Annotated in this window: 50 protein-coding genes (2 of these 50 cut by a window edge); 37 read left to right on the forward strand and 13 right to left on the reverse strand. The window is 41.1% G+C overall.

Annotation, left to right across the window (positions count from 1 at the left end; genetic code table 11):
- A protein-coding gene (thrB, locus tag C9J45_RS10600; protein WP_107246732.1) for a homoserine kinase crosses the window boundary here: on the forward strand, nucleotides 1-332 show its end. Its footprint begins 625 nt before the window's first position; only the last 332 of its 957 coding nucleotides appear in the window; its start codon lies beyond the left edge, outside the window; its stop codon occupies nucleotides 330-332.
- A 2-nt stretch (nucleotides 333-334) separates the two neighbouring features.
- Nucleotides 335-1,621 carry a threonine synthase gene (thrC, locus tag C9J45_RS10605; protein ID WP_107207243.1) on the forward strand — a complete coding sequence of 429 codons (1,287 nt, stop codon included), beginning with the start codon at nucleotides 335-337 and terminating at the stop codon, nucleotides 1,619-1,621.
- 138 nt (nucleotides 1,622-1,759) lie between these two features.
- On the opposite strand, the gene grcA is transcribed toward thrC, so the two are convergent.
- Nucleotides 1,760-2,137: an autonomous glycyl radical cofactor GrcA gene (gene grcA, locus C9J45_RS10610; RefSeq protein ID WP_107207244.1), complete on the reverse strand. Its 378-nt coding sequence runs from the start codon at nucleotides 2,135-2,137 to the stop codon at nucleotides 1,760-1,762.
- Nucleotides 2,138-2,453: 316 nt separating this feature from the next.
- Here grcA and nfo point away from each other — a divergent pair, with 316 nt between their 5' ends.
- Both nfo and ung read left to right on the forward strand, forming a co-directional pair.
- On the forward strand, nucleotides 2,454-3,308 hold the full coding sequence (nfo, locus tag C9J45_RS10615; RefSeq protein ID WP_199187070.1) for a deoxyribonuclease IV: 855 nt from the start codon (nucleotides 2,454-2,456) through the stop codon (nucleotides 3,306-3,308).
- 92 nt (nucleotides 3,309-3,400) lie between these two features.
- Nucleotides 3,401-4,063, forward strand: coding sequence for a uracil-DNA glycosylase (ung, locus tag C9J45_RS10620; protein ID WP_107207245.1), 663 nt, complete (start codon nucleotides 3,401-3,403; stop codon nucleotides 4,061-4,063).
- A 71-nt stretch (nucleotides 4,064-4,134) separates the two neighbouring features.
- Here the strand turns inward: ung and C9J45_RS10625 are convergent, their stop codons facing one another.
- Nucleotides 4,135-4,317, reverse strand: coding sequence for a DUF3545 family protein (locus tag C9J45_RS10625; protein WP_005369686.1), 183 nt, complete (start codon nucleotides 4,315-4,317; stop codon nucleotides 4,135-4,137).
- Nucleotides 4,318-4,761: 444 nt separating this feature from the next.
- On the opposite strand from C9J45_RS10625, the gene C9J45_RS10630 reads away from it, so the two are divergent.
- Nucleotides 4,762-6,189, forward strand: a complete 1,428-nt coding sequence (locus C9J45_RS10630; protein WP_107207246.1) for a sodium:alanine symporter family protein — start codon at nucleotides 4,762-4,764, stop codon at nucleotides 6,187-6,189.
- A 103-nt stretch (nucleotides 6,190-6,292) separates the two neighbouring features.
- Entirely contained in the window at nucleotides 6,293-7,066 is a 774-nt protein-coding gene (gene yaaA / locus C9J45_RS10635) for a peroxide stress protein YaaA (protein WP_107260528.1), read from the forward strand.
- Nucleotides 7,067-7,147: 81 nt separating this feature from the next.
- Here the strand turns inward: yaaA and srmB are convergent, their stop codons facing one another.
- Together srmB and C9J45_RS10645 are read right to left on the reverse strand one after the other, a co-directional pair.
- A complete protein-coding gene (srmB, locus tag C9J45_RS10640) occupies nucleotides 7,148-8,398 on the reverse strand; it encodes an ATP-dependent RNA helicase SrmB (protein ID WP_107207248.1) in 1,251 nt (416 codons plus the stop codon).
- Between the two features lie 193 nt (nucleotides 8,399-8,591).
- On the reverse strand, nucleotides 8,592-9,314 hold the full coding sequence (locus tag C9J45_RS10645) for a tRNA1(Val) (adenine(37)-N6)-methyltransferase (RefSeq protein ID WP_107207249.1): 723 nt from the start codon (nucleotides 9,312-9,314) through the stop codon (nucleotides 8,592-8,594).
- A 411-nt stretch (nucleotides 9,315-9,725) separates the two neighbouring features.
- On the opposite strand from C9J45_RS10645, the gene brnQ reads away from it, so the two are divergent.
- On the forward strand, nucleotides 9,726-11,039 hold the full coding sequence (gene brnQ / locus C9J45_RS10650; RefSeq protein ID WP_107292509.1) for a branched-chain amino acid transport system II carrier protein: 1,314 nt from the start codon (nucleotides 9,726-9,728) through the stop codon (nucleotides 11,037-11,039).
- A 74-nt stretch (nucleotides 11,040-11,113) separates the two neighbouring features.
- Here brnQ and fldB read toward each other — a convergent pair whose 3' ends face one another.
- A complete protein-coding gene (gene fldB, locus C9J45_RS10655; protein WP_107207251.1) occupies nucleotides 11,114-11,635 on the reverse strand; it encodes a flavodoxin FldB in 522 nt (173 codons plus the stop codon).
- A gap of 214 nt (nucleotides 11,636-11,849) precedes the next feature.
- On the opposite strand from fldB, the gene xerD reads away from it, so the two are divergent.
- From xerD to C9J45_RS10690, 7 genes are all read left to right on the forward strand, one after another.
- Nucleotides 11,850-12,746, forward strand: a complete 897-nt coding sequence (gene xerD / locus C9J45_RS10660; protein WP_107207252.1) for a site-specific tyrosine recombinase XerD — start codon at nucleotides 11,850-11,852, stop codon at nucleotides 12,744-12,746.
- A gap of 160 nt (nucleotides 12,747-12,906) precedes the next feature.
- A complete protein-coding gene (dsbC, locus tag C9J45_RS10665) occupies nucleotides 12,907-13,635 on the forward strand; it encodes a bifunctional protein-disulfide isomerase/oxidoreductase DsbC (RefSeq protein WP_107207253.1) in 729 nt (242 codons plus the stop codon).
- A 114-nt stretch (nucleotides 13,636-13,749) separates the two neighbouring features.
- Complete coding sequence (gene recJ, locus C9J45_RS10670; protein ID WP_107246729.1) at nucleotides 13,750-15,474, forward strand: single-stranded-DNA-specific exonuclease RecJ; 1,725 nt, start codon at nucleotides 13,750-13,752, stop codon at nucleotides 15,472-15,474.
- 179 nt (nucleotides 15,475-15,653) lie between these two features.
- Nucleotides 15,654-16,752 (forward strand): peptide chain release factor 2 gene (prfB, locus tag C9J45_RS10675; RefSeq protein WP_105059510.1). Its coding sequence is split into 2 segments (ribosomal slippage): nucleotides 15,654-15,728 and nucleotides 15,730-16,752, totalling 1,098 coding nucleotides; the frame shifts between segments, so codons are not numbered across the junction.
- Between the two features lie 32 nt (nucleotides 16,753-16,784).
- Nucleotides 16,785-18,290 (forward strand): lysine--tRNA ligase, encoded by a 1,506-nt coding sequence (gene lysS, locus C9J45_RS10680; protein ID WP_005369658.1) that lies wholly within the window; start codon nucleotides 16,785-16,787, stop codon nucleotides 18,288-18,290.
- Between the two features lie 338 nt (nucleotides 18,291-18,628).
- Nucleotides 18,629-19,948, forward strand: coding sequence for a sigma-54 dependent transcriptional regulator (locus tag C9J45_RS10685; protein WP_107207255.1), 1,320 nt, complete (start codon nucleotides 18,629-18,631; stop codon nucleotides 19,946-19,948).
- A 338-nt stretch (nucleotides 19,949-20,286) separates the two neighbouring features.
- A complete protein-coding gene (locus C9J45_RS10690) occupies nucleotides 20,287-20,529 on the forward strand; it encodes a hypothetical protein (RefSeq protein ID WP_107207256.1) in 243 nt (80 codons plus the stop codon).
- A 58-nt stretch (nucleotides 20,530-20,587) separates the two neighbouring features.
- Here C9J45_RS10690 and C9J45_RS10695 read toward each other — a convergent pair whose 3' ends face one another.
- Complete coding sequence (locus C9J45_RS10695; RefSeq protein ID WP_107207257.1) at nucleotides 20,588-21,622, reverse strand: NADP(H)-dependent aldo-keto reductase; 1,035 nt, start codon at nucleotides 21,620-21,622, stop codon at nucleotides 20,588-20,590.
- A 164-nt stretch (nucleotides 21,623-21,786) separates the two neighbouring features.
- Between C9J45_RS10695 and C9J45_RS10700 the strand changes: the two genes are divergently transcribed.
- On the forward strand, nucleotides 21,787-22,089 hold the full coding sequence (locus tag C9J45_RS10700) for a DUF6482 family protein (protein WP_107207258.1): 303 nt from the start codon (nucleotides 21,787-21,789) through the stop codon (nucleotides 22,087-22,089).
- A gap of 26 nt (nucleotides 22,090-22,115) precedes the next feature.
- On the opposite strand, the gene mutH is transcribed toward C9J45_RS10700, so the two are convergent.
- Complete coding sequence (mutH, locus tag C9J45_RS10705; protein WP_107207259.1) at nucleotides 22,116-22,796, reverse strand: DNA mismatch repair endonuclease MutH; 681 nt, start codon at nucleotides 22,794-22,796, stop codon at nucleotides 22,116-22,118.
- Between the two features lie 622 nt (nucleotides 22,797-23,418).
- On the opposite strand from mutH, the gene rppH reads away from it, so the two are divergent.
- From rppH to C9J45_RS10725, 4 genes are all read left to right on the forward strand, one after another.
- Nucleotides 23,419-23,937: an RNA pyrophosphohydrolase gene (gene rppH, locus C9J45_RS10710; protein WP_005369648.1), complete on the forward strand. Its 519-nt coding sequence runs from the start codon at nucleotides 23,419-23,421 to the stop codon at nucleotides 23,935-23,937.
- A gap of 59 nt (nucleotides 23,938-23,996) precedes the next feature.
- A complete protein-coding gene (gene ptsP, locus C9J45_RS10715; RefSeq protein ID WP_107292510.1) occupies nucleotides 23,997-26,243 on the forward strand; it encodes a phosphoenolpyruvate--protein phosphotransferase in 2,247 nt (748 codons plus the stop codon).
- Between the two features lie 27 nt (nucleotides 26,244-26,270).
- Nucleotides 26,271-27,074, forward strand: coding sequence for a sulfite exporter TauE/SafE family protein (locus C9J45_RS10720; RefSeq protein WP_107292511.1), 804 nt, complete (start codon nucleotides 26,271-26,273; stop codon nucleotides 27,072-27,074).
- Between the two features lie 89 nt (nucleotides 27,075-27,163).
- A complete protein-coding gene (locus C9J45_RS10725) occupies nucleotides 27,164-28,015 on the forward strand; it encodes a thymidylate synthase (protein WP_107292512.1) in 852 nt (283 codons plus the stop codon).
- 99 nt (nucleotides 28,016-28,114) lie between these two features.
- On the opposite strand, the gene C9J45_RS10730 is transcribed toward C9J45_RS10725, so the two are convergent.
- A complete protein-coding gene (locus C9J45_RS10730; RefSeq protein WP_107207263.1) occupies nucleotides 28,115-29,257 on the reverse strand; it encodes a Na/Pi symporter in 1,143 nt (380 codons plus the stop codon).
- Between the two features lie 520 nt (nucleotides 29,258-29,777).
- On the opposite strand from C9J45_RS10730, the gene nhaA reads away from it, so the two are divergent.
- The 3 genes from nhaA (at nucleotide 29,778) to nhaR (ending at nucleotide 32,197) form a co-directional block, all read left to right on the forward strand.
- Nucleotides 29,778-30,947, forward strand: coding sequence for a Na+/H+ antiporter NhaA (gene nhaA / locus C9J45_RS10735; RefSeq protein WP_107207264.1), 1,170 nt, complete (start codon nucleotides 29,778-29,780; stop codon nucleotides 30,945-30,947).
- 1 nt (nucleotide 30,948) lies between these two features.
- On the forward strand, nucleotides 30,949-31,203 hold the full coding sequence (locus C9J45_RS10740) for a hypothetical protein (RefSeq protein WP_107207265.1): 255 nt from the start codon (nucleotides 30,949-30,951) through the stop codon (nucleotides 31,201-31,203).
- 106 nt (nucleotides 31,204-31,309) lie between these two features.
- On the forward strand, nucleotides 31,310-32,197 hold the full coding sequence (nhaR, locus tag C9J45_RS10745; RefSeq protein ID WP_107207266.1) for a transcriptional activator NhaR: 888 nt from the start codon (nucleotides 31,310-31,312) through the stop codon (nucleotides 32,195-32,197).
- Between the two features lie 74 nt (nucleotides 32,198-32,271).
- Here the strand turns inward: nhaR and C9J45_RS10750 are convergent, their stop codons facing one another.
- Both C9J45_RS10750 and rpsT read right to left on the reverse strand, forming a co-directional pair.
- Nucleotides 32,272-32,898, reverse strand: coding sequence for a DUF502 domain-containing protein (locus tag C9J45_RS10750; RefSeq protein WP_107207267.1), 627 nt, complete (start codon nucleotides 32,896-32,898; stop codon nucleotides 32,272-32,274).
- Nucleotides 32,899-33,038: 140 nt separating this feature from the next.
- Nucleotides 33,039-33,299: a 30S ribosomal protein S20 gene (rpsT, locus tag C9J45_RS10755; protein ID WP_087845855.1), complete on the reverse strand. Its 261-nt coding sequence runs from the start codon at nucleotides 33,297-33,299 to the stop codon at nucleotides 33,039-33,041.
- A gap of 208 nt (nucleotides 33,300-33,507) precedes the next feature.
- On the opposite strand from rpsT, the gene murJ reads away from it, so the two are divergent.
- From murJ to C9J45_RS10805, 10 genes are all read left to right on the forward strand, one after another.
- Nucleotides 33,508-35,067 (forward strand): murein biosynthesis integral membrane protein MurJ, encoded by a 1,560-nt coding sequence (gene murJ / locus C9J45_RS10760; protein ID WP_107207268.1) that lies wholly within the window; start codon nucleotides 33,508-33,510, stop codon nucleotides 35,065-35,067.
- Nucleotides 35,068-35,222: 155 nt separating this feature from the next.
- The gene (ribF, locus tag C9J45_RS10765; protein WP_105059524.1) at nucleotides 35,223-36,185 is read left to right on the forward strand and encodes a bifunctional riboflavin kinase/FAD synthetase; all 963 of its coding nucleotides are present in this window, start codon (nucleotides 35,223-35,225) and stop codon (nucleotides 36,183-36,185) included.
- A gap of 5 nt (nucleotides 36,186-36,190) precedes the next feature.
- Nucleotides 36,191-39,031, forward strand: coding sequence for an isoleucine--tRNA ligase (gene ileS / locus C9J45_RS10770; RefSeq protein ID WP_107292513.1), 2,841 nt, complete (start codon nucleotides 36,191-36,193; stop codon nucleotides 39,029-39,031).
- Nucleotides 39,031-39,552: a signal peptidase II gene (lspA, locus tag C9J45_RS10775; protein ID WP_107292514.1), complete on the forward strand. Its 522-nt coding sequence runs from the start codon at nucleotides 39,031-39,033 to the stop codon at nucleotides 39,550-39,552. Before ileS ends, lspA begins: the two co-directional genes overlap by 1 nt.
- 243 nt (nucleotides 39,553-39,795) lie before the next feature.
- Nucleotides 39,796-40,230, forward strand: a complete 435-nt coding sequence (gene fkpB, locus C9J45_RS10780) for an FKBP-type peptidyl-prolyl cis-trans isomerase (protein WP_045083744.1) — start codon at nucleotides 39,796-39,798, stop codon at nucleotides 40,228-40,230.
- Nucleotides 40,231-40,242: 12 nt separating this feature from the next.
- Nucleotides 40,243-41,190, forward strand: coding sequence for a 4-hydroxy-3-methylbut-2-enyl diphosphate reductase (gene ispH / locus C9J45_RS10785; RefSeq protein ID WP_107290871.1), 948 nt, complete (start codon nucleotides 40,243-40,245; stop codon nucleotides 41,188-41,190).
- 113 nt (nucleotides 41,191-41,303) lie between these two features.
- Nucleotides 41,304-42,113 carry a 4-hydroxy-tetrahydrodipicolinate reductase gene (gene dapB / locus C9J45_RS10790; protein WP_107207272.1) on the forward strand — a complete coding sequence of 270 codons (810 nt, stop codon included), beginning with the start codon at nucleotides 41,304-41,306 and terminating at the stop codon, nucleotides 42,111-42,113.
- A gap of 533 nt (nucleotides 42,114-42,646) precedes the next feature.
- Nucleotides 42,647-43,786 carry a glutamine-hydrolyzing carbamoyl-phosphate synthase small subunit gene (gene carA, locus C9J45_RS10795; RefSeq protein ID WP_006646195.1) on the forward strand — a complete coding sequence of 380 codons (1,140 nt, stop codon included), beginning with the start codon at nucleotides 42,647-42,649 and terminating at the stop codon, nucleotides 43,784-43,786.
- A gap of 17 nt (nucleotides 43,787-43,803) precedes the next feature.
- Nucleotides 43,804-47,022: a carbamoyl-phosphate synthase large subunit gene (carB, locus tag C9J45_RS10800; protein WP_107207273.1), complete on the forward strand. Its 3,219-nt coding sequence runs from the start codon at nucleotides 43,804-43,806 to the stop codon at nucleotides 47,020-47,022.
- 490 nt (nucleotides 47,023-47,512) lie between these two features.
- Nucleotides 47,513-48,361 (forward strand): magnesium transporter, encoded by an 849-nt coding sequence (locus tag C9J45_RS10805; protein WP_107292515.1) that lies wholly within the window; start codon nucleotides 47,513-47,515, stop codon nucleotides 48,359-48,361.
- 90 nt (nucleotides 48,362-48,451) lie between these two features.
- Here the strand turns inward: C9J45_RS10805 and dacB are convergent, their stop codons facing one another.
- Nucleotides 48,452-49,855, reverse strand: coding sequence for a serine-type D-Ala-D-Ala carboxypeptidase (gene dacB, locus C9J45_RS10810; protein WP_107292516.1), 1,404 nt, complete (start codon nucleotides 49,853-49,855; stop codon nucleotides 48,452-48,454).
- A gap of 160 nt (nucleotides 49,856-50,015) precedes the next feature.
- Nucleotides 50,016-51,071: a porin gene (locus C9J45_RS10815; protein ID WP_107207276.1), complete on the reverse strand. Its 1,056-nt coding sequence runs from the start codon at nucleotides 51,069-51,071 to the stop codon at nucleotides 50,016-50,018.
- A gap of 574 nt (nucleotides 51,072-51,645) precedes the next feature.
- Here C9J45_RS10815 and greA point away from each other — a divergent pair.
- Nucleotides 51,646-52,119, forward strand: a complete 474-nt coding sequence (gene greA / locus C9J45_RS10820) for a transcription elongation factor GreA (RefSeq protein WP_107207277.1) — start codon at nucleotides 51,646-51,648, stop codon at nucleotides 52,117-52,119.
- 123 nt (nucleotides 52,120-52,242) lie between these two features.
- On the opposite strand, the gene yhbY is transcribed toward greA, so the two are convergent.
- Nucleotides 52,243-52,539: a ribosome assembly RNA-binding protein YhbY gene (gene yhbY / locus C9J45_RS10825; protein ID WP_045128373.1), complete on the reverse strand. Its 297-nt coding sequence runs from the start codon at nucleotides 52,537-52,539 to the stop codon at nucleotides 52,243-52,245.
- A gap of 212 nt (nucleotides 52,540-52,751) precedes the next feature.
- Here yhbY and rlmE point away from each other — a divergent pair, with 212 nt between their 5' ends.
- The 4 genes from rlmE to glmM form a co-directional block, all read left to right on the forward strand.
- Entirely contained in the window at nucleotides 52,752-53,381 is a 630-nt protein-coding gene (gene rlmE, locus C9J45_RS10830) for a 23S rRNA (uridine(2552)-2'-O)-methyltransferase RlmE (RefSeq protein WP_005369560.1), read from the forward strand.
- Nucleotides 53,382-53,430: 49 nt separating this feature from the next.
- Complete coding sequence (gene ftsH, locus C9J45_RS10835; protein WP_107207278.1) at nucleotides 53,431-55,386, forward strand: ATP-dependent zinc metalloprotease FtsH; 1,956 nt, start codon at nucleotides 53,431-53,433, stop codon at nucleotides 55,384-55,386.
- A 67-nt stretch (nucleotides 55,387-55,453) separates the two neighbouring features.
- Nucleotides 55,454-56,287 (forward strand): dihydropteroate synthase, encoded by an 834-nt coding sequence (folP, locus tag C9J45_RS10840; RefSeq protein ID WP_107207279.1) that lies wholly within the window; start codon nucleotides 55,454-55,456, stop codon nucleotides 56,285-56,287.
- Between the two features lie 66 nt (nucleotides 56,288-56,353).
- Nucleotides 56,354-57,671, forward strand: partial view of a phosphoglucosamine mutase gene (gene glmM, locus C9J45_RS10845; RefSeq protein WP_107207280.1) — the 5' portion only. It continues 20 nt past the right edge of the window; only the first 1,318 of its 1,338 coding nucleotides appear in the window; the start codon lies at nucleotides 56,354-56,356; its stop codon lies off the right edge, out of view.

The raw sequence follows: 57,671 nt of genomic DNA on the forward strand, positions 1-57,671 counted from the left end.
ATGGTCGTCATTTAGGTGGTTTTATTCATGCCTGTCACTCAAACCAACCGCTGTTAGCTGCGAAGATGATCAAAGATGTCGTGGCTGAACCTTACCGTGAAAAGCTGTTACCTGGCTTTGCGCAAGCACGTCAGCATGCGTTAGATGCAGGGGCGATTGCGAGTGGTATTTCAGGCTCTGGACCAACCATGTTTAGTGTTTGCACCGATTTAGAGGTCGCTAAACGACTTGCACGTTGGCTCGAAGAACATTATGTTCAAAATGATGAAGGATTTGTTCATGTTTGTCGATTAGACAGCTTGGGCGCAAAAGTAACAGGAAGTGAGCTATAACAATGAAATTGTATAATCTAAAAGAACATCAAGAGCAGGTTTCATTTGGTCAGGCTGTACGTCAAGGATTAGGACGTAACCAAGGTCTATTCTTTCCATCAGAACTCCCTCAATTTAGCGATATTGATGCATTGCTAGAGATGGATTTTGTCACACGTAGTAGCAAGATCCTTTCCGCGTTTATCGGTGATGAGCTAAGTGAAGAAACTGTTAGCCAAATGGTTGATAGTGCATTTCAGTTCCCAGCACCTATCAATAAAGTAAAAGACGGCGTGTATGCGCTAGAGTTGTTCCATGGCCCAACATTAGCATTCAAAGATTTTGGTGGTCGTTTTATGGCGCAATCACTAGCAGCAGTAACGGCTGATAGTGAAAGTGATATCACGATTTTAACCGCGACATCAGGCGATACAGGTGCCGCTGTTGCGCATGCTTTTTATGGCATGGATAACATCAAGGTTGTGATTTTGTACCCGAAGGGCAAGATTAGCCCATTACAAGAAAAGATGTTCTGTACTTTAGGTAAGAACATTACAACAGTTGCGGTAAATGGCACATTTGATGATTGCCAAGCATTAGTGAAACAAGCATTTGATGACGCTGAGTTGCGCAAAGAAGTGGGTTTAAACTCTGCTAATTCCATCAATATTAGCCGATTAATGGCGCAGATCTGTTACTACTTTGAAGCTGTTGCTCAACTGCCTAAAGCGGAACGTGAGCAATTAGTTATTTCAGTACCAAGTGGTAATTTTGGTAATTTAACGGCAGGCTTATTAGCTAAATCGTTAGGTTTACCTGTTAAACGCTTTATTGCGGCAACGAATGAAAATGACACTGTTCCACGTTATTTACAAACGGGTGAGTGGTCTCCAAAAGTCACTGTTCCAACTATTTCAAATGCGATGGATGTTAGCCAACCGAATAACTGGCCACGTATTGAAGAGCTTTGTCAGCTAAAAGGTTGGGGGTTAAATGAATTAGGTTATGGTGCTGTTACGGATGAGCAAACAGCTGAAACCTTAAAGCAAATGAATGAAGAAGGCTATTTATGTGAGCCTCATGGCGCGATTGCTTATCGTATTCTTAACGAGCAATTAAATGATGGCGAAACAGGTTTGTTCCTTTGTACTGCGCATCCAGCGAAATTTAAAGAAGTGGTGGATGAGATCTTAGATAAAGATATTCCATTACCTGCACCTTTAGCGAAGCATAATGCGATGGAATTATTATCTTTAGAACGTGATAATGATTTTGAAGCCGTGAAGGCGGTATTACGTTCAGTACAGTAATAACGAATAGTATTTAGCGCTAAAAAGGAGCCGAGGCTCCTTTTTTTATTACTCTGTTATTACAGATAATAAAAAACGGCACATTGATCGTGCCGTTTTTTTATTGTTACGTACTTAATAAGGCAAGCTAGCAGGAAATTATAGGCTGCTAGTGAAAGTACGTGCGATAACGTCTTGTTGCTGTTCACGAGTTAGTGAGTTGAAACGTACAGCGTAACCAGAAACACGGATTGTTAGCTGTGGGTATTTTTCTGGGTGCTTAGCAGCATCTTCTAATGTTTCACGCTTAAGAACGTTTACGTTTAGGTGCTGACCGCCTTCGATTTTTGCTGGTGCTTCGATAGCTAGCTCACGGTATTCGATGTCACCTAGATCTGATTGAGCAATAACTTGGTCAGCTTCAAAACCAGATAGTGCACATACACAACGAGCTTCGTTTGTTTCGCTGTCTAGGATCCAAATAGTGTTTAGTAGATCGTCGTTTGCAGCTTTAGTAATTTGAATACCAGTAATCATAACTTATCTCCGAGAAAGTGGTGTTAATTTAATCTTTTTGCTGAGTCTTTAATGCTATAACTCAGCACGGCTACTTGTGTATTGATCTAGATCAAATTACAACAAAAAACCTTAAATAAAGTAGGGCTGTTTTATTGAGCTAAGTCAATCTAACGCCATTTTAAGGGTTAATCAACAACAAATTTTAAGCGATAAAAAATAGTTTAGTTTAATAATGTTGTATTTTTACAACATTATTGAAGTGTAATTGTGATTATAATGTTTGTTAAATGTTTCTCTTTGGCTTGAAATGCCAAATAATATGAATAAGGTGAAAATTGTTATGAAACTGATTGGTGCTCATGTTTCTGCTGCTGGTGGTGTATTTAATGCGCCAGTAAATGCTGACAAAATTGGTGCGAATGCTTTTGCCCTGTTTACTAAAAACCAGCGTCAGTGGGTGGCTAAGCCGTTAGAGGCCGATGTGATAGCGGCATTTAAAGCGCGTTGTTCTCAATTAGAATTTAATGCCAATGCTATTTTGCCACATGACTCTTATTTGATTAATTTAGGTGCACCAGAGGCTGAAAAGTTGGAAAAATCGCGTGCTGCTTTTATTGATGAAATGTCGCGTTGTAAACAGCTTGGATTGCACCTTTTGAACTTCCATCCGGGGAGTCATTTAAAAAAAATTTCTGAAAAAGAGTGTTTAAAATTGATTGCTGAGTCCATAAATCTTGCGCATAAAGAAGTCAGTGATGTGGTTGCAGTGATCGAAAATACCGCGGGACAAGGTTCAAATTTAGGTTGGCGGTTTGAACATTTGGCAGAAATTATTGATCAAGTTGAAGATAAAACGCGGGTAGGTGTCTGTATTGATACCTGTCATACCTTTGCGGCGGGATATGATTTACGCACTGAAACTGCAACTGATCGAACTTTTGCTGAATTTGATGACGTTGTTGGAATGCAATATCTCCGAGGGATGCACTTAAATGATTCCAAAGGTGATTTAGGGAGTCATTTAGATCGCCACCATAGTCTAGGTGAAGGAGCGATCGGTTGGGATTGTTTTCGTTATATCATGCAAGATGATCGTTTTAATCATATGCCTCTTATTTTAGAAACGATTAATCCTGATATTTGGCATCAAGAGATTGCGACATTGCGAGATTTTGCCGCTCAAAAATAAGTGGCTATAAATGAAGGCGTCGATTATTTATCTCGCTTGTGATCTGATTTTGATATTCTTACTGAGTAAATTCTATTTATGAGGAAGTATTTATGACCGCTAGCTGGTCTACATTTATCGAGCAACAACGAGCACAAGCGTATTTTTCTGGGATTGAACAGGCGGTTGACGCTGCTCGTGCATCAGGAAAAGTGGTATTTCCTCCTCAACAAGATATCTTTAATGCATTCACTTCTACGCCATTAGAGAACACCAAGGTCGTGATTTTAGGACAAGATCCTTACCATGGGCCAAAGCAAGCTCATGGATTAAGTTTCTCTGTACTTCCAGGAGTTAAAACGCCACCGTCATTGGCGAATATGTATAAAGAATTAGCCACTGACATTGAAGGCTTTGTAGTACCTGAACATGGTTATTTACAGCCGTGGGCAGAGCAAGGTGTTTTATTACTTAATACCGTCCTAACAGTAGAGCAAGGGAGCGCGCATTCTCACGCTAAGATTGGTTGGGAAACATTTACCGATCGTGCGATTGAGTACATTAATGATAATACAGAGGGAGTGATCTTTTTACTGTGGGGCGCCCATGCTCAGAAAAAAGGTAAAAAGATAGATACCGAGCGTCATCATGTTTTACATTCAGCGCATCCTTCACCGTTATCTGCATACCGGGGGTTCTTTGGTTGTCAGCATTTTTCTAAAACCAATCAGTTACTCGCTGAAATGGGGAAATCAGTGATTAATTGGCAGCTATAAGTGAATTTATTTCTAAAAACAAAACGCCAGCAAAATGCTGGCGTTTTGTTTTTTTAGTCTGGAACTGTCTGTTAAAAGTCGAATTCATCGGCATTGTAACTACCGCACATATCCATATCTTGAAGTTCACGACGAAGTCGTTGACGATCTTTTAAGGCTTCGATTTCACGCCATTTACGTTTTTCAGGTTTTGCTCGAGAGCGACGAGAGACGGTTTCTGTGGTGAACATATCATCAAATGCAAAGCTATCCATAAAGCACCTCTTCCTATGATCTAGCTAAATATAAGCTACAAGGTCATTAATTATCACACTATGGGGTAGAGTAAAATTGAACTGTTTCTCATTTGTTGCTTAAAGATGAAATTTTTATGTGCTAAAAGTCAAATATATCCTTTTTATGACCGAAAATGTAAGAAAACAACTCGCGATTAGGCTTTATTTATGTTTGGATTTAGTGGGAAGTTTTTAGATATTTACTTAAAAAATATACCCTTAGTGTATTTCATGTGATAATGAATGAAATTTTTTTGATATATCCCCTCATAATTGACTTACAAAAATAAGAGAGGGAATATCCATGTGTAATCACTCTGTTTGGTTACTAAATTGTAATGATTTAGTTTGCGCTGCTTGGGTGGATACCACATCCATTGCCATTATTTATTCGATACGTACGGTGTTGTAGAAGGAACCCACTTGTCTAGCCAAATTACCTTTTTAAATGACTTACTCTGGGGCTCGGTATTAATTTATTTACTGATAGGAGTCGGTATTTACTTTACCTACCGTTTGAGCTTTATCCAGTTCCGTCATTTTGGACATATGTTTAAGGTGATGAAAAACAGTCGCAAATCAGACAGTGCCGGAATTTCTTCCTTCCAAGCATTATGTACGAGCTTAGCGGCTAGAGTCGGCACAGGTAATATGGCGGGAGTCGCCGTGGCCTTAACTTTGGGTGGCCCCGGCGCGATTTTTTGGATGTGGCTGATTGCTATGCTTGGTATGGCGACTGCTTTTGCAGAAAGTGCATTAGCTCAGCTTTATAAAACCCGCGATAATGATGGTAATTATCGTGGTGGTCCTGCGTATTATATGGAAAAAGGATTAGGCATGCGCTGGATGGGCGTTATGTTCTCGGTCTTTTTGATCATTGCTTTTGGCTTAGTGTTTAACTCGGTTCAAGCTAACTCGATAAGTCAGGCGGCTCATGTCGCTTTTGGCTGGTCACCGATATATGTTGGTATTGGGCTTGTGATCATGACTGGAGTGATCATCTTTGGTGGTTTGCGTACGATTGCAAGAACCGCGGAAATTTTAGTTCCTGCAATGGCATTATGTTATCTAGTGCTTGCCCTTTATATTATGGCGATCAACATAGAAAAACTGCCTGATATTATCATGATGATTTTTCGCAGTGCTTTCGGTCTAGAAGAAGCGGCATCGGGAGCACTGGGATATACCATCGCGCAAGGAATGATTAATGGGTTAAAGCGTGGCTTATTTTCAAATGAAGCCGGCATGGGATCGGCACCGAATGCGGCAGCCTCTGCAACACCTTATCCGCCCCATCCTGCCTCGCAGGGATATGTGCAAATGCTGGGGGTATTTATGGATACAATGGTGATCTGTTCATCCACTGTCGCGATTATTTTGATGTCTGGCGAATATGTTCCCCATAGTGAAGTGACAGGGATTGAGTTAACTCAGCGTGCCTTGAGCTCGCAAGTCGGCGATTGGGGCTCTGTGTTTATTGCCGTTGCAATTTTCTTCTTTGCGTTTACATCGCTCGTTGCTAATTATTCCTATGCTGAAACCAACCTTATTTTTCTTGAGCATAACCATAAAATTGGCTTGAATATTTTTCGTGTTGTGGTGCTCTTTATGGTGATGTTTGGGGCGTTAGCTGATCTGCCAACGGTATGGGCAATGGCCGATGTCTCAATGGGAATGATGGCACTGATTAACTTAGTCGCGATTGTTTTACTGTCAGGCACTGTGGTGAAGTTGGCTACTGATTACAATAAACAGTTATCGCTGGGTAAGGTGCCGACGTTTGATAGTAATGATTACCCAGAGCTTCATGCCCAGTTAGAAGAAGGCATTTGGGATAAGAGTAAATCATAGTGAACGCCTATTACTGAAATAACCAAAGCCACTTAGTTTCTAAGTGGCTTTTTTGTTGTTTAGTGATAATCTTTTCAAGTCAGACTTTAAAGGAAAAAGCCTTATGTTAATTGTGGTTTCCCCCGCTAAAACCCTTGATTATGAATCGCCATTGGTAACATCAACATATACTTTGCCAGAGCTAACGGATCACTCTGCTGAACTGATTGATGTATGTCGTGAGTTAACGCCAATGGATATTGCAAGCTTAATGAAAGTGAGCGATAAAATTGCAGGTTTGAATGCAGCTCGTTTTGCTGAGTGGCAGCCACAATTTACGCAAGACAATGCTCGTCAGGCAATATTGGCTTTTAAAGGTGATGTTTATACTGGTCTTGCGGTTGAAACCATGACAGAACAACAGTTTGCTTATGCTCAACAGCATTTACGTATGCTTTCGGGTTTATATGGTTTATTGCGTCCATTAGATTTGATGCAACCTTACCGCTTAGAGATGGGGACGAAATTAGCGAACCCTCGCGGTACTAATCTGTATCAATTTTGGGGTGATATCATTACCGATAAATTGAACCAAGCATTAGTAGAGCAGGGCGATGATATTCTGATCAACCTTGCATCTAACGAATATTTTAAATCGGTGAAACCGAAGAAGTTGAATGCTCAACTTATCACACCTGTTTTTAAAGATTGTAAGAACGGTAATTATAAAGTGATCAGCTTTTACGCCAAAAAAGCTCGTGGCATGATGGCGCGTTACATTCTTGATAATCAAATCACATCGATTGAAGCTTTAAAAGAATTTGATACCGCGGGTTATTATTTTGTTGAAGCAGAATCAACAGCGAAAGAATTCGTATTTAAGCGTGAAGAACAATAGTAATAAGTAATTGTTTTTAAATGAAAAAGGCCAACTCGTGAAAGTTGGCCTTGTTGTTTTATCTATGTGGTAAAAGAGAAATTACGATTTAGCTTGGCCTTTTTTTGCCGCTTGTTTGATTTTCTTTTTCGCTTTCGCTTCTTTTACTTTTTTACTCACTTTTTTCTTTTTCTTGGCAGTGCTTGCTTTTTTGGTCTGTGGACGTAGGCCATGAATAAAGCGTTCTGGCACTTCTTCTTTCATGTAGCGGCTGATACGTTCGATCATGCTTTGATCATGTGCTTCAACCAAGGAGATTGCCGTTCCTTTCTTACCCGCTCGTGCAGTACGACCAATACGGTGTACATAAACTTCAGCTGTACGAGGTAGATCAAAGTTGATCACATGGCTAACATCAGGTAAATCAATACCACGTGCAGCAACGTCTGTCGCAATTAATACGTTCACAACACCATCACGAAAACGAGTGATCATGTTTGTACGTGCAGCCTGTGCCATTTCACCTTGGATCCAGTTACAAGGGATGCCCATGGCTTCTAGTTGACCACGAAGTACAGCTAGGCGCTCACGTGTTTTGACAAAGATGATCGTGCGTTCAGCTTGCTCTTTAATGATGTTTTCTAACAGAGCAAGCTTGTGATCCATATTGTCACAACGAAGGTACATTTGGTGGATCTTTTTACGTTCGCGGCGAGAAGGATCTGCATTTACTTCAACAGGCTCATTCAAAATTGTTTCTGAAAACTCACGTACACCTTTACCTTCTAAGGTAGCGGAGAACAATAAGCTTTGACGACGCCAGCGACACTCATGGTTAAGACGCTCAACTATTTTACCAAAGCCCATGTCTAACATGCGATCGGCTTCATCAAGGATCAAACACTCGATAGCACGACAGTCAAATTTCTCAGCTTCAATGTACTCCATAAGACGACCTGGTGTTGCTACCACGATATCCTGAGTTTTACCCAGCATTTCGGCATGTTCGTCATATGAGATACCACCTGTGATGGTAAATACTTTTAGTGTTGTATATTTTGCTAATGCTCTTGCTTGATCGGCAACTTGAATGGCAAGTTCACGTGTTGGCGTTAAGATCAGAATACGTGCAGGTCCCGGTCTTTTGCGTGGGAAATCTTGCAAGTGTTGGATCATCGGTAGAAGAAAGGCTGCTGTTTTTCCGGTCCCTGTTGGCGCAGAAGCCATTACATCTTTACCGTCAAGGGCATGAGGGATAGCCTGCGCTTGAACCACTGTTGGGCGGCTATAGCCGATTTCTTCAATCGCTCGTAACAGCTCGCTATCTAACTCTAATTCGGAAAAGTCTCTCACCAGTTATCTCTCCCAAGACAAATGCTATGTGTCATTATCGTATGCCAATTACAAAGAATAACAACAAGGGTATTAATATTTAAGGGGCGGCATTATAGCCACTCTTGGCGTAAGTGACACCGATTAAAACATAAAAACTTTAATCATTGATGATTATTACAACGTTTACAGGGGATATAAATGTCGTATTCGGTTACATTTTCAGATAGAAATCTTTCGTTAATGCTTTGAATTCAATTGAATAATCACCATTGTTATGAATGCAAAGGTGAGATGAATAACAGGTTTGTTTCTTTTTACTCAATTGTAGAAGTAATCGAATCGGTGCTTTTTTCTCGGTACTTTGGACATCGCAACGTTCAATACAATGTAAATGATATTCAGCAGCGGCTTCAATTAAGCGCTGTCCTTCGTAACTTGGCAAGATAATACTGGCGATCCCTTCTTCTGTAAGAAGCCATTGAAGCGTTTTAAGTAGCTGTTGATGGCTAAATGTATCGGTATGTCGAGCAGTAGCACGGTGTGATTGCTCTGCTTGCTGACCAAAATTGAAATAAGGGGGGTTACACACAATCGCATTAATACTATTAGGGGGCTGTGTATGTCGCCATTCAGTGACATCTTGTTCAATACACTGTAAGCGTAGATGCCAAGGTGAATTTGTGAAATTTTGGCGTGCTACCGCTGCGGCTTGTGGATCGATTTCGATAGCTTCGATAGTAATAGGTAAAGCTAACGTGCTTGTCCGCTGTGCAGCCATGAGTGCTAATAAACCACTGCCTGTACCAATATCCACCACTCTACCTTGTCGAGGCATAGCTGCCCATGCTCCTAGCAATACACCATCGGTGCTGATAGGCATTCCGCAGCCTAAATCATTGACGTGAAATTGTTTAAAGCTAAAGCCGCGTGACATGGCTATTTTCCCTTTTCTTGTGTTTTGAGCTAAGTAGTTTGAGCTAAGTAGTTTGAGCTAAATATGGAATAAACGATTAACCGTAATGGTTATAACACTAATCATCACAACGGCTTGGTTATTGTGCTTTTATTGTTTTGACATAGTTAACTACTATGTTTGCTTTTTGTTTATATTTTAATCTTTTGTATTTAGTTGGCTTTATATTCTATTTTTATTGTCTTTGCTGGTTTTATATTTTGGTTTTAATGCTTTGTTTATGTATTATGTGGTGTTTATTTCTACACTATTGCCAAGAATGCTGTTTTTATCCATTATGTTTTCGTTGGTTATATATGTTTAATTTTGTAATCAACATGGATAATTATAAAAACACAACACGTAACCCATAAGAAGAGTGGAAGGTGCAGTTTGAAAAAGACACTCAAAGTAACAGACATTATAGCGTTAGGTTTTATGACTTTCGCTTTCTTTCTTGGTGCTGGGAATATTATTTTTCCACCATTAGCAGGTCAACTTGCCGGTGAAAATATGCTTTCGGCTATGTTTGGCTTTTTAGTTACAGCCGTTGGTCTACCTTTAATTGGCATTATTGCCGTTGCAATGGCAGGTGGTGGCTGGCAGGGGTTAACCCGTGATTTACCCTCAAAAATAGCAACGTTAATGGCGGTGCTGATTTTTATTATTATTGGTCCTGCTTTTGCTGCGCCGCGAACAGGTTTAGTCGCTTATGAAATGGCAGTAAAACCATTTATGGCGGCAGATGCTGGTCAAGCAAGCTTAACGACTTTTTCTGTGATCTTTTTTGCAGTCGCCCTCTTTTTTGCTTGGTCTCGTGGCCAGCTGATCGACATGATTGGTAAGTTCTTAACACCTGCACTGTTTATCGTATTGGCTATACTGGCTATTGCAGTATTTGTAAATCCACAAGGTTCGATTGTTGCAGCGCAAGGTGAGTATGTAACACAGGCGTTTACGAAAGGTTTCCTTGAAGGCTATAACACCATGGATACTTTCGCGGCCTTGATGTTTGGTATGCTGATTGTGGATGTGATCCGCAGTAAAGGTGTTAGTGATGAAAAAACAACCTGTACCTACCTGATCTACGCCGGTCTTATTGCAGCAGCAGGCTTAGCCTTTGTATATATCTCATTATTTTACTTAGGCGCGACCAGTACAGCGATTGCACCTAATGCGGCTAATGGTGGCGTTATCTTAACTGGCTATGTGATGGCGTTATTTGGTGCGCCGGGTCAGGTGATCCTATCTGCAATTGTATTACTTGCCTGTTTAACGACAGCGATCGGTTTGATCAGTGCATGTGCAGATTACTTCAGCTCTTTAACGTCACTGTCTTACAAAAAGTGGGCGGTGATTTTGGCGGTAATTTGTGCGGTGGTAGCCAATGTGGGTTTGAACCAGTTGATTGCGTTATCTGTACCTGTGTTATTTGCTTTGTATCCAGTCGCGATTGCACTGGTCGCATTAACCTTAATACGTAAATGGTTACCGAATCCACGTTTAGCATACCGTGTTGTGTTGTTGGTTTCTTTTATCTTTAGCATGATTGATGTGGCGAAATACTTGAAGTTTGATGTATCAATGTTCAGTGATTTACCACTATTTAATTATGGTATGGCTTGGGTATTACCGACTTTGATTGCGCTTGCGATCACGCGCTTTGTCGGTGGCAAAGCGATGGGGCCACAAGATAAGTTAGCGTAAATTCACTGTTGAGATAGACATAGAAAAGGGATGCCATGTGCATCCCTTTTTGTTGATATATGCAATGTGATTGCTCACAAGGTTTCGGCGTACTCAAGCATAATTTGCTCACACCACTGGGTGATACGTTGATCGGAATGTTCGTATTGTGAGTCTTCATCCAGCGCAAGACCGACAAAGAATTGTTTATCGTCAGTAAGGGCTTTTGATGCTTCAAATTGGTAGCTATCATCATTGGGCCAGTAGCCAATAAATTGAACGCCTGCTTCTAATAGCTTGTCATGCAGCATTCCCATCGCATCAAGGAACCACTCGGTGTAACCTTCTTGATCGCCTAAGCCAAACAATGCAATGGTTTTATTGGTTAAACGTAATCCATCAAGCTGCTGCCACACGGCTTCCCAATCTTCTTGCAGTTCACCAAAGTCCCAGGTTGAAATACCTAAAATAAGCATATCAAACTGGTTCATCTCATTGATGTCTGCTTCTTTAATATTACGCAGTTCAATCAGCTCGGGACCAATACAATCACGGATCTTTTCTGCTGCCATTTCGGTATAGCAGGTGGTTGAGCCATAAAACAAACCGATTTTCATGCTGAGTATCCTAGTATTTTTATTTATTGTTTGAGTGTACCTGTAATGACCTTACAAGCTCAATAAAGTGAATAAAAGCATCCGATATTTTTTCACTTATTGTCTGTTGTAATAAGCCTCGTTACTTTTGCTTTAAAATATCCTATGATGAATGAAAGTACTGTGTTTTTATCCATGTGTTGAAGCTTTGCTAACACAGATTTTGGAGTGAAAAATGGAAAACGATGACGTTATTATCGAACGTTTTCTGGATGCGATGTGGATGGAGCGAGGATTATCTGAAAATACCTTGTCGTCTTACCGCAATGATTTAACCAAGCTATTACGCTGGTTAAAACAAGAATCACGTAATGTCATCAGTGTTTCAGTTGATGATTTACAGCGTTATCAACAATGGTTATTTGATAAAGATTATAAGCAAACCTCACGTGCACGTATGGTTTCTGCTATTCGCCGTTTATTTCAATATTTACATCGTGAAAAGATGCGTGATGACGATCCGAGTGCGATGCTAGTGACACCTAAATTACCCAAACGCTTACCCAAAGATTTAAGTGAAGCACAAGTGGATGCGTTATTAGAAGCACCCGATGTTAATGATCCGATTGAACTGCGCGATAAAGCGATGCTTGAATTGTTGTATGCAACAGGCTTGCGTGTAACCGAGCTTGTGACATTAACTATGGAAAATATTAGCTTGCGCCAAGGTGTCGTTCGCATTACTGGTAAAGGTGATAAAGAGCGATTAGTCCCGATGGGAGAAAATGCTGTCGATTGGATTGAACAATTTATTGATACGGGGCGTCCGCAACTGCTGGGAGAAAAAAGCTCTGATGTGTTATTTCCGAGTCGTCGAGCAAGACAAATGACCCGTCAAACGTTTTGGCATCGGATTAAACACTATGCTGTTTTAGCGGGAATTGATGCAGAAACATTATCACCTCACGTGATGCGTCACGCCTTTGCAACGCACTTATTAAATTACGGTGCTGATCTTCGTGTGGTACAAATGTTGCTTGGACATAGTGACCTATCAACCACACAAATTTATACCCATGTTGCAACGGAAAGGTTAAAACAATTACACCAAACTCACCATCCTCGCGCATAATTGTGAGAGAGTGTTAGGTAAATTCGTGAATACTGTTTGCGTTCCGTTAGAGTTAACTTATTCTTGCCTAGCAAATGAGAGTAGAAAATTTGAAACTATTTTACGATGAATTAGGTCTCATAAAGATTGAGAGTATCATCATTAATTAAGGATAAATTAAATGCACTTTATCAGCCGAACAATTGTGGCAACAGCGGTTGCTTTAACGGCTTTTTCAGCGGCAGCGAAGCCAGATGAAGCGGCGATTAGTCAGCAACTTGCGAAAGTCGGCTTAACCCCTTCATCGATTGAAGCGTCTCCGATTTCAGGATTAAATGAAATTATGACAGAGCGTGGCATTGTTTATGCTTCTGATGATGGTAAGTATTTTGTCGTTGGTCACTTATACGAAAATAATGGTGCGCAGCCTGTTAACTTAACAGAGCAAAAAATGGCAAAAATGAACAAGGATAAAATTGCAGCGATGGAAAAAGACATGATTGTCTATCCTGCAAAGAACGAAAAATATGTCGTTACCGTGTTCACCGATACAAGCTGTGGCTATTGTCGTAAATTACATAATGATATCAAAGGTTATAATGATGAAGGCATTACTGTTCGTTATTTAGCCTTCCCTCGTGGTGGTGAGCGTTCTGGCAACTTTAATCAAATGAGTGCGATCTGGGGTGCTAAAGATCGTGCAAAAGCGATGGATGATGCGAAGAGTGGCAATTTTGATACAAGTAAGATCACACCTCGTCCAGATTTAGTGCGTGCACAATACGAGCTTGGTGTTGCAATGGGTGTGAACGGTACGCCTGCTATTATTCTCGCTGATGGTACGATGATCCCTGGTTATCAGCCGCCTGCAGCATTACGTCAGCTACTTGATAGCCAACCAAAAAGCTAATTTAGCGTCGTAGATGATGGAATAATAGAAAGCCTGAGCATTATGTTCAGGCTTTTTTGTTATAGGCTATTTCGTTACTATGAAAAGATAATAATACTGATAAGAAGCCTGATTATGATTGAAATTAAACGTCGCCCTTTAGCAGATACCGAGGGGTTCTCAGATCAAATCCCTCCGATCTTACAACGTATTTATGCTAGCCGTGGGATCAAAAATGATGCTGAGTTAGAGCGTAGTGCCAAGGGGCTACTTAATTACAATCAGCTTCATGGTATGACTAGCGCAGTTCAGTTGTTAGTGGATGCGCTTTTGCAAAACACACGAATTATCATTGTTGGTGATTTTGATGCTGATGGCGCAACAAGTTCAGCATTATCTGTGCTAGCGCTTCGTATGCTCGGCTGTAAAAATGTTGATTATTTAGTACCTAACCGTTTCGACGATGGATATGGCCTGAGCCCTGAAGTGGTTGAACAAGCCATTGAACGTGGCGCAGAGCTGATTATGACCGTGGATAACGGAGTTTCTTCGATTGCTGGCGTTGCGGTAGCGAAAGAAAAAGGCTTGACCGTATTAGTTACCGATCACCATTTGCCAGGCGATTGTTTACCGATCGCTGATGCGATTGTTAATCCAAATCTTAATGAGTGTGGGTTTCCATCTAAAGCGCTGTGTGGTGTCGGGGTGGCTTTCTACCTCATGCTGGCACTGCGCGCTGAATTACGTCAGAGAGGTTGGTTTGAGCAACAAGGTATCGCCATGCCTAATCTGGCTGAATTACTCGATTTAGTCGCACTGGGAACTGTTGCTGATGTCGTTGCACTTGATGGCAATAATCGTATTTTAGTGCATCAAGGCTTACAACGTATTCGTGCGGGTAAGTGTCGACCTGGTATTCAAGCGCTAATTGAGGTTGCCAATCGCGATCCGGCGCGTTTAGTGACCAGTGACTTAGGGTTTGCCTTAGGGCCTCGCATTAATGCCGCAGGACGATTAGATGATATGTCGTTTGGGGTTGAACTCCTGTTGTGTGAAAACATTCAATCAGCGCGTCGTATGGCATCAGAGCTAGATGGCTTAAATCAGACACGAAAAGAAATAGAGCTGGGCATGAAAGATGAGGCCTTAGCGATTTGTGAGCGTTTGAAGTTTAATCAGCAAGATATGCCTTATGGTTTAGTGCTCTTCCAGCGCGATTGGCACCAAGGTGTGATTGGTATTTTAGCCTCACGTATTAAAGATAAATATCATCGTCCTGTGATTGCTTTTGCCGATGCGGGGAACGGTGAAATTAAAGGCTCATGTCGCTCAATTCCTGGATTACATATGCGTGATGCGCTAGATCTGGTCGATACCCAAAATCCTGGGATGATTTTGAAATTTGGTGGTCACGCGATGGCGGCAGGACTTACTATCCCTGAAGATAAATTAGATGCTTTTAGTAAAGCTTTTGATGCGGTGGTACGCAATGTACTCGATGAAGAAGCGCTAAAAGGGGTATTGATGACAGATGGTGAGTTAGGCTGTCATGAATTAAACCTAGATGTCGCTGAAATTCTTCGTGCTGGTGGTCCTTGGGGACAACAATTTCCTGAGCCAGCCTTTGATGGTACTTTCCGATTATTGCATCAAAAGTTAGTGGGCGGGAAACACCTTAAGATGATGGTAGAGCCGCTAAGTGGCGGTAGCGTAATTGATGCGATTGCTTTTAATGTCGATGTGAAACGTTGGCCTGATGCATCGGTTCAACAAGTTGAATTGGTTTACCGTTTAGATGTTAATGAATACCGAGGCAACCGCAGTGTGCAATTGATGATTGAACATTTGAACGCGAAATAAGTATTATTTTCATTTTTTGATAACGAATATCTTAGTGGCGAGGTTTTCAAGGCTGATTAAGCCTAGAATCTCGCCATTTTATTATTAATTTTCTTATAACCTTTCTCTCCCTCTGTATATTCTATCTACAATTCGATAGAATCTTTCGGTTATGTCCATTTCGACAATGAAGAGTGGCAATGTTCGAGATTAATCCTATTAAAAACCGACTTGAGGATGTGTCAGCACGTACTGATACCCTTAGGGGGTACCTTTGACTACGATGCTAAGAAAGAGCGTCTAGAAGAGGTAAACGCAGAATTAGAGCAACCAGATGTATGGAATGAACCTGATCGCGCACAAGCGTTAGGTAAAGAGCGTGCATCACTGGAAGCGGTAGTTGAAACCATTGACCTACTAGATCAAGGCGTTGAAGACGTTGAAGGTTTATTAGAGCTGGCGGTGGAAGAAAACGATCAAGAAACATTTGATGAGATTGAACCTGAGTTAGCTGAGCTTGAAGCTAAGTTAGCTAAGTTGGAATTTCGTCGTATGTTTGCAGGCGATCACGATGCGTCTGATTGTTACCTTGACCTTCAAGCAGGTTCAGGTGGTACAGAAGCACAAGATTGGACTTCAATGATGCTACGCATGTATTTGCGTTGGGCTGATGCCAAAGGTTTTAAAACCGAAATCATTGAAATCTCTGATGGTGATGTTGCCGGTCTGAAATCGGTTACCGTTCGAATCAGTGGCGAGTATGCTTATGGCTGGTTACGTACTGAAACAGGTGTTCACCGTTTAGTGCGTAAGTCACCGTTTGATTCAGGTGGTCGTCGTCATACTTCTTTTGCTTCAGCATTCGTTTATCCTGAAATTGATGACAATATCGTGATTGATATTAACCCATCAGATCTACGTATTGACGTATACCGTGCATCAGGCGCGGGTGGTCAGCACGTTAACACCACGGAATCTGCGGTACGTATTACCCACCTTCCAACTAACATTGTGGTGCAGTGTCAGAACGATCGCTCTCAGCATAAAAACAAAGATCAGGCAATGAAGCAGTTAAAAGCGAAATTGTTTGAATATGAAATGCAGAAGCAAAATGCTGAAAAGCAAGCCAGTGAAGATACCAAATCCGACATTGGTTGGGGTAGTCAAATTCGTTCATACGTATTAGATGACTCCCGCATTAAAGATTTACGTACTGGGGTGGAAAATCGTAACACCCAGGCAGTACTGGACGGTGATTTAGACCGTTTTATAGAAGCAAGCCTGAAATCAGGTCTTTAACCGAATTCCGGTAAAAATTTAAGGGTTACCCCATGACTGATCAATTACAAGATGAGAATAAGCTGATTGCTGAGCGTCGCGCTAAATTAGATATGATCCGCGAAAACTGCAAAGCAAATGGCCACCCCAATGATTTCCGTCGCGATAGCTTAGCGGCAGATCTCAATGCAAAATACGGTGAAATGACCAAAGAAGAGCTTGAAGAAGCGGGTCATGTATTTGCAATCGCGGGTCGTATTATGGCTAAGCGTGGTCCTTTCTTGGCTATTCAAGATGTATCTGGTCGTATTCAAGCTTACGCATCAAAAGATGTGCAGAAAGAGCTAAAAGAGAAGTATTCAGGCTTAGATATCGGTGACATTATCGGTATTAAAGGTGCTCTTCATAAGTCAGGTAAAGGTGATCTTTACGTGAATATGGATGAGTACGAGCTGCTAACAAAAGCACTGCGTCCTTTACCTGAAAAATTCCATGGCTTAACTGACCAAGAAATGCGTTACCGTCAGCGTTACGTTGATCTTATCGTTAACGATGATTCACGTCATGCTTTTGTGGTTCGTTCAAAAGTGGTATCTGCGATCCGTAGCTTCATGGTAACGAAAGGCTTCATGGAAGTTGAAACACCAATGATGCATGTGATCCCAGGTGGTGCAACAGCACGCCCATTTATCACACACCATAACGCACTCGATATCGATATGTACCTACGCGTTGCACCAGAGCTTTACCTTAAGCGTCTAGTGGTTGGTGGTTTTGAGCGTGTATTCGAAATCAACCGTAACTTCCGTAACGAAGGTCTATCTCCTCGTCATAACCCTGAATTCACCATGATGGAATTCTACATGGCGTACGCAGATTACAACGATCTGATGGATCTGACAGAAGAAATGCTAAGCAGCATTGCGATTGACGTTCTTGGTTCTTCTAAAATGCCATACGGTGAGTTTGAAGTTGAATTTGCAGGTCCATACACACGTATGAGCATGCTAGATGCTATCAAGCAGTACAACCCAGAGCACGCAGAAATCCAAGCATTAACTTACGAAGGCGTTGCTGATCGTGAGCTAATGGTGAAGATTGCTAAATCTGTACACGTTGATGTTGAAGATTTCTGGACTTGTGGTCAGTTGCTAGAAGAGATCTTCGGTGAAACCGCTGAACCTCAACTAATGCAACCAACTTTCATTACTGAGTACCCAGCAGATATTTCTCCACTTGCTCGTCGTAACGATGAAAATCCATTCATTACAGATCGTTTTGAATTCTTCATCGGTGGTCGTGAAGTAGCGAATGGTTTCTCTGAGCTTAACGATGCACAAGATCAAGATCAACGCTTCAAAGCGCAGGTTGATGCTAAAGATGCGGGTGATGATGAAGCAATGTACTACGATGCAGATTACATTACAGCGCTAGAGCACGGCTTACCACCGACAGCGGGTCAAGGTATTGGTATCGATCGCCTAGTGATGTTATTTACTAATACACACACAATCCGTGACGTGATCCTATTCCCAGCAATGCGTCCTCAAAGCAACTAGTTCTAAGCTCTGATATAAAAAACCACCGCTAAGCGGTGGTTTTTTTTGCTAAAAACAAAACTGAATAACCATTTCCTTATATTTAATGGTGCTATTTTTTAATTTGTTGCATTAAAAATGAATGTGATTTTTAGAATAATTCATTAAGATTGTGATGTATTTCGATAAAATGTAACTTTTAAGATAAAAAATAGATGCATACTTTGAATTTAATAGTAAACATGTTGCTCACTGGTGTGGCGTACATATAGTATTGTTAAGTATTTGGTGCGGTTACTATTAATACACATTAAAACAACAGTCGTGCTACGTAATAACGTTATCAAGGGCGATTAGGGATGGATAAACGAAATAAGATCGGGGCAGCGAATTCAATTGTTGTCTTTGGCGGAGTAAATCAAAAGTGGCTTCCATCAATGGAGGCGGCTGGGTGGTCATGTCACCGTTGTTATGATTTACGCGCAGCAGAATCTTTATTGTTAGAAATGGGCCCCTGTGTAGGTGTTGTAGATCTAAGTAATGATGATTTCAGTTTGCATAGCTTAGCCGCACTTGTGAATCGTAATAAGCAAGTACGCTGGATAGCGATTGTGCGTGATGAACAATTAAATAATGAAGCAATAAGTCAATTAATTGTGAATTTTTGCTTAGATTATTTTTCTACTCCTGTTCCTTGTGAGCGACTAAAGCAAACCATTGGTCACCAAAGTGGAATGCTAGCATTAGAACGTCAAGTTTGGCCTCAGTTAGGCCAGTTTGGGCAACAAGGCTTGCAAGGCAATACGCCAGTGATGAAGAAACTTCGTGATCAAGTTAAGCGTGTTGCATTAAGTGATGTACCTGTTTTAATCAGTGGTGAAATTGGTACTGGAAAATTAGTAGTAGCAGAAGCCTTACATCAAGCTTCGGTTCGAGCCAAAAAGCCGCTAGTACGTGTTAATTGTGAAAATTTACAAGCCGGGTGGATAAATGAGGTTGGACAAAATTCTTATCTCGATTATGCCAATAACGGTGTGTTAGTACTTAATGAGTTTACTTTACTTGCAGATGATAGAAAAAAAGAAGTACTGAAAATACTCAGTGATGGTGTCTATTATCATCCTGATGGCAGTATTTTAACGTTAGATATCCGTTTTATAGCCACCAGTAGTCACAATTTTGAAGATCTATCAGAGTTAGATACATTAACCCGTGATCTGTATTTTAGATTAAATGTGGTGTCACTAACGGTACCTGCTTTACGTGAAAGAGGCGGGGATATTGTATTACTAGCAGAGTTTTTACTCTTAAAATATGCTAGGCAATATAATAGTGTTGTTAAGACGTTTTCTGAACAAGCCAAAGCGATGTTGCTTCAATATCAATGGCCTGGCAATGTCCGTGAATTAATTAGTCAAATCAAGCGTTCTGTATTACTGGTTGAAACTAAGTGTATAGAAGCGGAGCATTTAGACATTCCCCGAGTGACTGAAGATAAGCAAAGTTTAAAGAAAATTCGTGAAGAATCGGAACGAACGGCATTATTAACAGTATTAGAAAATAACAAAGGTCAAATCTCTGCAGCAGCGAGAGAATTAGGTGTATCTCGCGCCACTATGTATCGATTGCTGAATAAACATGACTTGATCCCACCTCCTCGTTGTTTCCGCCAAGGTTAATATCATTTAACGTTGATTGATTAATACAACAGCGACTGCAAGGTGGCTGTTTTTTTAGATCTAAATATCATTCTCTCTACCAATACTACATAAATGTTTCTGCTGATATTTCATGAAAATATTGGTTTTAAATTAGTCTATAGCGAATAAAAGTAGAGTCTTATAGCATAAAAACATGCAGTTACATTGATGGCATAAATTTACTTGTTATATGTTAATGATTCGTTAGTATTGGTTTTAAGCATATCTTTCCAATTTGAAAATGTCCGATCCTTTAGCAAAGAACAGCGACATGGTTAGAGTGTGAATCTTAATTTAAAGCCAAGGAGAATGTCATTATGCGCCAGTCTGTGTATATCCGATTTGCTATTTTTTTAATCCAACAAGATGTGAAACGAGAAGAGGCGTTATGGCGACATCAGCAACGTCGAGTCAGTGTCTATTTACCTGTTCTTTCCCCTCACTTAATGCGCGATGTGGGGGTTGAAAGTGATGGACGTATTGCATTGAGTCATCTTGTTCATGCCGAGCGTAAAGTTCGTCATCTCAGACGAACATTAAGATTTAGACACAACACGTAAGGAGTAAGGCCAGCAAGTATTTTTACTTGCTGGCCAACCGTTACGTAATACTCAAACACTAAGGGCAAGGGTTTGAGTATTGAATACCAACTCGCTCTAAATCTGTCATAACTTCTTCAGAAAGCATGAGATCAATACTGTTTATATTGTTTTCTAACTGCTCTAGTGTAGTGGCACCGATGATATTTGCCGCAACAAAAGGACGTTGGTTAACAAACGCGAGTGCCATTTGGACGGGATCAAGTCCGTGCTTATTAGCGACATCAATATAAGCTTGTGTGGCTTGAATACCTTGCTGATTAAAATAGCGTGAAAAGCGAGGAAACTCAGTGCATCGCGCCCCTTTAGGCTTGGCATTATTTAAATATTTACCGCTTAATGCGCCAAAAGCTAACGGGGAATAGGCGAGTAGCTCTACACCTTCATGATGGCTAATTTCAGAAAGTCCGACTTCAAAACTACGGTTAAGTAAATTGTAGGGATTTTGAATGGATACGATTCTTGGTAAATTGTGTTTTTCTGCGAGCTGCAGATAAGACATGACTCCCCAAGGGGTTTCATTGGAGACGCCGATATATCTGATTTTTCCTGCTGTGACTAACTCACTTAATGCCTCTAGTGTTTCAATTAACGTAACACCACAATGATCTTCTTCATAATGGTAGTTTAACTTACCAAAACAATTGGTTTGCCGTTGAGGCCAGTGCAGCTGGTAGAGATCGATATAATCGGTTTTTAAGCGTATTAAACTATCATTCACCGCATCATGAATATGACGTCGATTAAGCGACATATTGTCACGAATATAAGGCACATTACGGGGGCCTGCCACTTTTGTTGCAATCACAACTCTATCTCGTAATTGTGTTTTTTCTAGCCAATTACCAATATAACTTTCTGTTAAACCTTGGGTATTAGCATTCGGCGGGACGGGATACATTTCCGCAGTATCAATGAAGTTGACGCCATGCTCAAAGGCAAAATCTAATTGGCTATGGGCTTCATCCTGATTATTTTGTTCACCAAAGGTCATGGTACCGAGGCAGATCTTACTGATCTCTAAACTAGAATGCGGGATCGTATGGTATTTCATTCGCTGTCCTTGCCATTAATGTCTTTTATTTGACTATAGCTTGAAGCGTTTGGACTGAGAAGTGCATTAAATATGAAATGAATATTATATTACGAACTTGATAGGAGGAGAAAACTGACACATAGTTAATGTTAGATCTTTTATTTTTTTAGTGTAGATAAACAATGAAGCTATCTCAATTAAAGCCGTGGCTTAAAGCATCACCGAATAAGATCCCACATTGTGTATTAACCTGTTATGCGGGATATTCTGATTATCTGATGGAAATTGAATATAAGCATCAGTTACAGCCACTTAAAGATGAGCAAGATAACTTACTGCATTTTAAGACGATTGAGCAGGCGCAGGTATTATTGAAATCTATTGGGATCAGTAATATGACGTTACGTTTAACTGATCCCTATGATGAATTCTTACCGGAAGGGCTCACGGCTGCTTGTGAAGAAGATATGGTGTTGCATTTTTAGTCCCGCGGTTTAACGCAGCACATAGCTTAAATAAAGTATCGAGCTAAAATTTCTGCCGTGAAGTGTGTTTTTAAATAAAAACCACGAGGTAAGGTTTTGATAGGCTGTCCATTTGCGCCGTAAGCTTCTGTGAGTACTTTGCTATTTGCCGCTTTGGGTCGTAATTGCAGTACCTCGCCATGGCGTGCTGTGATGTGCTCGACTTGGCCGAGTACGATCATATCCATTAACTCTTCCCAGTCTTGTTTTAACTGCGCATCTTCGTCTATCGATGGACTCCATATTAACGGTGATCCAACATGGCGTTCTGCTAAGGGAATATCACGTTCACCTTCGACAGGGATCCATAATACCCGTGAGAGCTTATGACGAATATGACTGGTTTCCCATCGTAATCCTTGTACCCCAATTAAAGGGGCGACACAGACAAAAGTTGTTTCTAATGGTTTGCCATTATAGCCAATAGGGATCGTTTTAAGTTCAATCCCAAGATCGATAAAGTCAGGAACGGGCTTACTTCCCGCTGTTGCACCTAAATGCCATTCCAACAGCTGCCCAACCCATCCTTTATCTCTTTTTAGATCTGCAGGTGGAATAATGCCAGCAAGATCGGCTAATTCTCCAAGCGTTAACCCTGCTAGTTGTTGGGCTCGATAGAGGAGTTCGTGTTCAGTGAGAGGGGGGGATGGTTGCTCAGGCTTTGGCATAGTGCTACGCGATGATCATGATCTAAAATAAGAAGAGTCAAGATCATAACATAGCTTTTTCCTGTTTGAATGGATAAATCTAGAGAAAAGGATCATTTTAAAAGATATCCACAGATTATTTTTATTAAATATTTATTTTGATGCTAACTGTTTAAATAGACAGGCTTAAGTTGGTGTTTTATTCATCTTGATTATCTTGTGTTCGATCATTTTTATTGTATGGTGTGGATAAAGTCAGAATTGATTGATCTTTAACCGATCGTTTTTTTGAGATGTGAATATTCTATTTTTTAAAATTTATTATGTATCTTTATTGATTTTAATATTTTGATTTTTATGTGTTTTTCGTTTTATCTTTTGACGTTTCATTGCTATTTATCAAATGATAATTACATATAAAACCGAGGTTTTTTTATCTTCTGCACAAATCTATCCACAGAAAGAGTGAATAAATGTGGGGAATGTCTCATTTAGATGTTTATAACCTCTAGTAGAGAGAGGAGTTATCCCTAATTTGAGGTTTAGTTAGGAAAATATCACGATCTGATCGAATCTTTGTTTACCGATCACGTCTACTATGAAAAAATCACTATTAATAGATATTTATACTTGAGGTCGTCCAGTGATTGATGGCGATGGATACCGCCCTAATGTAGGGATCGTTATCTGCAATAGCCATGGCCAGGTATTTTGGGCTCGACGATATGGACAACATTCTTGGCAGTTTCCGCAAGGTGGTATTGATGATGGTGAAACACCAGAGCAAGCCATGTTCCGTGAATTGTACGAAGAAGTAGGATTAACCAAAAAAGATGTCAGGATAATTGCGTCAAGCCGTCATTGGCTACGTTATAAATTACCTAAACGTTTAGTGCGGTGGGATTCGAAACCTGTTTGTATCGGGCAGAAACAGAAATGGTTTTTGTTGAGCTTGGAGTGCGATGAGTCCAAGGTCAATATGCAGCGAGGTGCTACTCCTGAATTTGATGGGTGGCGATGGGTAAGTTATTGGTATCCAGTCCGACAGGTCGTTTCGTTTAAGCGTGATGTTTACCGTCGCGCACTGAAAGAATTTGCACCTGTAGCCATGCCTTTTAAAGAATGGAAAGAGCGAAAATTCAAGCGTAATAATAAAAAGTAAATAAGGTAATACAGTAATATAGAGGTTATTGGCAATATAGAAGGATAATAAGGCTCGTTATGCTGACACAGCTTAGAGAGATAGTTGACAAGGTTGTCAGCGCCCAGACCTTGATTGAAGCGCTAGATCAATTAGTGATGAGCACTTGTCAGGTCATGAAAACAGACTGTTGTTCGGTCTATATTGCTAATCATGAGCGTCAGCTTTATACATTGATGGCAACGCAAGGGCTGCATAAATCGCAGCGGCGTGTAAGTTTACGCTTTAATCAAGGTCTAGTTGGCCTTGTAGGGCGTAGTGCTGAGCTTGTTAATGTTGCTGATGCTCGTGTACACCCCCATTTCAAACATCTCCCGGGGATCGGAGAAGAATCCTTTCGATCTTTTTTTGGGACTCCTATCATTCATCAGCGCCAAGTTCTTGGTGTTCTTGTTATACAGCAACGAGAAAAGCGGGAATTTAATGAAAGTGAAGAATCTTTCTTAGTTACCCTTGCCGCTCAATTATCAGGTATTTTGGCTCACGCGAAAGCACAAGGAATGTGGTTTGAGCAAGGGAATAAATTACATCTTACTGGATCTGCGGCTTCTGCTGGTGTTGCTGTTGCTAAAGCATGGTGGGACGATACCCAACCGCTATTAGAGCATGTTGCTCCCACGTCTTGCCTTGATGTGAATTTTGAGCAAGAACGTTTAGCTATTGCGATAGAAGCGGCCAGTACAGAGTTTCGACGTTTACGCAAACGTTTTGATAGTGAACTGCAAAAAGAAACCCTCGCCATTTTTGATTTATTCAGTCATTTACTCAATGATCCTATGCTGCGCAAAGATCTGAAAGCCCGGGTTGCTTGTGGTGATCAGGCTGAATGGGCAGTGCGTCAAGTGGTCGAATCTTATTCCGCTCGTTTTGCGAATATGAAAGATCAATACCTTAAAGAGCGTGCACAAGATATTCGCGAGTTAGGCCAGCGCTTATTGTTCTTTTTACGTGATGAAGAAGTCGATGAGTTGCAGTGGGATGAACCTGTGGTGCTATTAACTCGAGAGTTAACCGCAGCAATGCTTGCTACAGTCCCTTTAGGAAAGTTAGCTGCGGTTGTTGCTCAAGAAGGTGCCGCTAACTCACATGCTGCTATTTTGTCTAGAGCACTCGGTATCCCTGCTATTATGGGGGTCGACTTTGTTCCTCATATGGTACATAACAATTTAGTTATTGTTGATGGTTATCGTGGTGACTTTCTTGTTAACCCTAATCGTCATGTATTAATTGAGTATCGTCGTTTATTGCGGGAAGAGCATGAACTAGCCAAAACCGTTGAAGGTGATCAGGATAAAGAAGCCTATACCAAAGATAATCAACGGATCATGGTGCACTTAAATGCGGGTTTAAGTGCCGATACTAGTATTGCGATTAATAAAGGGGTCGACGGGGTCGGCTTATATCGCACTGAAGTGCCTTTTTTACTGCAACGTAGCTTCCCTTCAGAAGATGAACAAATTAACCAATATCGTTCTATTTTGCAGACCTATCCCGAGCAAACCGTTGTGATGCGAACGCTCGATATTGGAGGTGATAAGCCGTTACCGTATTTAACGATAGAGGAAGACAATCCTTTTTTGGGTTGGCGTGGGATCCGTTTTACCTTAGATCATCCCGAGATTTTTTTAATTCAAGTCAGAGCGATGTTACGTGCCAGTATTGGCTTGAATAATATGGACATCTTGCTCCCTATGATCTCAGGGATCGCTGAGCTTGATGAAGCCAAAATATTAATTGAGCGCGCCTATCAGGAAGTGTCAGCGCAATATGATGGTGAATTAAGAAAACCTCGCTTAGGTATCATGATTGAAGTACCGTCAATGCTTTATCAACTCCATGCGTTAGCCGATAAAGTTGATTTTATTTCAGTGGGTAGTAATGATTTAACTCAATATTTGCTTGCCGTGGATCGTAATAACTCTCGGGTCGCCAGTGTTTATGATGCGCTTCATCCTGCTGTTTTAAATGCGTTAAAACATATTATCGATAGTGCAGAGCGGTACCAAATTCCAGTTTGCGTTTGTGGTGAATTAGCAGGAGATCCGATAGGTGCAATTTTATTAGTCGGAATGGGGTATCGATCATTGAGTATGAATACCCGTAATGTAGCCAAAATAAAATATATATTACGTCATGTGTCAGCACTTGATATGACGCAATTGGCGGATGATGTTCTCGCGGTACATTTATCTTGTGAAGTAAGAGAGAGAACAACGTTATTTGTCGAGCAGCATGGTTTAGGTGGGTTTATCCGCGCGGGTAAGTAGAACACTTTTTTATATTGGTTACGTATTATGTATGAAACAACACTTTGGCTATTTAGCATGTGTTTGCTATTGGGATCTGTCGTCGGATTATTGGCTGGTTTATTAGGCATTGGCGGAGGCTTATTGGTTGTACCTGCTCTAGTTTGGTTATTACCGAAAGCCGGCATTGCATCGCATCTTGTGATGCATATTGCGTTAGCGACCTCACTTGCCAGTATTGTTATGACGTCAATGGCCTCAGCCCGTAATCACTTTAAGCTTGGAAATATTGATTTTTCAGTGGTGAAAATATTAGCGCCAGGGATCATTGTTGGTGGATTGGGAGGGAGTGTTGTTGCTGAGATCATCCCTTCACATTACTTACCTAAAATTTTTGCTGTCATCGTATTATGCTTAGCAATTCAGATGTTGCTCTCAATGAAAGTGATAAACAAGAAGCCTCTGCCAAACTCACTCGCATGTATATCAAGTGGTGGCATCATTGGTTTGATCTCAAGTCTTGCTGGCATTGGTGGAGGATCATTAACAGTACCGTATTTAAGTTATTATGGTATTGAGATGCGACGTGCCATCGGTACCTCTTCGCTCGTTGGTTTCTTAATTGCTGTTTCTGGAATGATTGGCTTTATTTACGCAGGTGTTGGCAGTGAAGCGTTACCAGCGTTTAGTGCAGGTTATGTATATTTACCAGCTCTATTCGGTATTGCTGCAACATCGATGATCGCAACTCGTTACGGCGCGGCGTTAGTGAGTCGACTACCGACCCCGACACTGAAAAAGCTATTTGCGGTGTTATTGTTATTGATCAGTATAAAAATGTTTTTAAGTTAACAGCAGGGTCAACAGGCTTCTGATAGAATAACGATTACTAATTTTCGCGCCTAGCTTTTGCTGGGCGCATTCAATTTACGAGTAGGACTATGAAACAATATTTAGCCTTATGCCAACGCATTGTTGATGACGGTGTATGGATTGAAAATGAACGTACAGGTAAGCGTTGTTTAACGGTTATCAATGCTGATCTGACTTATGATGTTGCTAATAATCAGTTTCCGTTGATCACTACTCGTAAAAGTTTCTGGAAAGCAGCAATCGCAGAGCTTCTCGGTTACTTACGTGGCTATGATAATGCCGCGCAATTTCGTGCGATTGGTTGTAACACTTGGAATGCTAATGCCAATGATAACCAAGCATGGCTGAACAATCCTCATCGTAAAGGTGAAGATGACATGGGGCGTGTTTATGGTGTTCAAGGTCGTCGTTGGCAAAAATCAGACGGTACGCCAATTGATCAATTAAAGATGATTGTCGATGATTTAACCAAAGGTATTGATAATCGCGGTGAAATATTAACGTTTTATAACCCAGGTGAGTTTGATATGGGGTGTCTGCGTCCTTGTATGCATACACATACATTTTCACTACTGGGTGATACGTTATATTTAACGAGCTATCAACGCTCATGTGATGTACCGCTAGGGTTAAACTTCAACCAAGTACAAGTGTTTACCTTGCTAGCGTTAATAGCGCAAATAACAGGTAATAAAGCGGGTCAGGCTTACCACAAAATTATCAACGCACATATCTACGAAGATCAACTAGAGCTTATGCGTGATGTGCAATTAAAGCGTACTCCATTTTCTTCACCACAACTTAAAATCAACCCGAAGATCAAATCATTAGAAGATTTAGAAACATGGGTAACGTTAGATGATTTTGACGTGGTGGGTTATGAGCATCACGATCCAATTCAATACCCATTCTCTGTTTGAACTCATAAAAACATATATGAAAAAGTAAATATAATCAAAGTGATAAGAAATAAATAAAAAGCCCAGCATAAGCTGGGCTTTTTTGTTGCGCAGTATTAATTAAGCGGTTAATGCTAAAATTGTACCTGGGATAGCAATGAATATTAAGACAAGGTAACCTGCGACAGCTACTTTGTTTTTGGTTGCTAAGTCACTTAAGAAGAATGCGCACTTTAACGGAATTTCACGTAAGAATGGAACACCGTAAATCAGTACTGTTGCCATTACATTGAAACATAAGTGTACCAGTGCAATCTGTAATGCAAATACTGCGTTATCACCTGATACTGCTGTTGCTGCTAATAGTGCAGTAATACATGTACCGATGTTTGCTCCAAGCGTGAATGGGTATACATCACGTACTTTTAGTACACCTGTACCTACTAGCGGTACCATTAAACTTGTTGTTGTTGATGACGATTGCACTAAAATCGTTACTGCTGTACCTGACGCAATACCATGCAGTGGGCCTCGACCTATTGCACTTTTTAGAATATCACGAGCACGACCAACCATTAGGCTACGCATTAGCTTACCCATAACCGTAATCGCGAAGAAGATTAATGCGATACCAATGAAGCTAAGCGCGACACCACCCATAGAACCAAATGCTTCTAGAGGACCTTTTACTAGCTCTACTGCAGGTTTAGTTAATGGCTTCATAAAGTCCATTCCCTTCATGCTCATATCGCCAGCATTTAAGAATGGGGACACTAACCAACTAGACATTTTATCTAGCAGACCAAACATCATCTCTAGTGGCAAGAAAATTGCTACAGCTAGTAGGTTGAAGAAATCATGGACGGTTGCACTGGCAAAAGCACGACGGAATTCATCCTTACAACGCGCATGTCCTAAGCTCACTAACGTATTAGTTAGTGTAGTACCAATATTTGCACCCATTACCATTGGGATTGCTGTTTCAACAGGCAAACCACCGGCAACAAGACCAACAATGATTGACGTTACCGTACTTGATGACTGAATTAATGCTGTTGCGATTAAGCCAATCATGAGTCCTGCTACAGGGTGAGAGGCAAATTCGAATAAGGTTTTAGCTTGTTCGCCAACAGACCATTTAAAACCGCTGCTGATCATGGATACAGCAACAAGTAAAAGATAAAGCATGAACGCTAGGTTGGCCCAGCGGACCCAACGCATAGAGCTGAACTTAGATACAGCAGTAGTGGCTTGGGTTGTCATAATCATTTCTCCATGACAATAGTATGTCGTTTTGGTGTCATTTGGTTGAAATCTGTGTGGATAGTAGATGGCTTTTATTTCAGAAATATTACACTGATTGTCACAAACATAATTTGTCGCTTTTTTGTGATGGCAAGCGATTAACTGGCACTATTTTATTTTTGTTTTTATATAATTAACTATCTGTTATATATAGATTATTAAGAGGCTTTTGGTGAAAAAGGAAATTTAAGTTTTTTTTTTATATGGTATATCGAAAGGTTGTCTTTTTTTACGATAAGTCGTAAAAATCGGTCAATTATGACAGTTTGCCTATATTTAATAGGGAAGCACATGACAGGGAAATGCGCGCTAATGTCAAAGGTTCGTTAATACAGCACGGTTATTATATTGTTATAGCTCTAATTATTCGGTATTTCCGAGTTATTGTATCTAAACAAACGATTTCACAAGTGCTGATAATGACGTTTACACTGCATTTAATTGATTAATTCATATTGTTTTATAGGAGTGACGGTCGATGACCGATGCTATTCGTAAGTTTCTTAAATTAGAATCAGCTGGTGGAATTGTGCTGATTATTGCTGCGCTTATTGCGATGATCATTGCTAATTCACCGCTAGCATCAGTGTATACCGATACATTGCACAGTTATGTTGCTGGCTTATCTGTTTCTCATTGGATCAATGATGGTTTAATGGCTGTTTTCTTTTTGCTTATTGGCTTAGAAGTAAAGCGTGAGCTAATTGAAGGAGCACTAAATACTAAAGAGAAAGCGATTTTCCCTGCTATTGCGGCAGTGGGCGGTATGGTTGCACCTGCATTAATTTATGTTGCGTTTAACTATAATGATCCAATGGCTATTAAAGGTTGGGCAATCCCTGCTGCGACAGATATCGCATTTGCATTAGGTGTGATGGCACTACTGGGTAATCGTGTACCGGTAAGCTTGAAAGTATTCTTGCTTGCACTTGCGATTATTGATGATTTAGGGGTGATTATCATTATCGCGCTGTTCTATAGCTCTGATCTATCAACGGTTGCTCTTGCGGTTGCTTTTGTTGCTACTGCGACCTTGTTCATCATGAATGCGAAGAATGTTACTAAGCTTTCTTGGTACTTAATTGTCGGTGCTATTTTGTGGTTCAGTGTATTGCAATCAGGCGTTCACGCTACGTTAGCTGGTGTTATCCTTGGTTTTACTATTCCACTAACGGGCAAAGATGGTCGTTCAGATAAACACTCACCATTGAAGCATTTAGAGCATGTACTACACCCGTATGTTGCTTTCTTGATTCTGCCTATCTTTGCTTTCGCTAATGCAGGGATCTCATTAGATGGCGTGTCTTTAGAAAGTTTGTCAGCAATGTTACCTGCAGGTATCGCAGCAGGTCTGTTTATTGGTAAACCATTAGGTATCTTTACTGCATGTATTATCGCTGTGAAATGTGGTTTTGCGAAATTACCTGATGATATTAACTTTAAGCATATTTTTGCGGTATCGGTACTGTGTGGTATCGGCTTTACGATGTCGATTTTCATCTCATCATTAGCATTTGTTGGGGCAGGTGAAAGTTTTGCAACTTACTCACGATTAGGAATATTGTTAGGCTCAACAGTAGCGGCAGTTGTGGGTTACGTGTTACTGAGTCGCTCTCTTCCAAAGGAAGCACAAAAAGTAGAGGCGTAATATGTATAAATACCTATTAGCTATACTGTTTTCAACTTTCGCAACCTCAAGTGTTGCAGCTATGAACTATCAACAATGTACAACGGCTGATAGAACTGAGGTTTGTCAGGCTTATTTGCAAGGTTTAAATGATGGGAAAGAAGAGGTAAAAAAAGTAATCACCTCTAAATCATCTTTCCAAGATCGAGCACTTGAGCAGCGAAGCGGTGAGCTATATCGCAATCTTGAACGATTTAATCGTCAACCTGCGAGTTAATAGGTTTCTATTACGCGTTTATTAGAAATAATAAGATAAAGATTGAAGACCCCAGTGGCACTGCGTAAGCTTTGTCGTTGGGGTTTTTTTATGAGTTGGTAAGGGTATGTCTCACTTAAATTATAATCACTTATATTATTTTTGGATGGTGTGTAAACAGGGCTCAGTGACCAAAGCTGCGGATGCTTTATTTCTAGCGCCACAAACGGTAACAGGGCAGATCCGTGCTTTAGAAGATCGTTTAAAAGGGCGATTAACTAAACGTGTAGGACGCCAGATTGAACCAACTGAATTAGGACAAATGGTGTTTAAGTATGCCGATAAAATGTTTGATTTAAGTTATCAAATGCTGGATCGGATCAACTATACCCAGCGAGATAATCAGCTTTTTGAAGTGGGTGTTGCTGATGCGTTGTCTAAACGGTTAGTTAGCCAAGTGTTATTAGAAGGCATGCCTGATGATCAGCGAATTCATTTTAGCTGTTTTGAATCAACCCATGAGATGTTGTTAGAACAATTATCCCAGCATAAGCTCGATATGATCCTTTCTGATTGCCCCGTAGATTCAACCCAAAGTCCTGGTTTATACAGCAAGAAATTAGGGGAGTCTGGAATGAGCTTTTTCTGCTCAGATAAACTATCAGAATCGACGTTTCCCGCATGTATTGAAGATTATAAATTGTTAGTGCCAAGCCGCCGCTCTGCGATGGGGAGAAAACTGCACCAATGGTTTGATCAACAAGGGATCACACCTAATATTTTAGGTGAATTTGATGATTCAGCTCTGATGAAAGCGTTTTCATCTTATCAACAATCTATGTTTATTGCTCCCTCTAATTATGCTGATGAGTTAAAGGAATCGTGCCAAGTGCATGAGGTTAAACGAGTGAGTGATATTTCAGAAGAGTATTATGTGATTTTTGCGGAACGGATGATTATGCATCCATCGGTCACGCGTATCTGTGAGGCGGATTTTAGTCGGTTATTTGTTTAAGTAGCCTCATACCCATTGATGAGGCTACTAAAGTTGCAGGCTGATGGATAGCGCGCTTATGAGGGGCTTATTTATCAGCTATCAGAAAGCGTGTCTGTTTCTTCTTTGGTGTTTTTATCATTTTTTCCTTTGGGTGTAGAGATCCCCGCTGTTAGATTGTAGCGCATCGCTTCTTCGAAGGACCAATCAACAAGTGTCAAGTCTTCACGCTTAACCAAGGTTGTCACTCCAGCAATTTGATAGCTTAGTGGGAATAATACAGGAACCCAATCCCCCTCAGGGAGCGCATTAGCGAGCGGTTCTGGCATGTCGTCAGACATAATAAAGCCGATTACATAACTATCATTGGCTTGATGCACTAAAACCGTCTGCTGCCCTTTATTTTTATTATCGCTGCTGATGAGTGAGGCAATGTCATTGATGCTGCTGTATACCGTTTTAAAGAACGGAAAACGCATTAATTGTCGAATAATGAAATCATACAGCCAAGCAATAGGGCTAACAGAGAAAAGAAGACCAGCAATAAATAATAAAGTCAGGATCAATAAAAATCCTGCGCCTTTGAATAACTCAGTTATATGGAATAAACCAAATAAAAAGTTACCGACTTTGTCTAATGACTCAAATAATGACCAAAATAGCCATATGCTCAAGACTAAAGGTAGGACGTTGAGCAAACCTCGTAACAACGTTTTTTTCATGTTTTGCTCTTAATGAAGATAAGAATGAGAAGACAGTGTGCCACAAAAATAGCAGCTGAGAGTCAGAGGAATATAAATTTCAGGTATAAAAAAACCGACTCGAGGTCGGTTTTTTTAAATCTAAACTCAAAAATTAAAAATTAAAGAGCTTTGATTTTAGCAGCTAGACGAGCTTTATGACGTGCAGCTTTGTTTTTGTGGATCAGGCCTTTAGTAGCCATGCGATCCATAACAGGTTGCATTTCAGCGAAAGCTTGTGTTGCAGCTTCTTTATTACCAGCTTCAATAGCGATAATTACTTTCTTGAAGAAAGTGCGCATCATAGAACGACGGCTAGCGTTGTGCTGGCGACGTTTTTCTGAAGTTAGTGCACGTTTCTTAGCAGATTTGATATTTGCCAAGGGTGTAACTCCCAAATCTTGGTACGGTGACAATTTAAGGCCGAGGACTATGCCTTGGTTCTTTGTAATTGTCAAATGATTTGTGCGAATAACCGCCAGACCAATCAAGTTGGCACTTGCGGATTAACACGGTTAATATGGCGGCAGATTTTACCAGTATTTGGAATCAGAAGTCACCTTTCTGAGTCATCTTTTATGAGGTTTTTTTGTGAGTAAGCGTCTTTTACGCTCTGGAATGATAGTTAGCGCCATGACTTTGGTCTCTCGCGTACTCGGTTTAGTCCGAGATGTGGTGGTTGCTAACCTTATGGGAGCAGGGGCTGCGGCCGATGTTTTTTTCTTTGCAAATAAAATTCCCAACTTTTTACGTCGCCTTTTTGCCGAAGGGGCTTTTTCGCAAGCATTTGTACCTGTATTGACTGAATATCATGCGGCAGGCGATGTTGATCGAACACGAGAGTTGATTGCAAAAGCGGCAGGAACGCTAGGCGGCATTGTAACGATAGTGACATTGTTTGGGGTGTTAGGCTCCGGCGCTGTGACGGCGTTATTCGGATTTGGTTGGTTCTGGGATTGGCTACATGGCGGGGCTGATGCGGAAAAATTTGAACTAGCGAGTTTACTGCTAAAAATTACTTTCCCGTATTTGTGGTTTATTACTTTTGTTGCATTATCTGGCGCGATATTAAATACGTTAGGTAAATTTGCGATATCGTCATTTACCCCTGTTTTTTTAAACATCTCTATTATTGGTTGTGCGTGGTTTGTTTCTCCACATCTGGCTCAACCAGAGATTGGTTTAGCTATCGGTGTTTTCGTTGGTGGCTTAGTGCAGTTTAGCTTCCAATTGCCATTTTTGTATCGCGAAGGATATTTAGTTCGCCCTAAATGGGGTTGGAATGATCCGGGTGTGACAAAAATTCGCAAACTGATGTTGCCAGCGCTGTTTGGTGTTTCTGTTACCCAAATTAACTTATTGCTTGATACCTTCATTGCTAGTTTCTTAATGACGGGCTCAATCAGTTGGTTGTATTACTCTGATCGTTTATTAGAATTTCCTCTGGGTTTATTTGGTATTGCAATAGCGACGGTAATATTACCCGCGCTTTCACGTAAACACGTTGATAAATCGCCAGAACAATTTGCTCAGACAATGGACTGGGGCGTAAGAATGGTGCTACTGCTTGGTATTCCAGCCATGCTGGGGATGGTCACACTGGCTAAACCAATGTTGATGGTAATGTTTATGCGTGGGGAATTTAGCGTTTATGATGTAAACCAAACCGCAGCATCGCTATGGGTTGTATCTGCCGGTTTATTAAATTACATGCTAATAAAAATCTTCGCGCCAGGTTATTACGCACGACAAGATACAAAAACACCGGTGAAAATTGGCATTATTGCGATGGTGAGCAATATGGTGTTTAACGGTATATTTGCACCATTTTATGGTTATGTTGGTTTATCTATCGCTAGTGTATTATCGGCATTTTTAAATGCTGCATTACTATACCGTGGGCTGCATGTTGGCAATATTTATCGCATTAGCCGTCAAACGTTATTTTTTGTTCTGCGACTTGCTGTGGCTGGTGTTTTAATGGTGGCAAGCTTGTTATGGTTAAGCCCTACAATTGAACAGTGGTTGGGTTTTCATTTGCTCGAACGTGTCGGCTGGTTGTTTGGTTTAATTGCAATAGGCATTGGTGTTTATCTAATAATTGCGATGATTTTAGGCATTCGCCCACGACATCTGCGTACAGATAGCTGATTGAAAGCGTTGAGTAGTATATAATCCGCCAGCTTTATTGTAGAAAGAGAACATTTTTCGCAGCAATAGCGGCGGAGTTATTAGCTTAAAGGCGGATTTTAATTGGTTGCATCTTTTTGCGTGTAAACATTGATGAGTGGTAAGTAACAGAGCACATGGAATTAATTCGAGGTATACATAATATTCAACCCCAGCATCATGGCTGTGTGTTGACTATCGGCAACTTTGATGGTGTTCATTTAGGGCATCAAGCATTGCTACGTCAAGTGGTAGCTAAAGCCCATGCGATGCAACTTTCCGCAACGGTAATGACATTTGAGCCTCAGCCGTTAGAATTGTTCGCAGGAGATAAAGCGCCAGCACGCTTAACCCGTTTTAGAGATAAATATTTACAGCTAAAAAAGGTCGGTATCGATCGTTTATTGTGCGTAAATTTTAATCATCATTTTGCTACCATGAGTGCTGAAGATTTCGTTGAGTGCTTGTTGGTTAAGCAATTGGGTGTTAAGTTTCTTGTTATTGGCGATGATTTTCGCTTTGGACAAGGTCGTAGTGGCAGTTTTGATATGTTAGTTGCCGCTGGTCTAAAACATGGCTTTGAGGTGGTAAGTACCCAAAGCTTTTGTGTTTCGGAGCAGCGTGTAAGCAGCACTGCCATTCGTCAAGCACTGGCAAATAACGAACTTGAACAAGCGGAGATGATGCTTGGTCGGCCTTACAGTATTCGCGGACGTGTCTCACACGGACGCAAGCTCGGTCGAACTATTAATTTCCCTACCGCCAATATACCTTTAAAGCGACGTGTAGCGCCGGTAGCTGGTGTTTATGCTGTTGAAGTGTATGGTGCAGATAGTCGCCCTGTGATGGGGGTGGCTAATGTTGGTCATCGACCAACCGTAAAAGGTGTACGCCAACAACTTGAAGTACACTTATTTGATTTTAATGCTGATCTCTACGGACATCAGCTAGAAGTCGTGTTACGCCATAAATTGCGTGACGAAAAGAAATTTGAATCCTTCGATGCGCTTAAACGCCAAATCGAGCGAGATGCTCAAACAGCACGGGTGTGGCTGTCTGAGCGTAATAATGTCCAACTTCGCCCAAGTAACGGAATCTAGAATCAATGAGCGACTATAAAGATACCCTGAACCTGCCTGAAACAGGGTTTCCGATGCGAGGCAACCTAGCTCAGCGTGAGCCTGCAATGCTTAAGCGTTGGTATGATGAAGATCTTTACGGTGAAATCCGTAAAGCAAAGAAAGGTAAAAAATCTTTCGTATTACACGATGGCCCTCCATACGCTAACGGTGATATTCACATTGGTCACGCACTAAACAAGATTCTTAAAGACATTATTATTAAGTCAAAGACTCTGTCTGGTTTTGACTCACCGTATATCCCTGGTTGGGACTGTCACGGTCTACCTATCGAATTGATGGTAGAGAAAAAAGTGGGTAAGCCGGGTCAAAAAGTAACGGCTGCAGAATTTCGTGAAAAGTGTCGAGAATATGCTGCAGGTCAAGTTAATGGTCAAAAAGAAAGTTTCATTCGTTTAGGTGTACTAGGTGAATGGGACAAGCCTTACCGCACAATGGACTTCGATACCGAAGCCAACATTATTCGTGCATTAGGTAAAATTGCAGATAACGATCACTTGTTGAAGGGGTTTAAACCTGTTCACTGGTGTACTGACTGTGGTTCAGCACTGGCTGAAGCTGAAGTTGAATACCAAGATAAAGTATCTCTATCTATCGATGTGAAATTTAAAGCGGTAGATGAAGCGGCTGTATTAGCTAAATTTGGTTGTGTGGCTGATCAAGGTCAAGGCGATGTATCGATTGTTATTTGGACAACAACGCCTTGGACAATGCCTGCTAACCGCGCAGTAGCTGTAAGTGCTGATCTTGAGTACGCATTAGTACAAACACCAGTTACAGAAGCACATCCTCAGCCGCAACGTTTAATCGTAGCGGCAGAGCTTGTAAAAGATGTAATGGGTCGTGTTGGTTTTGAAGAATCAGAAATCCTGGGTTTCTGTAAAGGTGAAGAGCTTGAGCTACTTCGCTTTAACCACCCATTCTACAGCTTTGATGTGCCAGTAATTTTAGGTGATCACGTAACGACTGAATCAGGTACAGGTTGTGTACATACCGCTCCTGGTCACGGTCAAGAAGACTTCGTGGTAGGTCAAAAATACAATCTTGAAATTGCAAACCCTGTGGGCAGTAATGGTGTTTACTTACCAGATACTGAGATCTTTGCTGGTCAACACGTATTTAAAGCAAATGAAGCTGTTGTTGAAGTACTACGTGAGCACGGCTCACTATTGAATTTCTCAAAAATCACACACAGCTACCCACACTGCTGGCGTCATAAAACGCCTATTATCTTCCGTGCTACGCCGCAATGGTTCATTTCTATGGACAAAGCAGGTCTACGTACGAAAGCATTGGGCGAAATCAAAAATGTTCAATGGATGCCTGAGTGGGGTCAAAGCCGTATTGAAGGTATGATCGAAGGTCGTCCTGAGTGGTGTATCTCGCGCCAGCGTACGTGGGGCGTGCCAATTGCACTATTTATCCATAAAGAAACGCAAGAACTTCACCCTCAAACCTCTGAGCTAATTGAAAAAGTAGCACAGCTTGTTGAGCAAAAAGGCATTCAAGCTTGGTGGGATCTAGAACTGACTGATGTAATGAGCGCAGAAGATGCCGCAAATTACGAAAAAGTACTCGATACACTAGACGTATGGTTTGACTCAGGTGTTACGCATTTCTCAGTGGTTGATAGCCGTCCAGAATTTAACGGTCATTCAGCGGATCTTTACCTTGAAGGTTCAGACCAACACCGCGGTTGGTTCCAGTCTTCATTGATTTCATCGGTAGCGATGAAAGATAAAGCACCGTACAAGCAAGTGTTAACTCACGGCTTCGTGGTTGATGGTCAAGGCCGTAAGATGTCTAAATCTATCGGTAATGTCGTTGCACCAAAAGATGTCACGAATAAGCTTGGTGCTGATATTTTACGTCTATGGGTTGCTTCGACTGATTACACTGGCGAAGTGGCTGTATCTGATGAGATCTTAAAGCGCTCTGCCGATGCTTACCGTCGTATTCGTAACACTGCACGTTTCTTCTTAGCTAATTTAAGCGGTTTCAACCCTGAAACTGACTGTGTTCCAGCTGAAGAAATGGTAGCTCTTGATCGTTGGGCTGTTGGTCGTGCAATGGCAGCTCAAGAAGAAATTATCAAAGATTACGAAGATTACAACCTACACGCAGTAACACAACGCTTAATGCAGTTCTGTTCTATTGAGATGGGTTCATTCTACTTAGATGTAATCAAAGATCGTCAATACACAGCAAAACGTGGAAGCCATGCTCAACGTAGCTGTCAGACTGCGCTTTACTACATTGTAGAGGCATTAGTTCGTTGGATGGCACCTATCATGTCATTCACAGCCGATGAAATTTGGAACGAAATGCCAGGTCAGCGTGACAAGTTCGTGTTTACTGGTGAGTGGTTCGATGGTCTATTTGGTCTTACTGATAACGAAGAGCTAAGCAATGAATTCTGGGCTGAAATCCAACAAGTTCGTGGCGCGGTGAACAAGTTACTTGAAACGGCGCGTAGTGAAAAAGTGATCGGTGGCTCACTACAGGCTGAGGTTATTCTTTCTGCTAATGCTAAATTGGCTGAGAAGCTGAATAAGTTAGAAGACGAACTACGTTTTGTTCTATTAACATCTAAAGCTCAAGTTGTTGTTGCTGATAGTAAGCCTGAAAATGCGCAAGAAACCGATATTGAAGGTTTATTCGTAACGGTTAAAGCATCTGAAGCTGCGAAGTGTGAGCGTTGTTGGCACCATGTTGCTGATGTTGGCACAATTGCAGGTCATGAAGAAATTTGTGGTCGCTGTGCAACTAACATCGATGGCGAAGGCGAAAAGAGAAAGTTTGCATAATGACAAGTACAGCACTGAAGCAATCGCTAACAGTTAAACAATCTGGCATCCGTTGGCTATGGTTAGCGGTTCTGGTATTTATCATCGATAATGGTACCAAACTGTTAGTGATGGACACGATGGGCTATGGCTGGCCAAACCGGATCGAAGTACTGCCGTTTTTTAATTTACTTTATGTGCACAATACCGGTGCAGCGTTTAGTTTTTTAAGTGACGCAAGTGGTTGGCAGCGTTGGTTATTTGCAGTTATTGCCTTTGGTGTTTGTGGCTTATTAATGTACTGGATGCGTCGTACACCTGCGACAAATAAAATCGCTAATATTGCTTATGCATTAATTATTGGTGGCGCATTAGGTAACTTATTTGATCGTATCTATCATGGTTTTGTGGTTGATTTTCTGGACCTTTACTATGGTAGCTACCATTGGCCTGCATTTAATATTGCTGATAGTGCAATATGTGTCGGTGCGGCTTTGTTGATACTTGATGGTTTTAAATCAGACAAGCAAGCTAAGTCGTAATTAGTTACCTTTAACTGGTATTAATAACACGTCAATATTAAACGCAGTTCATTTTATGAGCTGCGTTTTTTTATCTGTGCATATTGACGTCTTATTCTTGATTTAACAAATCAAGTGGTACAAATGTAAAACCTTAGTGCCTGTCCGTTGATACGCACGATGGTTTATTGTTAAATGGGAACATTAAAATAAAATGAGCGACTTGTTGTTAGATCAATAAGCGATCATACAAAAGGATGTGCTATGTCGGTGATTAAAGATAACAGCGAAGTGCTGATGCATTTTGCCATTAAACTTGATGATGGATCGGTTGCTGAATCTACTTATGCCGCAGGTAAACCTGCAATGTTTCGCATGGGAGATGGCAGTTTAACTGACAATTTTGAAAAGTGTTTATTAGGGTTAACTATTGGTGAAAAAGGTACATTTGAACTATCGCCAGAAGATGCATTTGGTTTACCTAACCCCGATAATATCCACCATCTTGATTTAGCTAAATTTGGTGCTGATGCTCCTGCTGAAGTGGGCAACATTATCGCCTTTGCAGGTCCCGATGGACATGATATTCCCGGAATAATTACAGCCGTTGTGGGTGACTCTGTTACTGTTGATTTCAATCATCCACTTGCAGGGCAAGCTGTCACCTTTGAGGTGGAGGTTGTCTCCATTGAAAGTTAAGAGCAATTGTTGATGAAAATCTTACTCGCAAACCCACGAGGTTTTTGTGCTGGTGTTGATCGTGCGATCAGCATTGTCGAGCGTGCGTTGGAAATGTACCAACCGCCTATTTATGTTCGCCACGAAGTCGTACATAACCGTTTTGTTGTTGAAGGGCTAAAGCAGCGAGGGGCGATTTTTGTTGAAGAGCTTAGCGAAGTGCCTGATGACAATATCGTTATATTTTCAGCTCACGGTGTTTCTCAAGCGGTGCGTAATGAATCTAAGCAACGTCAATTAACCGTGTTTGATGCAACGTGTCCATTGGTGACAAAGGTACATATGGAAGTGGCTCGTGCTAGTCGAAAAGCGATGGAAGTGGTGCTGATTGGACACGCAGGACATCCCGAAGTTGAAGGCACAATGGGGCAATATGCTAATCAAGATGGTGGTATGTACCTTGTTGAAAAACCGGAGGATGTCGATAAGCTGACCACCATCGTTAAAGATCCAACTAATCTTCACTATGTTAGCCAGACGACATTATCTGTGGATGAAACGGCAGATGTCATTGATCGCTTGCGCCAAGTGTTTCCAAAAATCCAAGGGCCACGTAAAGATGATATTTGTTACGCGACTCAGAACCGCCAAGATGCTGTGCGTGAAATGGCTGAAACGGTTGATGTAATGATTGTGGTTGGCTCAAAAAATTCTTCCAATTCTAACCGTTTACGTGAGTTAGCTGAAAAGCTTGGAACACCGGGGTATTTAACCGACTGTGTTGAAGATATACAAGCTAGCTGGTTTGAAAATAAAACCAAGGTTGGAGTGACTGCGGGGGCTTCAGCGCCAGAAGAACTCGTTAATCAAATTATCGAGCAGATCAAAAAGTTAACAGGCTCTGAAGTGGAAGAGCTTTCAGGTCGTGAAGAAAACATGTTCTTTGAAGTACCTAAAGAGTTACAAGTAAAGAATATCTAATAGCATATTGATTTGTACAGAATAAGCCTCAGTGAAAGCTGGGGCTTTTTTATCGTCTGTAAAACCGCTACAGTATTGAGATAATTATATATTCATCAAGGGAGAAGCACGCAATGGTAAGAATTGCGATAGCCGGAGCTGCTGGCCGAATGGGGCGTCAGCTATTAAAAGCAACACAACTATCAGAAAAAGCAGAATTAGGTGCCGCGACTGAGCGTGCAGGTTCTACATTAGTAGGTGCTGATGCTGGTGAGTTAGCAGGAACGGGTGTTGCCAATGTGATCATTGTTGATGATCTTAACCAGGCTCTTGATGATTTTGATGTGTTAATTGACTTTACTGCACCTGTCGCAACATTGGCGAATATTGAGTTTTGTCAGCAACATAATAAAAAAATTGTAATTGGTACAACCGGTTTTACAGAGCAAGAGCGAGAGTTAATTGATCTTGCTGCTCGTGATATTTCTATCGTGATGGCGCCTAATTATAGTGTAGGGGTTAATCTGGTTTTCAAATTGTTAGAAAAAGCTGCCAAAGTGATGGGCGATTACTGCGATATTGAAATTATCGAAGCGCACCATCGTCATAAAGTGGATGCACCATCAGGAACAGCAATTGGGATGGGAGAAGCGATTGCGGGCGCGATGGGCAATAAATTAAGTGATGTTGCAGTTTATGCTCGAGAGGGGATCACGGGTGAGCGTACTCGTGATGAGATTGGTTTTGCTACGATTCGTGCTGGTGACATAGTAGGTGAACACACCGCCATGTTTGCAGATATCGGTGAGCGTGTGGAGATCACTCATAAAGCAACAGACAGAATGACATTTGCCAATGGTGCGGTGAGAGCGGCGGTATGGCTCAATGATAAATCGCCTGGTTTTTATACTATGGAAGATGTCTTAGGGCTTGATTCATTATAATCGAGACAAAAACCTGCTAATAAGCAGGTTTTTTTATATCTGAATAAAGTGAGAATAAATATTGTAAATACAAATAGAGATGAATTTATTCGTGTTATATCAGTATATTTTTGAGGTGGTTAAATATCGCACTGAGCTGGGTTTATTTACTGTATAAAATAGATGGTTGGTCGTGTTTTTTTTGTTAGATGGTTATTTGTGTTTGCTTAGTTGTCATTTTTGGCTTTTTTGATGGGTGTTTGTATTTGTTAATGGTTTGGTTTTGATTGCAAACGGTTGCGTTCTCATTTGATTTGATGTTGATACTAAAAAATACGACTAAACATGTTATTTTAGCATTTTGGATACTTAATTGTGTTGAGATAGTTATTTGTTGAATTTATTTCTGCTCTTATGTTGACAGATTGCTAACAGATCAATAGAATTTGCGCAATTTGTCAAAAATCAGTAAGACGTGATTTTTGATATGAAAAGGAATGGGTAATTGCAAGTTTATCTGTTTTAATTGCATTTTTATTTAATTGGAGGTTGTCTTGAGCAAATCTGCGCTATTAGTCCTTGAAGATGGGACTGTGTTCCGCGGCGTGTCCATTGGAGCAGATGGTTCGGCCGTTGGTGAAGTCGTTTTTAATACTTCGATGACGGGGTATCAGGAAATTCTCACTGACCCTTCCTACTCACAACAGATCGTTACCCTTACTTATCCCCACATTGGCAATACCGGTACTAATACCGAAGACGAAGAATCCACGGCAATTCATGCACAAGGTTTGGTTATTCGTGATCTTCCTCTTATCGCTTCAAACTTCCGCTCTGAACAATCTCTTTCTGACTATCTAAAATCACAAAACATCGTTGGTATCGCTGATATCGATACTCGCAAGCTAACCCGTATTCTTCGTGAAAAAGGTGCGCAGAACGGTTGTATCGTTGCAGGTAACAATATCGATGAAGGTTTTGCACTTGAACAAGCGAAAGCGTTTCCTGGTCTGAAAGGTATGGATTTAGCGAAAGAAGTGACAACAAGCGAAACTTACAGCTGGAAGCAAGGTTCTTGGACATTAGAGAATGGTTTACCAGAAGCACAAGAAGATAAAGAACTGCCTTACCATGTAGTCGCTTATGATTTTGGTGCTAAACGTAATATTTTACGTATGTTGGTTGACCGTGGTTGTCGCTTAACAGTTGTGCCTGCACAAACGTCAGCAGAAGACGTGCTTGCGTTAAATCCAGATGGCGTATTCTTATCAAATGGTCCTGGTGACCCAGAGCCATGTACTTACGCGATTGAAGCAACCAAAACATTCCTCGATAAAAATATTCCAATCTTTGGTATTTGTTTAGGTCACCAAATTCTTGCCTTAGCAAGTGGTGCAAAAACAGTAAAAATGAAGTTTGGCCACCATGGTGCTAACCACCCTGTTAAAGATTTAGATCGTGATGTTGTGATGATCACCAGCCAGAACCACGGTTTTGCTGCTGACGAAGCAACGTTACCTGAAAATTTACGTGCGACACACAAATCCCTGTTTGATGGCTCGCTACAAGGTATTCATCGTACCGACAAGCCTGCATTCAGTTTCCAAGGCCACCCAGAAGCGAGCCCTGGTCCACATGATGCAGCACCATTATTTGATCACTTTATCGAATTAATTAAGAAACACAGCGCCTAAGCCGGGAGTAGTAAGAAATGCCAAAACGTACTGATATAAAAAGTGTACTAATTTTAGGTGCTGGACCGATCGTTATCGGTCAGGCCTGTGAGTTCGATTACTCTGGTGCACAAGCTTGTAAAGCACTTCGTGAAGAGGGTTACCGCGTTATTCTGGTAAACTCTAACCCTGCGACTATCATGACTGATCCTGAAATGGCTGATGCAACTTACATAGAGCCAATTCACTGGGAAGTGGTACGTAATATCATTGCTAAAGAGCGCCCTGATGCGGTACTACCAACCATGGGTGGTCAAACCGCACTTAACTGTGCGTTAGATCTTGAAAAATATGGCGTATTAGAAGAATTCAATGTTGAGATGATTGGCGCAACAGCGGATGCAATTGATAAAGCTGAAAACCGTTCTCGTTTTGACAAAGCAATGAAAGCCATCGGCCTTGAGTGTCCTCGTGCTGATACTGCAACAACGATGGAAGAAGCTTACAAAGTTCTCGAAATGGTTGGCTTCCCTTGTATTATTCGCCCGTCATTTACGATGGGTGGTACAGGTGGCGGTATTGCATACAACAAAGAAGAATTTGAAGAAATTTGTTCGCGCGGTATCGACCTATCACCAACCAATGAATTATTGATTGATGAATCACTGATTGGTTGGAAAGAATATGAGATGGAAGTGGTTCGTGATAAGAACGACAACTGTATCATTGTGTGTGCAATTGAAAACTTCGACCCAATGGGTATTCACACCGGTGACTCAATCACAGTCGCACCTGCGCAAACACTAACAGATAAAGAATACCAATTAATGCGTAATGCATCGCTTGCAGTACTGCGCGAAATTGGTGTTGAAACCGGTGGTTCAAACGTCCAGTTTGGTATTAACCCGAAAGATGGCCGTATGGTTATCATCGAGATGAACCCACGTGTATCTCGTTCATCGGCATTAGCATCAAAAGCAACAGGTTTCCCGATTGCAAAAATCGCGGCAAAACTGGCGATTGGTTTCACCCTTGATGAACTGATGAATGACATCACAGGCGGCGCAACACCGGCATCATTTGAACCAACTATTGATTACGTAGTAACGAAAATTCCTCGATTTAACTTCGAGAAATTTGCTGGCGCTAACGATCGCTTAACGACACAAATGAAGTCGGTAGGTGAGGTTATGGCGATTGGCCGTAACCAACAAGAATCATTACATAAAGCACTACGTGGCCTAGAAGTTGGCGCGAACGGCTTTGATGAAATGGTTGATCTTGATGATCCAAATGCGATGAGCAAGATCCGACATGAACTGAAAGAAGCAGGTGCTGAGCGTATTTGGTACATCGGTGATGCTTTCCGTGCGGGTATGTCGGTTGACGGTATCTTCAATCTAACTAACATTGACCGTTGGTTCTTGGTTCAAATTGAAGAAATCATCAAACTTGAAGAGCAAGTGAAAGCTGGAGGTTTTGCAGGTCTTAATGCTGACGTATTACGTAAGCTTAAGCGCAAAGGTTTTGCAGATGCACGTCTTGCTAAATTATTGGGTGTTAGCGAAGGCGAAATTCGTAAACTACGTGATCAGTTTGACATTCATCCTGTCTACAAGCGTGTAGATACGTGTGCCGCTGAATTCTCATCAGATACTGCTTACATGTACTCATCATACGATGAAGAGTGTGAAGCAAATCCAACGGACAAAGACAAAATCATGGTACTGGGCGGTGGTCCAAACCGTATCGGTCAAGGTATCGAGTTTGACTACTGTTGTGTTCATGCATCACTGGCGCTACGTGAAGATGGTTATGAAACTATCATGGTTAACTGTAACCCAGAGACTGTATCAACTGACTATGACACATCAGATCGTCTGTACTTCGAACCTGTAACACTTGAAGATGTACTGGCTATCGCACGTGTTGAAAAGCCAAAAGGTGTGATTGTTCAGTATGGCGGTCAAACACCACTGAAACTCGCTCGTGCACTAGAAGCGGCAGGTGTGCCAATTATCGGTACAAGTCCAGATGCGATTGACCGCGCAGAAGATCGTGAGCGTTTCCAACAAGCCGTTGACCGTTTAGGTTTACTGCAACCAGAAAATGCAACGGTAACAACGATGGAGCAAGCGATTGAGAAGTCGCGTGACATTGGTTACCCATTAGTGGTACGTCCATCGTATGTACTTGGCGGTCGAGCAATGGAAATTGTTTACGACGAGCAAGATCTACGTCGCTACTTCAATGAAGCGGTAAGTGTTTCAAATGAATCACCTGTACTACTCGATCGTTTCTTAGATGATGCGGTGGAAGTAGACGTTGATGCAATTTGCGACGGTGAGCAAGTCGTGATTGGCGGTATCATGGAGCATATCGAGCAAGCGGGTGTTCACTCAGGTGATTCTGCATGTTCACTGCCTGCTTATACCCTAAGTCAAGAAATCCAAGATGTGATGCGTGAGCAGGTGAAGAACCTAGCGTTTGAATTAGGTGTTCGTGGATTAATGAATACCCAGTTCGCCGTAAAAGATAACGAAGTGTACCTTATCGAGGTTAACCCTCGTGCTGCACGTACCGTACCGTTCGTATCTAAGGCGACAGGTGCACCGCTGGCGAAAATTGCAGCGCGTGTAATGGCTGGTCAATCACTTGAATCACAAGGTTTTACCAAGGAAATTATTCCACCGTATTATTCAGTGAAAGAAGTCGTCCTACCGTTTAACAAGTTCCCAGGTGTTGATCCACTGTTAGGCCCTGAAATGCGCTCAACAGGTGAAGTTATGGGTATCGGTAATACGTTTGCAGAAGCATTCGCTAAAGCTGAATTAGGTTGTGGTAAAGAATACCCTGAAGGTGGTCGTGCGCTATTATCTGTTCGTGAAGGTGATAAGCAACGTGTGGTTGATTTAGCTTCTAAGCTAATTAAGCTTGGCTACCAATTAGATGCAACACACGGTACAGCAGTTATTCTTGGTGAAGCGGGTATTAACCCACGTCTAGTGAACAAAGTACATGAAGGTCGTCCTCATATTCTTGACCGTATCAAGAATAATGAATACACCTACATTGTAAATACTGCATCGGGTCGTCAAGCGATTGAAGATTCAAAAGTACTTCGTCGTGGTGCGCTAGCTGAAAAAGTTAACTACACTACAACTCTAAATGCGGGATTTGCAACATGTATGGCGCATACTGCAGATGACCGCAATACAGTGTCTTCAATTCAAGAGCTTCACGCACGTATTAAATAAGTATTACTCACTACGAAATAAAAAGCCGAACGTTAACGTTCGGCTTTTTTTATTGTTAAATACATAATCACATATAACTCATTGAAATTTTATATCATTAGTTTAATCAGTTGCTGTTCAGATTTATTAACGTAAGATACTGGCGTCGCAGCAAGCGATACATTCTTCTTGGAGATTTTAATGAACAATACCGACCATCCCCCGAGTATGAAGCTGGAAAATTAGCTTAGGTAACGGTATTAAATAGTATATTCCGTGCTGCTAGGCTCGGAGTCATGTCTTGTAACCCCCTTTTTTGAAATTATTCATTTTCGACATCTCTCCTGTAATTTTCCTCTTTATTTACTTATCAATAATATGAGCTTTAAATCTATGTTTACCACAACAGCGCGACTGTATTGTTATGTGGTGCGCGAGGGTTTATTGCAAATGTTAATGTGGTGGTCGTTACCTTCTCTTTCTAGAGAGACAGCTAATCGGGAGATTCGCCATGGCGGTAATGAATTATGCAGCTTTTTCAGCAACAACCCATATTGCGCAAAAAGAGGCGTTAGCAGTACGTAATGCATTTTTAAAATATGATCTAGTTGAACAAGCGCAATTATTGGCAAAAATGCCAGTCGTAGAGGCTTTAGCTATGTTACAGGAATGCCCATTGCGGCATGTGCAAATTTTATTAGATCGTTTAGATGAATTAGAAGAGGACATACGAGCCCGCCAACTAGCCAGTGGTTTAGGGTTAATTTGCTCTGAGGTTGAACCGAGCGGGCATTATTTAGAAAATAGTGTCTTAAACCATGTTAAGGAACGCATAGGTTGGATTGTAGGGCTGGCTTTAATGGGAATTGTCTCGGGCTTAATTATTTCTCACTATGAAGATACCCTGAGTCAATTAGTCCTACTTGCGATTTATATGCCGGTGATTGCAGCTGCGGGTGGGAATGCTGGCTCGCAGGCGGCAACACTGGTTGTGCGAGCATTGGCAATGGAAGAAATACGCTCAAAAGATTGGTTATTGGTGCTTTGGAAAGAATTTAGAGTTGCGATTATTATCGCGGTGAGCCTTGCAGTCGTGATCATTGGACGGGTGATTTTTTTTAGTGGGGATGTTGTGTTACCTACAGGAATGACACTAGACTCGATAGCATTTGCGATTGGGATAGCCATTGCTATTCAGGTGATTATTTCGACTAGTGTTGGTGGGGTTTTACCTATGCTAGCGAGATCATTAAATCTCGATCCTGCGGTATTAGTCAGCCCTGTCTTAGCTTCAATGGTCGATATCACGGGGATGGTGATTTACTTCAAGACAGTCAATTGGATGCTAGGCTTCGGTTAGTAAGATTGTTTGTATTAAAAAAGCCGCTATTGCTCGAATATTTCTAGATGAAAGTATTTAATAGCGGCTTTTATCTCTCAGGTCTCTTATTTAGTCGTTTTTATACAGTGAGCTATAAAGTTGCTTTTCAAATTGGTAAATAGGCGGTAATGCTGCTTTTTTACCGTCATGCATATGTGGATAGTAATTCGTCACTAGCTGTACAAAGAGTAGTGGTTTACCGTTGTGGGTCTTAATCACACCTGCAAGGTTATAAGTTCCGAATAAAGAGCCACTTTTAGCAATAACCTTACCTTTTAACGGAGCATCACGAAGACTGCGACGGTACTGTAACGTGCCACTTTTACCTGATACGGGTAAATCGTTCATTAAACCTAATTTAGGGTGGTTATAAATGTAAGTGATTACTTTCATTAAATCACTTGCTGTTAAACGGTTGTTACGCGATAAGCCTGAACCATCCACCATCACGGTATCAGAAAGATCGATACCAGCTTTATCTTTTAGTATCGCCTTAATTGCTTCAATGCCATTGGTGTAACTACCGGCTTGGTGGTAATACTTGGCACCAATGGTTTTGGCAATGTTATCGGCAAATAAGTTATCAGAGCGCTTCAGCATAATATCAAGCAGCGTTGATAATGGGGCTGAGCGATGTGTTGCAATGATTTTACCACTGACTTTATCGTTACGAAGTACCTTACCGTTTAACTTTATCCCTGCACGCTTAAGCTCTTGTTGAATAACGGCAGTTGAATACAAGGTTGTGTTTTGTACTGCAAATTTAAGCGGTAGAGGCTGTTTACGAGGTTGGATACAGCCACTAATTTGATACATATTACGATCATTCGATGTCATTGAAAGCTGACAGTGCTGCTCTTTTTGCTGTGCTTTTGACACCACAATCGCAGAGGTTTTTACTTGAATTGGCTGGTGGCTAGGCACATTTACGCGTGTAACGTCACCCAAAGATTTATTGCTGTATAGCGCACCTTGAACACAGTTGTGCTCTAAGCTGATACTACTTGATGGCGCACTATAGCAAGAGCCTAAAATATCCCAAGGCCAACCAATAGCACGTTCATAGCCAGTAAAATGTCCACCGTTTAAGTACAGGTTACCTTTAATCGTAGCTATGCCTTGCTGTTTTAGTTGGCGAAGTAAATTGGCAATATCGCTGCGTTTAAGTGTTGGCTCGCCATTAAATTTCAAAATGACATCATTACCTTTCGTTTCAAGGTAAGTATCAAAGCGGAAGTTATTACCGAGATATAGCTTTGCGGCAAGGGCGGTGATCGTTTTTTGGGTACTTGCAGGGGCTTGTAATTCATCTGCGCGTTTATCGTATATAACTTTGTTGGTGGCTGGGTTTACAATAAGAAGCGCGACATCACTCCCTTTGGGCAGGTGTTCGATAGCTTGCTGAGGTAAGAACGCAGCAAAAGAAGAAAAGGTCGTTGCCATTAAAGCGGAGCAAAGCAATTTTTTAAACATGTGAAGGCATAATTTTGGTTAAGAGATAGGCCTTAATCATAACGTTTATATGAGAGAGGGTAAAAAAAGAGAGGAAATAAAGACTAAAACTGACACAAAAGTAATAAAAAACGCCGACCGAAGCCGACGTTTCACTATATGTTGCTTTTAATCACAAGGATTAGAAGTCGTAACGAGCACCTAGAACGAATTGGTCAGATGCTGCAACTTTACCTACTTCGTTCTTATTAAGCATGTTGAATGTGTAAGAAGCGTAAGTACGGAAGTTGCTGTTGAAGTAGTAAGTAGCATCAACTGCAGCTGCATTTGCTAGCTCATCGTATACATTGTGAGCGTTTTCATCTTTCATGAAGCCGTAAGTAGTCGTGAATACAGTTTTACCCATAGTGTACGCTGCTGCGAATTCGTAGCCTTGAGTATCTGTTACATCGCCAGTTACTAAGTTAGTACCGTCGCGACGACCGGACTTGTATAGGCCACCGAAGTATAGATCGCCCATTGTGTAAGATGCTACTGCGAAAGTTTGCTCTGAACGTGCTTTGTGAGTATTCGCGTTACCAAGTTGGTCACGTTGCTCGCCGTAACCAGCACCTAGTGCAAGACCTGTATCAGCTACTTTGTATACAGCACCTGTTGAGAAACCGTGTACGTCTGTTTTGTTACCAGCTGTATCATAATCAGCGCCAGCGAAAACGTAGTTAGCTTTGAACGTTAGATCACCAAATGTACCAGCGTATGCTAGGTTGTTAGTTGTACGGTCAGCTACTGCTAGCTTAGTACCACCAACAACAGAGCCAGCGTATGCCATGATATCAGTGAAATCAGTTAGCATACCTAGAGAGCCGTCAGCCTTACCGTAAACAATTTGACCGTATTGGTCGCTGTTTACACCAGCATACATGTAACGGTTTTCGTCATCAGAATTGTCGTCTTTGAACTCACGCTCGTAGAAACCAATACCTTGAACGCCATCTGCGATTTGTGTTTTCGCATCAATGTTTACACGTACACGTGAAATATCAGTTACTTCATTTTGTGTTTTTTGTAGTGTTGGTGCTACTGCATTATTTTCAGCTTGCTCAGAAAGAAGAGCACGAGCTTCTACACGACCGCCGATAGCAAGAGAAGATGTATCATCTGAATAAACTTGTGCTGCTGATGCTGCGCCAGATAGAGTTGCTGCTGTTACTGCTAAAGCAATAAGGTGCTTGTTCATTACCGAATCCTTTTTTAAATTTTTATGTGTTGCATTTCTATGCCAAATGCATGCTGTTCTTTTTACTTGTGTCTACTGATTTATGTTAGTAAAAAAAACTGAAAAATACCTCATTAGTGTGTCTTTTTTGTTTTTTTTAGTTTTTATTGTTAATTTAATCAGTGTGTTATGTCTATCGATAAAAGTTCTAAATTAATTTTATTTTTTAGTTGTATTTAGGTAATCAATGGGAAATGCCTGAGTGAATATTTGTATAAATATTGTTGAAGTGTGAGATTATAACTTTTCTCAATGAAAAAAAGGTGGTAGCGAGAGGCTTATTTCTTTGGTGAATGTTTTAACTATTGATTTGTTACTATGAATTATTGATATAGTATTTTTAGCATATTCATTGTTTTTGACTGTTATTAAAACGAAAAACAGATTAATGACGTAACGAGGATGATCTCTTGTCCATCTTTGTTTAATATGATAAACATCGTGACATATACACTGTTAGCTCAATCACGATTGGGCTAGCTTTTTTATTTCCTGAAATTGGCGTGCGCTATCAGGTTATTGAGGTAATTTATTTATGGAAAAAGTGCCAATGACTGTACGTGGCGAACAAAAGCTACGTAGTGAACTTGAAGTATTGTTGAAGCGTCGCCCTCTTATTTCTCAGGCGATCGCAGAAGCACGTGAGCTTGGCGACTTAAAAGAAAATGCGGAATACCATGCGGCTCGTGAAGAGCAAGGTATTTGTGAAGCGCAAATTCGTGATATTGAATACAAACTATCTGTTGCTCAAATTATTGATGTAACTACTATGCCAAATACAGGCAAAGTGATTTTTGGTACTACAATCACTTTGCTAGATTTAGATACCGAGAGTGAAGTGACATACTGTATCGTGGGTGATGATGAAGCGAATATTAAGGAAAACTTAATTTCAGTGAATTCACCAATTGCACGTGGTTTGATCGGTAAGATGGAAGGTGATGAGGTTGCGATTACCACGCCTGGCGGTCAAAAAGAGTTTGAAATTGTAGAAGTGAAATACATCTAATAATTTTACTGATGATTATATTCATCAGAAAATATAATCACTAAAATAGGTGATATCGATTAGCAATTAATGCATTTTTTTGTATTAATAATAGATACAAAAAAGGCCGCTAGGCGGCCTTTTTTATTTACGAGGAAGCTCGATTTTACGATCTTCACTCTGGCGGTAAAGAACTAACGTTTTACCGATAACCTGCACTTTTTCAGCTTTAGTTTCGCGAACGATAGCGTCGACGATTAAAACTTTAGTTTCACGATCTTCAGTAGCAACCTTAACTTTGATCAATTCATGATGGTTAAGTGCAATTTCAATTTCAGCCAATACAGCTTCTGTTAGGCCGTTTGCACCCATAAGTACAACTGGTTTTAGATTGTGAGCAAGACCTTTTAGGAATTGCTTTTGTTTGGTGCTTAGATTCATGATGACTCTATTTTTTTGGTTATTAGGGTTGAAAACGTGACATTCTACCGCCATCTAGACTAGAAGACTAATTTGTTTGCATTATGACAGCATGAAAATTTGTAGTGTTTGAGTTGTACTGCACATTTTGATTGTACATTTTAATGAATTAGATGCGATAAAGCCTTTGGCAGACGTATACTTAACAAGTATCTCAACTCATTAGGTTAGGCATGAGTAGAAAAAAACAATCCGGCAGTTCTGGCCGCTGGCTAAAAGAGCATTTCGACGATAAATATGTTCAGGAAGCACAAAAACGTGGTTATCGTTCACGTGCTTTCTTTAAAATTGAAGAAATTCAGAACAAAGATAAGTTATTAAAACCGGGCATGACAGTGGTTGACCTTGGTGCTGCACCAGGTGGTTGGTCACAATATGCGGCAGAAATTGTAGGTAGTGAAGGACAAGTCATTGCTTGTGATATTTTGCCAATGGATTCCCTTCCAGGTGTTAGTTTCCTGCAAGGTGATTTCCGAGAAGAGGCTGTGTTAGATGCACTATTGGACCGCATTCAACCAGATATGGTTGACGTGGTGATGTCTGATATGGCACCTAATATGAGTGGTAATCTTGCATCCGACCAACCGAGAGCGATGTATCTTGTTGAGCTTGCATTAGATATGTGTCGACAAGTACTTGCGCCGAATGGCAGTTTTACGGTAAAAGTTTTCCAAGGCGAAGGCTTTGACCAATATCTAGCTGAAATTCGTAGTATGTTCAAAGTGGTTAAAATTCGTAAACCAGATTCCTCGCGAGATCGCTCGCGTGAAGTCTATATTGTGGCTACAGGTTACAAACTGTAGTAATCTACATTCATCTTTTAGTTATCGCGAGGTTAACACCTTGAGTGACATGGCAAAAAACTTGATTTTATGGTTAGTCATTGCCGTTGTTCTTATGTCTGTATTCCAAAGCTTTGGAACCAACAGTAGTAAAGCAAGTGGTCAAGTAGACTATACGACATTTGTCCGTCAAATCGGTCAGGATCAGATAAAGGAAGTGCGATTCAATGATCGTGAAATCACTGTAACCAAACGTGATAATGCGAGCTATGTAACATACTTACCTGTCGCTAATGATCCTAAGCTGTTAGACGATCTAATTAACGCTAACGTAGCTGTTTCTGGTACACCACCTGAAGAGCCTAGCCTATTGGCTTCAATCTTCATTTCGTGGTTCCCAATGCTTCTATTAATTGGTGTTTGGATATTCTTTATGCGTCAGATGCAGGGCGGTGGTGGCAAAGGTGCCATGTCGTTCGGTAAATCTAAAGCGCGTATGATGAGCGAAGACCAAATCAAAACAACGTTCGCCGATGTGGCTGGTTGTGATGAAGCGAAAGAAGACGTTAAAGAACTGGTTGATTACTTACGTGATCCAAGCCGTTTCCAAAAGCTAGGTGGTAAAATCCCAACAGGTGTGTTGATGGTTGGTCCTCCTGGTACAGGTAAAACGTTACTTGCAAAAGCGATTGCAGGTGAGGCGAAAGTACCGTTCTTTACTATTTCTGGTTCTGACTTTGTTGAAATGTTTGTTGGTGTTGGTGCATCTCGTGTGCGTGACATGTTCGAACAAGCAAAAAAGGCTGCGCCTTGTATCATCTTTATTGATGAAATCGATGCGGTAGGTCGTCAACGTGGTGCTGGTGTAGGTGGTGGTCACGATGAGCGTGAACAAACACTGAACCAGATGCTAGTTGAGATGGATGGCTTCGAAGGCAATGAGGGTATTATCGTTATTGCTGCAACGAACCGTCCCGACGTACTAGACCCTGCATTACTGCGTCCTGGTCGTTTTGACCGTCAAGTAGTGGTAGGTCTTCCTGATGTACGCGGTCGTGAGCAGATCCTTAAAGTTCACATGCGTAAAGTGCCACTAGATGGTGATGTAAATCCATCATTGATTGCTCGTGGTACACCAGGTTTCTCTGGTGCTGATTTAGCAAACCTTGTTAACGAAGCGGCATTATTTGCTGCCCGTGGTAACAAGCGTACTGTTTCGATGGTTGAGTTCGAATTAGCGAAAGATAAGATCATGATGGGCGCAGAGCGTAAATCAATGGTTATGTCTGAAGATCAAAAAGAATCAACTGCGTATCACGAAGCAGGTCACGCAATTATTGGTCGTTTAGTACCGGATCATGATCCTGTATATAAAGTATCGATTATTCCACGTGGTCGTGCGCTAGGTGTAACGATGTACTTACCCGAGCAAGATCGTGTAAGTCACTCTCGTGAGTTCTTGGAGTCAATGATTTCAAGTCTTTACGGTGGTCGTTTAGCTGAAGAATTGATTTACGGCGTAGATAAAGTATCAACAGGTGCATCAAATGACATTGAACGCGCAACTGATATTGCACGTAAGATGGTGACTCAGTGGGGCTTCTCTGAGAAGTTAGGTCCATTACTTTATGCTGAAGATGAAGGGGAAGTCTTCCTTGGTCGTTCAGTTACACAAAGTAAGCATATGTCTGATGACACTGCAAAACTGATTGATACTGAAGTTCGCACCTTAATTGATCGTAACTATCAACGTGCTCGTCAAATTCTAGTTGATAATATGGATATCATGCATGCAATGAAAGATGCATTGATGAAATATGAAACTATTGACGCAGGTCAGATTGATGACTTGATGGAACGTAAAGCAGAAATCCGTGCACCGAAAGGTTGGTCGGATAATGACGATACAATGAAACCATCAGGTAAAGAAGCACCTGAAACTGAATTAGCACCTGATGAGCCAATTGGCGATGGTATTGATGCGTTGACGAAAGAAGACGATACCGATACAAAACCTCAGGCTTAATTTAGCGTTGAATAAAAACCCTGGCCTTGGTCAGGGTTTTTTTTATCTTAATAAAATGGAATAGCAGATGCAGTTAACCAGTCGTAATAAAAATTTAGAACTATCTACCCCACAGGTCATGGGAATTTTAAATGTTACGCCAGATTCATTTTCTGATGGTGGAAAGTTTAATCGTATTGATTATGCGCTCAATCATGTGGAAAGCATGCTGCAAGCTGGCACATCCATTATTGATATCGGTGGTGAATCAACGCGACCTGGTGCTAAAGAGGTGGCACTTAGTGAAGAGTTAGATCGCGTGGTACCGATCATTGAAGCTATTCGTCAACGTTTTGATTGTTGGATTTCAATTGATACCAGTAAAGCTCAGGTCATGAAAGAGGCGGTAAATGCAGGGGCAGATCTGATTAATGATGTACGTGCGTTGCAAGAGCCTAATGCATTAGAGGTTGCCGCAAAAGCCAATGTGCCGATTTGCTTGATGCATATGCAAGGCCAGCCTCGTACAATGCAGCACCAACCGAATTATAATCATCTTATTCAGGATGTTTCTGATTTTCTGAGTGAGCGAATTTCAGCGTGTGAAAATGTTGGAATTTCACGTCAGCAGTTGATCCTAGATCCTGGTTTTGGGTTTGGTAAAACGCTTGAACATAATTATCAAATGTTAGCGAAATTTGAACAATTTCACCAATTCGGATTACCTGTATTAGCGGGGATGTCTCGTAAATCAATGATATTCAATTTATTAGGTAAGCCACCTGCTGAATGTCTCGCGGGAAGTTTAGCTTGTGCTACCATTGCAGCAATGAAAGGTGCGCATATTATTCGAGTTCATGATGCTAGAGAAACAGCTGAAGTCATGAAAATTTATAATATGGTACTGCAACAATCGAAATAAAAGTGAATTGTGATGTGTCATTAATTTGTTCGTCACTGAAGTATTCAATATAGCTAGGAGCAAAACATGTCTGAACGTAAGTTCTTTGGTACTGATGGTATTCGTGGTTTAGTCGGTGAAGCACCCATTACACCAGACTTTGTAATGAAGTTAGGGTGGGCTGCTGGCCGCGTATTATCACAAACGGGGACAAAAAAAGTCTTAATTGGTAAAGATACCCGTATCTCTGGCTATATGTTGGAGTCAGCTTTAGAAGCAGGCTTAGCTGCAGCTGGTTTAAAGGCCGCATTCACTGGACCAATGCCAACACCAGCAGTTGCTTATCTCACTCGTACGTTCCGAGCAGAAGCTGGTATTGTTATTTCCGCTTCTCACAATCCTTATTATGATAATGGTATTAAATTCTTTTCAGCTCAAGGTACTAAATTACCGGATGATATTGAACTTGCAATTGAAGCTGAAATGGAAAAACCATTAACCTGTGTTGAATCAGCATTGCTTGGTAAAGCTTATCGTATCGATGATGCAGCTGGACGCTACATTGAATTTTGTAAAGGGACTTTTCCAACACATTTAAGCCTTGAAGGTTTTAAGGTTGTTGTTGATTGTGCTCATGGTGCAACTTATCACATTGCACCCAAAGTATTTTCAGAGTTAGGGGCCGAAGTGATTGCTATCGGTTGTGAGCCTAATGGTGTGAACATTAACGATAAAGTAGGAGCAACGGATGTTGCTGCGCTTCAGGCTAAGGTACTTGAAGAAAAAGCGGACTTTGGTATCGCATTGGATGGTGATGGCGATCGTGTGATCATGGTTGATGAGTTAGGTAATAAAGTTGATGGTGACCAAATAGCCTACATTATTGCTCGTGATGCATTACGTCGTGGCGAACTAAAAGGGGGCGTTGTTGGTACATTAATGACAAATATGGGCATGGAAGTTGCTCTTAAGAATTTAGGCATTCCATTTGTTCGCGCCAAAGTAGGCGATCGTTATGTAATGGAAGAGCTGCAGAAGCAAGATTGGTTGATTGGTGCAGAGAACTCTGGTCATGTCATTTTGCTTGATAAAGTGACAACCGGCGATGGTATTGTTGCAGGTCTTCAAGTAATGGCATCAATCGTTGCAAGTAAGATGAGCTTAAAAGAACTTTGTGATGGTATGGTTATGTTCCCTCAAGTACTTGAGAATGTACGTTTCAAAGGGACTTCTGATCCATTAAAGTCTGATGAAGTTATTACTGCAACTAAATTAGTTGAAGAAAAGTTAGGTGATAATGGTCGCGTATTGTTACGTAAGTCAGGCACTGAGCCATTAATTCGTGTTATGGTTGAAGGGCAAGATGCGGCTGATGTTCAGCAATATGCTCTTGATATTGCAAAAG

It is taken from the genome of Photobacterium sp. GB-1 (assembly GCF_003026165.1).
GTDB lineage: Bacteria > Pseudomonadota > Gammaproteobacteria > Enterobacterales > Vibrionaceae > Photobacterium.

What these genes read in the sequence shown, in the direction of transcription:
- ribF (WP_105059524.1), top strand. Translation starts at nt 35,223, where the DNA reads ATGGAATTAATTCGAGGTATACATAATATTCAACCCCAGCATCATGGC.
- C9J45_RS10815 (WP_107207276.1), bottom strand. Translation starts at nt 51,071, where the DNA reads ATGAACAAGCACCTTATTGCTTTAGCAGTAACAGCAGCAACTCTATCT.
- dacB (WP_107292516.1), bottom strand. Translation starts at nt 49,855, where the DNA reads ATGTTTAAAAAATTGCTTTGCTCCGCTTTAATGGCAACGACCTTTTCT.
- yaaA (WP_107260528.1), top strand. Translation starts at nt 6,293, where the DNA reads ATGTTAATTGTGGTTTCCCCCGCTAAAACCCTTGATTATGAATCGCCA.
- xerD (WP_107207252.1), top strand. Translation starts at nt 11,850, where the DNA reads ATGGAAAACGATGACGTTATTATCGAACGTTTTCTGGATGCGATGTGG.
- fldB (WP_107207251.1), bottom strand. Translation starts at nt 11,635, where the DNA reads ATGAAAATCGGTTTGTTTTATGGCTCAACCACCTGCTATACCGAAATG.
- C9J45_RS10725 (WP_107292512.1), top strand. Translation starts at nt 27,164, where the DNA reads ATGAAACAATATTTAGCCTTATGCCAACGCATTGTTGATGACGGTGTA.
- yhbY (WP_045128373.1), bottom strand. Translation starts at nt 52,539, where the DNA reads ATGAATCTAAGCACCAAACAAAAGCAATTCCTAAAAGGTCTTGCTCAC.
- ftsH (WP_107207278.1), top strand. Translation starts at nt 53,431, where the DNA reads ATGGCAAAAAACTTGATTTTATGGTTAGTCATTGCCGTTGTTCTTATG.
- C9J45_RS10645 (WP_107207249.1), bottom strand. Translation starts at nt 9,314, where the DNA reads ATGTCACGCGGCTTTAGCTTTAAACAATTTCACGTCAATGATTTAGGC.
- nhaA (WP_107207264.1), top strand. Translation starts at nt 29,778, where the DNA reads ATGACCGATGCTATTCGTAAGTTTCTTAAATTAGAATCAGCTGGTGGA.
- dapB (WP_107207272.1), top strand. Translation starts at nt 41,304, where the DNA reads ATGGTAAGAATTGCGATAGCCGGAGCTGCTGGCCGAATGGGGCGTCAG.
- ptsP (WP_107292510.1), top strand. Translation starts at nt 23,997, where the DNA reads ATGCTGACACAGCTTAGAGAGATAGTTGACAAGGTTGTCAGCGCCCAG.
- lysS (WP_005369658.1), top strand. Translation starts at nt 16,785, where the DNA reads ATGACTGATCAATTACAAGATGAGAATAAGCTGATTGCTGAGCGTCGC.
- C9J45_RS10625 (WP_005369686.1), bottom strand. Translation starts at nt 4,317, where the DNA reads ATGGATAGCTTTGCATTTGATGATATGTTCACCACAGAAACCGTCTCT.
- C9J45_RS10740 (WP_107207265.1), top strand. Translation starts at nt 30,949, where the DNA reads ATGTATAAATACCTATTAGCTATACTGTTTTCAACTTTCGCAACCTCA.
- ileS (WP_107292513.1), top strand. Translation starts at nt 36,191, where the DNA reads ATGAGCGACTATAAAGATACCCTGAACCTGCCTGAAACAGGGTTTCCG.
- C9J45_RS10695 (WP_107207257.1), bottom strand. Translation starts at nt 21,622, where the DNA reads ATGAAATACCATACGATCCCGCATTCTAGTTTAGAGATCAGTAAGATC.
- folP (WP_107207279.1), top strand. Translation starts at nt 55,454, where the DNA reads ATGCAGTTAACCAGTCGTAATAAAAATTTAGAACTATCTACCCCACAG.
- C9J45_RS10685 (WP_107207255.1), top strand. Translation starts at nt 18,629, where the DNA reads ATGGATAAACGAAATAAGATCGGGGCAGCGAATTCAATTGTTGTCTTT.
- ung (WP_107207245.1), top strand. Translation starts at nt 3,401, where the DNA reads ATGACCGCTAGCTGGTCTACATTTATCGAGCAACAACGAGCACAAGCG.
- C9J45_RS10750 (WP_107207267.1), bottom strand. Translation starts at nt 32,898, where the DNA reads ATGAAAAAAACGTTGTTACGAGGTTTGCTCAACGTCCTACCTTTAGTC.
- C9J45_RS10805 (WP_107292515.1), top strand. Translation starts at nt 47,513, where the DNA reads ATGGCGGTAATGAATTATGCAGCTTTTTCAGCAACAACCCATATTGCG.
- C9J45_RS10730 (WP_107207263.1), bottom strand. Translation starts at nt 29,257, where the DNA reads ATGACAACCCAAGCCACTACTGCTGTATCTAAGTTCAGCTCTATGCGT.
- fkpB (WP_045083744.1), top strand. Translation starts at nt 39,796, where the DNA reads ATGTCGGTGATTAAAGATAACAGCGAAGTGCTGATGCATTTTGCCATT.
- greA (WP_107207277.1), top strand. Translation starts at nt 51,646, where the DNA reads ATGGAAAAAGTGCCAATGACTGTACGTGGCGAACAAAAGCTACGTAGT.
- C9J45_RS10700 (WP_107207258.1), top strand. Translation starts at nt 21,787, where the DNA reads ATGAAGCTATCTCAATTAAAGCCGTGGCTTAAAGCATCACCGAATAAG.
- recJ (WP_107246729.1), top strand. Translation starts at nt 13,750, where the DNA reads ATGATTGAAATTAAACGTCGCCCTTTAGCAGATACCGAGGGGTTCTCA.
- carB (WP_107207273.1), top strand. Translation starts at nt 43,804, where the DNA reads ATGCCAAAACGTACTGATATAAAAAGTGTACTAATTTTAGGTGCTGGA.
- C9J45_RS10720 (WP_107292511.1), top strand. Translation starts at nt 26,271, where the DNA reads ATGTATGAAACAACACTTTGGCTATTTAGCATGTGTTTGCTATTGGGA.
- dsbC (WP_107207253.1), top strand. Translation starts at nt 12,907, where the DNA reads ATGCACTTTATCAGCCGAACAATTGTGGCAACAGCGGTTGCTTTAACG.
- C9J45_RS10690 (WP_107207256.1), top strand. Translation starts at nt 20,287, where the DNA reads ATGCGCCAGTCTGTGTATATCCGATTTGCTATTTTTTTAATCCAACAA.
- thrC (WP_107207243.1), top strand. Translation starts at nt 335, where the DNA reads ATGAAATTGTATAATCTAAAAGAACATCAAGAGCAGGTTTCATTTGGT.
- rlmE (WP_005369560.1), top strand. Translation starts at nt 52,752, where the DNA reads ATGAGTAGAAAAAAACAATCCGGCAGTTCTGGCCGCTGGCTAAAAGAG.
- grcA (WP_107207244.1), bottom strand. Translation starts at nt 2,137, where the DNA reads ATGATTACTGGTATTCAAATTACTAAAGCTGCAAACGACGATCTACTA.
- nhaR (WP_107207266.1), top strand. Translation starts at nt 31,310, where the DNA reads ATGTCTCACTTAAATTATAATCACTTATATTATTTTTGGATGGTGTGT.
- ispH (WP_107290871.1), top strand. Translation starts at nt 40,243, where the DNA reads ATGAAAATCTTACTCGCAAACCCACGAGGTTTTTGTGCTGGTGTTGAT.
- lspA (WP_107292514.1), top strand. Translation starts at nt 39,031, where the DNA reads ATGACAAGTACAGCACTGAAGCAATCGCTAACAGTTAAACAATCTGGC.
- mutH (WP_107207259.1), bottom strand. Translation starts at nt 22,796, where the DNA reads ATGCCAAAGCCTGAGCAACCATCCCCCCCTCTCACTGAACACGAACTC.